This window comes from Vibrio sp. 10N.222.55.A1, assembly GCF_041473835.1.
Lineage (GTDB): Bacteria > Pseudomonadota > Gammaproteobacteria > Enterobacterales > Vibrionaceae > Vibrio > Vibrio crassostreae_C.
Genome location: NZ_JBFRSX010000087.1, coordinates 1 through 51366, shown reverse-complemented (window position 1 = coordinate 51366; position 51366 = coordinate 1). Strand labels below are relative to the sequence as shown.

Here is a 51366-nt window from a genome sequence, read left to right as displayed (position 1 = left end):
TTACTTTAATTGGTATTAGCATAGGGAATTCGGGTATTTAAAATAACTTCCTTTTAAAATGGTCCCGAATGAAACTGAAGTACTGCAGTTTTAGGCTGGTGAAGTACTTTGATACAATGGAATGATTAACTCATTTATGTTGATTGTTTTCGTTGGCAACCGCTGCTTAAGGCGTGCCGCCATACTCGATTGCGTTTGGCAACTGCGTCCTCGGTTTGATGCTCCTAGCTATGCCGGGCGATTAGAAAGCTTTGAATGGTGGCATTGGGATGATGAAACACTAGCAGAAATATTGCCACCATTCCAAAAAGATTGCGGTGAGTTTTTGGCTTACTTTGAGCAAGTCTAACCCCAATATATTTTAAGTCTGAAATTAAAAAAGCAGCCTAAGTGGCTGCTTTTTCGTTTAATAACTTTATAGCGGTTTAGCTGGCAAGCCGTTTAGTTCGCTAACTGATTAATTAGAAAGCTTAGCCTCGACTTGCCCAAGTGCGCGTTGGTACATAAACCAAGCACATGTACCGGCAAGCACATTACCCACCATGGCACCCCAGAACAGGCCTTCAATACCAGCAAGCTGCGAACCAATCCACAAGCAAGGCAAGAAGAAGGCGAACAGGCGCAGTGCTGATATCGTTAAGGCAGTATAAGACTTACCAAGCGCATTCGAGATAGAAACCATCAGCATACAGATACCCAACGGCCCTAAACTGATAGGAACGATAAGTAAGTGGTAGTTCAAAATGGTCGAGACTTCGTCTTCGCTGGTCATGAGATTTGCCAACCCGCCAGAGAACATCCAAGTTACCAGTGCGATCACCAATTGGAATCCTAATACAAACATCACGGCAATCTTCACAAGACTACGTATGTTCCCTAGGTTCTTTTCTCCCAACATTCGGCCAATCATAGGTGGCATCGACATAGTCAGAGCAAGCACTGCAACAATCGAAAAGAACTCAAAACGTGAACCTAGCGCCCAAGCTGCAACGGCTGCTGTGCCGTAGCCTGCAAGCAGTTTGGTGGCGAGCATCGAAGAGACTGGTGGCAGTAGCTGACTGATCATCGCAGGCCCCATGATGTTTCCTATAGAACGAATACTCTTGCCGATATCAAGATCGTGCCAGTCGAATGTCATCCAATGCTTCTTAGTTACCTTAGGAGCAACGATAAAGATACCCGCACCGAACGCCAAGATGGTCGCAATCGCGGCTCCGTTGATGCCCATGTCGAGCGTGAATATGAAAATCGGGTCCAATATCAAGTTGATGATGCTGGTCGCGATCATCATGGAACCGGGCAGCATGGTATTACCATTGGCACGACACACACTGTAGAAAAAGTAGAGCAGTGCGCCTGTCCAAGAGCTTACCAGCCAATAGATCCAGTAATAATCAATGATCGGCAGTACCGTCGGTGGTGCATCGAGGAGTTGTAAAATAGGACCACGCAACAGATAGATGATGACCGAGAACAGCGCGACACTCACACTGCCCATCGCAACGACTAATCCGCCGAGCTGTTTGGCATAGCGTATCTCGTTAGCCCCAATAGCTCTCGCGATCACAGCCGTTGTCGCGATGCCTAGTCCGACTTGAATCCCGATAATGATCATCTGAATTGGTAGCGTGAAGCCTTGAACCGCGAGCGGCAGTACGCCTAACTGGCCAATAAAAGCACTGTCTACAAGTTGGAAGCTCATCAGGGAGAGCACCCCAAACAGCATTGGCCATGTCATTGTATAGAGTTGTCGGCCAAGAGAAGGCGAGGGAGTTGCGGTCGTAGAATTCATAACACTCTTATCAGTCTTGAAGGTAGGTTTGTCGTAGTGACAATCCATTCAATGAAGAATTGCGTAAAGGATAACGTAACGTTAGCTCGATACCAATAAATGTCATTAAATCTATCGATATTACCTTTGCACAGTTTCATCGGTATGTGAGCATTGTGCAATGCAACTTTATGCGTTCGCTTATTGAAATTTAAGGTGTCGTATCTTGTTTCTGAGTTTTATATTAGCGGATTGGGTCTAAAGGTTTTCCATTCGACTATTTCTAATGTTTCGCTTTATCCCGATAACTTGGTGGCGTGACTCCAACCCAACCTTTGAATGCACGATTGAAATTACTCAAGTCGCTGTAACCCACTTGCCAACTGATGTCTTGAACAGAAAGGTTGGTCTCTTCAAGTAGCTGTTTTGCTTTAGCTTCCCGAACTTGTTCTTTGGCTTGTTTAAAGAGAATGTTTTTGCTCTTCAGGTTTCTCTGCAGCGTTCGTTTTGTCATGCCGAGCATGGTCGCAAACCACTCAATATTGAACCAAGGTAGAGTCGCATAGGTGTCTATTAATATCTCGACAGCGTGATGCCAATCTTGGGTACTATTTCGTTCTGAAATGGCACGATAATCATCGGGCAGCGGAATCGAGAACGCACCGTATTGCTCTTCAAACTGAATATCAGAATCAAAGAAATGCTTAGGTAATTTACGTGCGCTGTTGTTCTTAGAGACCAACTTGGCGTGTGATGGTTGCCAGCGACTGTCAATGAACTTACGGCATAGGCTAATCACGGTCAGGGCGCGAAACCATTCTGCTTGTTCAAAACCTGAGGTCGATGGGTGATAGCAACTTCGATGACACAGCCACCACAATCCATCGCTTTTTTCCGTCCATATGGTGACGTGATTACTTAAGGTCGATATTTCAGTAATCAAGCAGCGTACCGCTTGCTCGAGAGAAGTGCATTGTTCAATTTTTCGGTCTAGCTCAGATGACAATTGCTCTAGAGAGGCCTTACGTCCAACCTCAATCCCTATCGAATAGCCAAACTTACGCTCAAGGCCATGAATGAAGCGAATCACGTCTTGTGTAGGAAGCCATTGATTGGATTGTGTCAGTTCAATGGGTAGACCGCACGCAACGGCGACGGTGCGCCAACCCAGTCTATGTTTGTCACAATACTGAATATATGGAGCAATGTTACTGGTCGAAGTGAGCAGTATGCTGGTGGTGTTCGATGATGCTTTCATTGTTTTGTGCCTACCATTAAATGTCATCAAGTGACCTAATTAAGTGTAGCGCATCTCCCTATACTTTTCCTAACCCAAACAGGAGAACAATTATGAAACTTAAACACATTGCCGTTCTAGTATCGTTAGCGACCCCATCATCATTTGCTCTTGCAGCAAACCCAGTTGAAGAAGCTCTGAAAGTTGAAGGTGCTCAAGTTACCTTGACCGTGAAAGAGGCGAGCACAGCATTTACCCCAAGTTTTACTGACTCAGCTCGTGAGTTATTCAATAACTTTCATTGGCAGATGGGCGGCGACCACAGCGTTTACTACAACATGCACATGAGTGAGTTTCTACCAACGGCACTGGCGGCTCCAAACGAAGAGTACAAGCCTTTAGTCAAAAATATCGACCCACGACTCGCTGCACTGAAAGTTGATACTGAAAGCAAAGGTCAGTTGACAATGGATGAGTACTTGGCGGATGAACAGTTCCGTACCCAAGGCTTTATGTTGATTCACAAAGGGGAGATCGTTTACGAAGCTTACCCAGGTATGAAGCCGACAGATACGCACGTTTGGGCATCTACAGCAAAAACGACGGTTGGCACAGTGATCGCAATGTTAGTGGAAGAGGGCAAAGTCGACCCTGAAAAAGAGATCGCTGAGTATGTTTCTGAATTGAAAGGAACGAACTGGGATGGCATCACAGTACACCAAGTTCTGAACATGTCGACCGCTCTAGACAATGAAGAGACATTAGAGTCTATCTTGAACCCAGACTCTGATGTGGTGCGTTTCTTTGCGGCATCGTTTAACTCACCAAGAGCAAAAACGGGTGAGATGGAAACTTGGATGGACGTGGCTAAGGGCGCGCAAAAGCTCGCAGGTGAAAAAGCCGGTGACCACTTCCGTTATGCATCTATCAACACCATGGTGCTGACTAAGTTAGTTGAAAACGTTGAAAACAAAACTTGGACTCAAGTATTCGAAGATCGTGTTTGGTCAAAAGTGCACGCACGTCAACCAATGCAATTCAACTTGACGCCAGATGGCATGGCGATCGCGGTTGGCTTGGTTTCATCAACGGTAGAAGATATGGCTCGCTGGGGAACACTATTTACACCTAGCTGGAAAGCGGTGGCTGATGAGCCAGTGGTGTCACAAGCTGTGATTGATCGTATCCGCAACGGCGGTGATCCAAAAGCATTCGTAGGTACTAGTAAAGAGAGCAGTTCACTGCACGCATACAACGAAAAAGCAGACTACAACGCATACCAGTTTGATTTCATTTTCAACGATGGTGCGATGTCGAAAAGCGGCAACCTAGGCCAATTTATTTACATCGATCCGGCGCGTGACTTTGTGGGTGTGATGTTCTCAACCAACCCATACCACTCAGGTTTTGGTGAGAATAAAGGCCCTGCACTAATGCGTTCGGCAGCAAAACTACTTGCTGACAAGTAATCTATTTATTACCTAACAGGATGTTCCAGGCTTCAAGGAGGAAGCAAACGACTTTCGAGAGATATAATGAAAAAGTTTGCTCTATTAATCCCGTTGAGTTTAGGTCTAGCCCTTCCTGCACATGCCGATTCAGATTCCGAACGTGTTATCGATCCTGCTGATGTCACTAAAGTTTATACTCAAGCTGCATTGATGCTGAATGGTAGTTCAGATATCCAATTTCAAGGGCAAGTTTCTGGCGGTTTAGAAAACGGTCAGCAGTTTGCCCTACTGGCCGAAGGGACGTTTGTCGATGAAAGCAACACAGCACTTCGCGATCCAGACAAATTCGGTACAGAGTACAGCAACTCTAGAATTCAGTACTTCCACGTCTTTGAAACAGGGACGAAAGCTACGCCTAAAGTGGGTCTTTCATTAGATTATATTAATACGCGCAACAGTATTAAAAATGACTTATTGTCGGTTGGCGGTGTTGTTGCGATTAATCCAGCTTATACCGGTGGATTCCTGGTATTTCCAAGAGCAGGACTGATGACTGGTAGTATGGAGATCCCTGGCGTCACTTCATCTAAAGATGATTTAACGGGATACTCGCTTGGTTTGATTACCGCGAAGCATCTCGGTGACTCTGGCGCTTATGTGTCTTTGGTTCCTGAGTGGCAAGATCTTTCTGGTGATGATATCGACATGCAAAACTTCTCATTTAAAACATCGTTAAATGTGCCGATGAACACTGCAAGAACTTGGTGGTTGAATACGCGCTATGACATTACCAAAGCGGATGTTGATGTGAAAGGTGTGCCAATGCCGAATGGTTGGCAAACCGAAGCTTGGGTTGGTGTGAGATACTACTTCTAGCGCTCTAGCCAGCTAATTTGGAAAGAACCTAAAAAAGCCAGTCAACGTGACTGGCTTTTGTCGTTAAGGTACCGCGTGAAGCGTTACTTATTTACTTATTTACTTATTTACTTATTTACTTATTTATTAGCAACGTTACCTAGCTTCAACCACGTATCGATAACCGTATCCGGGTTTAGTGAAACAGAGCTGATGCCTTGCTCCATTAACCACTCTGCTAGGTCGTCATGGTCAGATGGGCCTTGGCCACAAATACCCACGTATTTACCCGCTTTGGTTGCCGCATCGATCGCCATTTTCAGCATTGCTTTCACGGCTGGGTTACGCTCATCGAAGAGGTGTGCCACATCGCCTGAATCTCGGTCGAGGCCAAGTGTCAGTTGCGTCATGTCGTTTGAGCCGATAGAGAAGCCATCGAAGTACTTCAAGAACTCATCAGCCAAGATTGCGTTCGATGGTAGCTCACACATCATGATCACTTTCAGACCTTGGTCGCCACGGCGAAGGTCGAATTTAGCCAGAATGTCGATAACCGATGCCGCTTCGCTTGGAGTACGAACGAATGGGATCATGATTTCAACGTTCTTAAGGCCCATTTCGTTGCGAACGCGTTTGATCGCTTGAGTTTCTAGCTCGAAACAGTCTTCGAATACTGGTGAGATGTAACGAGATGCACCACGGAAGCCCAGCATTGGGTTCTCTTCATGCGGTTCAAACGTTTTACCGCCGACTAGGTTGCTGTACTCGTTCGACTTAAAGTCAGACATACGTACGATCACACGCTTAGGCCAGAATGCAGAAGCGATAGTCGCGATGCCTTCTGTTAATTTGCTTACGTAGAAATCGATAGGATCTTTGTAGCCACGAATACGTTCGTTGATTTCCGCTTTTAGCTCATCCGTTTGTGCATCGAAGTTAAGCAGCGCTTTAGGGTGAATACCGATCATCTTGTTGATGATGAATTCTAGACGAGCAAGGCCAACACCTTCGTTCGGGATTTGTGCAAAGTCGAAGGCACGATCTGGGTTACCCACGTTCATCATTACTTTGGTTGGTAGCATTGGTAGCTCATCAACCTCAGAACGTTTGATTTCAAAATCGAGTTCGCCGTTGTAAACGTAGCCTGTTTCGCCTTCTGAACATGACACTGTCACGGTATCGCCATCGTTTAGGCTGCTTGTTGCTGTACCACAACCAACAATCGCTGGGATACCAAGCTCGCGAGCAATGATCGCAGCGTGACAAGTACGGCCACCACGGTTAGTCACAATCGCAGACGCTTTCTTCATCACAGGTTCCCAGTCTGGGTCTGTCATGTCAGTTACCAGCACGTCGCCTTCTTGAACCAGTGACATTTGGTCTAGAGAATCAACCAAGCGAACAGGGCCAGAGCCGATACGCTGACCGATAGCGCGGCCTTCAACCAAGACATCCGCCTTATTGTTTAGCTCGTAACGCTCGATAACGTTTTGATCGCTTTGAGAACATACGGTTTCTGGGCGAGCCTGAACGATGTAAAGCTTGCCGTCGATGCCATCTTTCGCCCACTCAATGTCCATTGGACGTTGGTAGTGCTTCTCGATGATCATCGCTTGTTTTGCTAGCTCTTTGATCTCTTCATCGTTGAGTGAGAACTCGTTACGCTCTTGAGTGTCGGTGTCGATGATATCGACTTGCTTGCCGATTTCTTGATTGGTCGAGTAGATCATCTTGATCAACTTAGAACCAAACGTCTTTTTAACGATTGGGTAGTGACCCGCTTCTAACATTGGCTTGTGAACGTAGAACTCGTCTGGGTTCACTGCGCCCTGTACAACCATTTCACCCAAGCCCCAAGAAGAGGTGATGAATACCACTTGGTCGAAGCCAGACTCAGTATCAAGCGTGAACATCACACCTGAAGAGGCTTTGTCTGAGCGAACCATGCGCTGGATACCCGCAGACAATGAAATGCCACGGTGGTCAAAGCCTTGGTGTACACGGTAAGAGATAGCGCGGTCGTTAAACAGTGACGCGTAAACGTGCTTGGTTGCTTCGAGTACCGCGTCGATGCCTTTCACGTTAAGGAAGGTTTCTTGCTGGCCTGCGAAAGAAGCATCTGGAAGATCTTCTGCGGTTGCCGATGAACGAACCGCTACAGACAATTCTTCGTTGTCTTCAATTAGCTCACGGTAGTTCTCACGGATGTCTTGCTCTAGTGATTCTGGGAAGGGTGCATCTAGAACCCATTGTCGAATCGTTGCACCTGTCTTACGCAGGGCGTCAACGTCTTCAACATCAAGTTCATCAAGTAGTTGGTGGATGCGCTCATCAAGACCTTTGTAGTCAAGAAAGTCGTTAAACGCATAAGAGGTGGTAGCAAAACCATTAGGTACAGAAACACCAGCATTGGACAGGTTAGAAACCATCTCGCCCAGTGAGGCGTTCTTACCGCCGACTTTGTCGACATCTTCCATGGATAGGCCATTGAACCATAGGGTATTATTTTGCATTTATTTCTCCAGAAACATAGCAAGCATTGTAGGGATTTAAAGGCAAACGATTACGTATCAGTTTAAAAAAATGTAAATTATTTTTTAAAGCTGTGGGGGACGTAATAGTCAGCAGGGTTTCGTTATATATATTATGGTTCCCATCCTACTCAAAATAATTTTAAACATTAAATAAAAAATGCAAATTGATATCCAAAGTCGTGATGTATTCTATGTTTCTGATGGAACGGCCATAACATGTGAGACTTTAGGGCATGTTGTTCTAGGTCAATTCCCTTTCAAAGCCAATGAAAAAACCTTTCCGTTTGTGGAAAGTGAGGACAAACTTTCTGATTTATTAAAAGAGATTGAAATTTCGTATCGTGATACCGGATTAGAACCGCTAGTGTTCTTTTCGATTGTGATACCTGATATCAAAAACAAATTGCTAGAAGCGCCCGCGCACTGTTATGACGTGTTAGAGAGCATCGTGCAGAAAGTACAGGATGACATTCAGATGGCGCCTGTTCCTAAGTTGCAGCGCTCACGCAGTGTAAACAAGGACTCGGTGAAGTATTTCGACCGTATTGCTGCGATTGAGTACACGCTCGCGCATGATGATGGCATCACGCTAAAAGGGCTGGAAGAAGCCGACATCATCTTGTTGGGTGTTTCTCGAAGTGGCAAAACACCAACAAGTTTGTATATGGCGATGCAGTTTGGCTTACGCGTAGCAAACTACCCATTTATCCACGATGACTTGGCACGCTTAAAGCTGTTGCCAGAGTTTGAGATTTACCGACATAAGCTGTTTGGTTTGACCATTGATGCAGAAAGGCTCACTGAAATTCGTGAGAACCGCTTAGCAGGCAGCGAATACGCCAGTGACTCACAATGTTTGTATGAATTGCAAACGGTAGAGGCGATGTTCCGTCGAGAAGCGATACCTTACATCAACACCTCTTCACTATCGGTTGAAGAAATTTCGACACGAATCTTGGAGCGAACAGGTTTGAGAAGGCGTCTGCTGTAAGACAAAGCCTTAGAGAAATAGAATGGCCAGATAAAAGAAAATCGAAGCTCGCAGTTTACACCTGAGAGCTTCGATTTTTTGTTTGTGCTCGTTGTAGTCGCTTGCGAGTCAGAGCTTGTTTTCTTAATCAGAGCTTGCTTTCTTAATCGAGATAGCTTTCTAGCGAAGTAAAGACAGCTTTAGCGTTTCACTTTTCTTTTCTAACCAGCGTTCAAGTGCTGGTGGCCATGTGATGCTTGGTTCTACGCAAAAGCCACGAAGCATCGAGAAATACACCGCTTGATCGACTAGAGGCAGTGATGACTCACCATTCTCTAGATCCAGTAAGAGTTCGGCATCTTTCAGTAATGGGTTAATCAGTTGAACGAACTGAGGCGTCTTTTCTAACAGTTCTTCAAAGTTAAAACCTTCGGTCTCTTTACTGGCACGCCAAGCTTCTTTAGCTCCAGCAGAGCGATATTCAGCCAAGTCGAGGTTCCACCAACGTGGGCGTCCAATCTGTTGAGTAAGAGGGAATGCGCGAGTTTGGAACACAGTCACTTGCTCAGATGGCACACGCTGTTCATCGCTTGATTTCAAGTCCATGAAGTACGCGATGATATCTAGGCTCTCTGCCATGATAGAGCCATCGTCTTTTTGTAAGACGGGTACCATCTTTTTACCGATCAGATCGATAAGGGTTTGGGCATCATCATAATCGACAGAAACAAGCTCAATGTTCAAGCCTAGCGATTGAGCAATGTAGGAGACTCTTGCACAGAAAGGGCAGTGATCGTAAATGTAAAGCTTCATAGCTTCCCTCATTCGGGTCTTTCTTAGTATAAGATGATGCTAATGTACCAGAAACTTTCGCAGACAATAAGCCTTTGTTAACAAGAACTATTCACTGCGATTAAGTGCACGGGAATATCAAGAGAACGATGAGAATAAGCACCTAGTGTAGAAACTCGTTGCCTAATTCTATTGTCAGTTGAGTGCGGTTTTATTGTAACGAGTAAGCTAATGAGAAAGCTGGTGGGTAAATGACGGGCATAAAAAAGGCTCTGGCTGCTTACTCTAATGCAGAAGAGTGAAGTCAGCCAAAGCCTCAATTTTGTTACCTTTAGTAGAGTGACTACTAAAAGGGCAGAGTGGTTAAACTATGCTTTTTTAAGATCTTGCGCTGGGTAAGTAAGCGTCATTGCGCCTTCTACCGTTGTAACGTGAACGTAGCCGCCACCAGCACTTAGGCCAGTTACTACCATTTCACCTAGTTCAACACCTTTTGTTGCTACAACGCGATCATCAACTGAAAACACTTTACACACCTTCAATAAATTAAATAAATACGATAGATATCGAACGCGGATTTAAACAGATGGGACCTCAATCAACTAATCCGGTTATTTGTCGTAAAGATTAAATTCAGTTATGTATAAATAATTATGTATTAAAAATCAGTTTGTTAACTTACGCTGTGACGTTATTTATCCGCTGGATACACTACACCAACTTGTTGGCGCATCTCTGTAATTAACTTCGCAACCGTTAAAGCGCGCAGTTGGGCCTGCGCTTGTGTTGCGTTGTCGCCAGTAATGCAGCTAGCAAAGGCCTGCGCTTCGTAACTCATGGAGTTTTCGCTTTGTGCTTGAGTAAGGTTTTCTACCGTGCCATCGCGGTAGCGGATCTTAACGTCAGTACATTCAGCGATGTGATCGATGATGATCGCCCCTAATTCACCTTGGATCTCGCTTGGCGCATAAGAGTCGCTGACTTTGGAGTGCGCAAGGGTCACATCAAACTCAGGGTATTGGAAGATCGCACAGCCATGAGCATCGACACCTGAATCAAGTAGCTTTGCAGAAGCCTGTGCGTTTTCAGGTTTGCCAAATAGCGCGACTGTCGCGGCAACACAGTAAAAGCCAATATCGACCAATGAGCCGTTAGAAAAAGCTGGGTTGAAGGTATTTGGGTTCTCGCCGTTTAGGTATTTTTGGTAGCGCGATGAATACTGGCAGTAGTTGATGTGTGCTTTATGTACCTTGCCAATCTTTTCTAACCCAAGTTGAACTTGCTTAAAGTTCGGTAGGAATTGAGATTTATACGCCTCAAACAGCACCACACCGTTTTTCTCAGCGACTTCGAACATGCGTGTTGCTTCATCAATATTTGATGCAACCGGCTTTTCACAGATAACATGCTTGCCGTGTTCCATCATGAAGATAGATTGCTCGCAATGCAGTGAGTTAGGGGAAGCGATGTACACGGCTTCTACAGTGTTGTCATTGGCCAATGCGTCGAGTGAGTCATACGTGGTTTCAACGTCAAATTCTTGGGCGAACTGTGCCGCGCTGTCTAGATTTCGAGAGTAAACCGCAGCAAGTTGCATCGATTGAGATTCGTGCGCAGCTTGAACAAACTTTTGTGTAATCCAATTGGTTCCAATTACAGCAAACTTAATCATATAGGTATCCAGTCGTTAGTCGTCGTTAGTATATTGATTCTGCAGAGATAGTAGCACTCAACGGCTGGCAATGTGCCTGAGATTTACGGAACAATTTCCCTAAACATAGTGCCTAATATTAATGTTCAGCCTTCACAGAGCGTCTGAGTTGACCAGTGTAACGGTGCACAACTAAGCCATTTTTGCTAAGGTGTTATTGAATTCAAACAAGGTGATGATATGCAAATCCGGACGGCCAAGGTAACTGATATTAACGCGATCTTAGCGCTCTCTGAGCAGATAAACCGTCAACATCATCTTGGTGCGCCTATGGTATTTGCACCAGCGTCACAAGGCTTGGCCGACAGTGAAGAGTATTGGTTAGGTTTGATGCTTGACCCACTTGGCGCTTTCTTGGTTGCAGTCGATGACAAGCAAGTCGTTGGTTTTTTAGCGGGTAAGGTAACGCAGAACAAAGGGGTCAGTTTTATTCAGCCGCACAAGGTGGCAAGGGTCAATACGATTGTGGTGAACGATCAGGTTCAGAGCCAAGGTGCTGGTCGAGCGTTAATGAAGTCTTTTAATCAATGGGCGCAGGCGAGAGGAGCGATAGAACTTAGGTTGGAGGTAATGGAGTTTAACCAACAAGCTCAGGGTTTCTATGAGTCGTTAGGAATGGAAACTCAGTCACGAACCATGTCCATGCGTTTTGAGGAGATATAAAGGTGCGTCTGTTTCTGCCTTTATCACTGTGTTTACTGTTTGTGGCTTCGAACGCGAATGCTGAGCAAGTCGTGGTCGAGAAAATAGTCTCTGACGCGACCGTTATCGAAACCATCGTATTCGAGTCTGCACTGGCTCATTCTCAACGTGTCTCAACGTCTTCATCTAACTCAACCTCTTCCACGAGCTCAAACTCCGAGCATGTGATTATTGTGGATGATGTTCTTAACAGTAGCCCTGATGAAAAGGTAGCTCAGTTTTCTCAAGGGTCATCGAAACGTCCACCTCAAAGTTCCTCTCGACAGTTTTACAACGTACCGGATAGCGCATCTGAGATAGATTCGCTGTCGCAAGTGGTTACGTTAGTTAAAGTCGATAAATCGAAACGTAGGATGTATCTGCTAAAAGGTGAAGAGGTGATTCAGGAGTTTCGTATTGCGCTAGGCAAACAACCGAAAGGGCATAAACGCTTTGAAGGGGACAACCGAACGCCGGAAGGGGAATACCAGCTCGATTATGTGATGGAAGAGTCGGACTTTTATCGCTCAGTACATATTAACTATCCGCAACCTTCGGATATGCAATGGGCAGAGCAAAATGATGTAGATCCTGGAGGAAACATCAAAATCCATGGCATCAAAAACGGCGAGCGTCGTTCGCCGAGCTTTATTCAAAGTTTTGATTGGACGGATGGCTGTATCGCGTTAACCAATCAAGATATGGATGAGTTTCTCCAACTTGTAAAAATGGGTACCCCTATCCATATCGAATGGTAGTCATTGGTACCCAGTTTTCTTAATCACTTTCCGCAGTCAATTAGCGCAATCAATTCGTAAAAGCAACGTCCAAACTTAACCGCTAAAGCCAGTTACAGTATGACTCGACCTGCACTGAATATTGCAATCACAATCAGCAATGCAATGGTGACTGGCTTAAACTTCGCTCCACCAAATCTTTCGAACAGTTTAGAACCCACATAACCGCCAAACATGCTGCTTGGTAGAAGCGCGAGAGTCAGCCAAACTACATCGCGGTCGACTAACCCAGCGATAGATGCCGAAACAAACGCAGTGGAATCAGCCAATACAAAGAAGGCTATCAGTCCGGCTCTAGCAATGTGCGGAGCGACTGGGCTTGCCAATGCATGAGTGCCAATTGGAGGTCCTGACATCGAAGCCGCGCCGTTCATTACACCTGCAAGGCTGCCTAGAATATAGGGAGCAAATCTAGGTTCGCTTTTGTACTGGAAGCCTTTATAGATCATAAGCGCAGACGCAAAAATGAAGGCACTGATGATCAAGATGATCGTGTCTTGGCTAACGGATTTAAGCAGAAGTAGGCCGACTGGTGTGAAGGCAAAACAAGGGATAAACACCTTTAAAACCCAGCGCCAGTTAACGTGCTTTCGAACTTTAGGCAGTAATTGAACATTGCCTAGGAGATCGATCAACATGAAGACGGGAACCAGTTCGATAACAGGCTCGAATAACGCACTTAATGGCAATGCCACTAAGGTGAAACCGAAACCTGAGAAGCCACGAACAATAGCGGCGAAAATGAAGATTGCACCCAAAATTGGGAAGGTTGGACTAAAAATGAGATCCATAAATTAAGTAACCAATGAAGCTGTCTAAATAGAGCGAGCTAATGAAACCAAGTGAGTAGCGGAATGTACTCCTACTCACTTGTGTTTGCTACCTAATTTTAAGGTTTCCCGAGAGTTAATTTTAAAGTCTCTCGGGGTTGTTTTTGCAGTATTCGCTTGGTCAATTTATAGAGGTAAATTGATTCGGAAGATCAGTGAATACGGCATCTACTTTTGAGATGAATTTGAAGTGAGAGGGATCGTTTACTGTGTAGCACCAAGTTTGAATATTTGCTTCACTGAGTGTATCAAGATCGCTCTGATTCACATGCTCGTAGTTCATGTGACAGCTGAACGCTTTAACCTCGTCAATCAACATCAAGTCGGCTTGAGTCAGCTGCTCTGTGATCACACCTACGCGGTATCTCGGCAGGTGAAGAGCCATTTCAGAAACCACTTGATGGCTGAAACTTGAAAGCAGCACTCTGTCGGTGTCTAGATTTGAACGAATCAACTCGGTATGCAGCAAATCAACGACATGAGGCGCTTGATGTCGACTGTCGACTTTGATCTCTAAGTTCACGCTGAGATCATGCTGCTCAACAAGCGCGAGCAACTCTTCCAACGTCAATATTCTTTCACCAGCGAACTGCTCAGACTTCCAACTGCCAAAATCGAGCTGACGCAGTTCTGCAAGGGTGTGCTCGTCGACACGACCCTTGCCATCACTACAGCGCTCGAGAGTGTGGTCGTGGCAAACGACAAGCTCATCATCCTGAGTTTGCTGAATATCGACTTCAATCCATTTCAAGCCAAGTTTAGCGGCTTGTTCAATACTTGCTTTGGTGTTTTCTGGGTGAGTACCCGCTACACCACGGTGACCTACGATGATAGATGACATAATTAATCCTTCTTGAATGCGCATCGTAAATATTTATTAAATATCAGTTTTCCCGAATACGCCAGAGTAATTGCTGGGCAAGAGTCTCTACACAGGATTCGGCTCATAAAAGTGATATTTTCCTCTTAGTACTTTCCTAGCAGTACTAAGAGGAAAAGCCTCTCGAGTGGAGAGGCTTTGGATGAGATGAGGCTTTGACCCGAACCTCGCTTTAGTGTGCGATATCGAGTTGGTTGTCTTTCACGCCGTTGATACGGAACCAACCTGCGATACTGAATCGTTCTGTGTTGGTTGGCAGAACTTCGTGTGGGAACTGCTCAGATAAGAACACAAACAGACGACCTGATTTTGGCGGAATGGTTGCGATGTGATTGTCTTGTAGGTCGTAAACTACAAGCTCACCTGCGTCTTCTTCTGTCCACTCGTCATTCATGTAGAACACGGTAGTCAGACGGCGGTTCTCATTGCCTTTGAAGCAGTCTAAGTGCTTCTGGTAGAAGTCGCCTTTTTCGTATTTAGCAAAGTGCGCTTCGTACTCGAACAGACCCAAAAAGAACGCTTGGTTTGCCGCTAAACGAATTTGTTCCATTTTGTCTAGGAACAGAGATGCTGGCTGACCCATATCGCGGCGCACCCATTGAATCTTGTCACTACGAATGGTCGACTCTCGCGTTACTTCATCGTTACGGCCAATCCTAGCCTTTTTCCAGTTCTCTGGAATGCAATCCCTCAATGCCACCACTTCTTCTTGAGTTAAGAAGTCATCCCAAACGAAATAACCTTGGGTAGAAAGAGCATCGATTAATTGGTTCATGTATAGCACTCAGACAATAAATTAGAGGCGCATATATAGTCCTAATAACTCAGGCCAACAAATCACATGTTTTGTCGTCACGATAAAACATGTGGAGGCTAGAGTAGCAAGGCCTATAGAGTAAGGTTTACGGCAATGCGGGCATTCGATAATGCTGAAAAATATCGGATGAAATTGATGGCAATCTTTGGAATTTGTTCCTGTGCACTGAGTTGAATTGGAATTGAGTAATTGAGTGAATACCAATAGAAATCTTGATTCGGGTTCTCTATCCGGTTTTAGATTGTTGTCTTTAACAAAATGATCACAATTGAAGTTGAATTTGCTATTGTATAGGTCTGACCAGTTGTTTTATCACAAGGAGCGGTTTTGCAGCTGCATACCATCAAAGGCTATATCCAAGACATGTATCTCGTAGAGTACCCAGATAGGTTGCTGTTACTTGATGGTGCGTGCCGTGCGGATATTCCTCATCTTAGGGCTTTCATTGAAGATGAGCTTGGCCGTGAATTTAGCGACCTACATACTGTGGTTGTTACACACATGCATCCTGACCATGCAGGGGCAGCGCACAAGCTCAGAAAGCTCACGAGCTGTAACTTGGTGGCAGCAAACCGAGACAAAGATTGGTATCACGGCATCGATGGCATTTTGATGCACCTGACCGACTTAGCGCTTGCTAGGTGGATGGCGAACCGCTTAGGCAAGCCTAAAGCAAACCTATGGTATTCAAGAAAGTTAAAGCCGGACTACAAGCTGTCTGATGGGGATAGTATTCCAGGGTTTGATGATTGGTTGGTTCTTGAAACACCGGGCCATACCGACCGTGATCTCTCGGTCTATTGCCCATCACACAGCGTGGCTTATGTGGCCGATTTAATGGTCGAGGTTAAGAAGAAGCTGATTCCGCCGTTTCCTATCTTTCACCCTAATAAGTATCGAGCGTCTGTATCGCGCATTTATGACATGCAGCTCGATACCTTGCTGGTGGCGCATGGTGGGCAAGTCGATTTCAGTCAGAAGGCTTTTGAACACCTGTTGATGAGTGCCCCAAGAAGGCCTGTTACACATTGGCGAGTGACGAAAATCAAAACCAAGAAATTACTTTTATCGATTGGGCGATTTGGTTTTCAATCTCATGGTAAATCGAAGAAATAGATCAGAAGCTTGAATGCAAAGTCGTGTATTCAGAGCTGAAAGTAGAAATAGAAAAATAGATAGCAATAAGGCCAGTCATGAGACTGGCCTTATATCGTTGTGAGTAGCTTTAGTTATAACCTGTGGAGCGGCTACGATGACTCGGATTAGTGAGTCAGCAGGAATTCACCCGCAGGGTCAACAATCACTTTGTCACTCATGCCTTGACGTCCAAGCAACATCATGTAAGTCATGTCTTGACGGTTGCTTAGCGTGATATCGATCGGCCATTGTTGGCCACCGATTCTTAGCATGGTTTCAATCACGCAACGGTGTTCAACTTCGCCGTTAGATGATTTAATTTTCTTACTTGTTTTCAGTTTCGCCTTGCAGCGCACCGTCTCTTCTAGGTGATAAACGTCTGGGTGAAGGTCGAACTCTACGAATTTCTCACCATTTGATTTAACACATAGTAGATTGTCTACGTGTAGAGAAGAGGTTTTAGCCCCTGTATCAACACGTGTATGTAGTCCAGTTATCCCTAACTCTGGTAAGCAAAGTGCTTCGGTATTCCCTATGATCATTTTATTGTTCATTTTCTTTCCAATCATGAGTTATCGGTATTCAATCAGCCCTTGCCACGAGTACGGTTAGCGTTTGGTTTTGCATTCTTCTCGATGAACTCGAAAATCATGTCTGCTACATCTTTACCCGTTGCTTTCTCGATGCCTTCTAGGCCTGGAGAAGAGTTTACTTCCATTACCACTGGGCCGTTCTTAGATTGTAGAATATCTACACCACATAGGTTTAGTCCCATGATTTTCGCTGCATTGATTGCTGTTGCGCGCTCTTCTTTGGTTAGTTTAACCAGTTGAGCAGTACCACCACGGTGCAGGTTAGAGCGGAATTCACCCTCACCAGCTTGACGCTTCATTGCAGCAATTACTTTGTTGCCAACAACAAAACAACGGATGTCTGCGCCATTTGCTTCTTCAATGAACTCTTGAACCAAGATGTTCGCTTTTAGACCCATGAACGCTTCGATAACGCTTTCTGCTGCTTTGTTTGTTTCAGCTAGAACTACACCGATACCTTGAGTACCTTCAAGTAGCTTGATCACAAGTGGTGCGCCACCTACGTTTTTGATCAGGTCTTGAATTTTGTCTGGGCGGCTAGCGAAACCTGTTTTTGGTAAGCCAATACCTTTGCGAGACAACAGTTGTAGTGAGCGCAGTTTGTCGCGAGAACGACTGATTGCTACTGACTCATTGATACAAAAAGTGCCCATCATTTCGAATTGGCGAACAACCGCAGTTCCGTAAAAGGTAATGGAAGCGCCAATACGTGGAATAACAGCATCGTATTGAGGTAGCTCTTCACCCATGTAGCGAATCTTCGGATTGTTACTCGCGATATCTATATCACAGTGCAACGTGTCGATAACATCGACCTGATGACCACGTGCTTCTCCAGCCTGCTTTAGACGAGCGGTAGAGTATAGATTTTCGTTGCGAGAAAGAATTGCGATACGCATGGCGTTTCCTTAGTTAATACCTGATTGGTAACTGCAAATAAATGAGTTGTTAGCTGAGCTTTCAGTTTTTTCTGAGGCTCCTTGCTTGCTTCGGGGCGAACCTTAAGGCTTTTCGTTCAACTAAGAAAACGAATTAAATTTGTCGAGTCGACAACGGAAATTTATCGATTGTGTGAGTTATTGGTACAGCAGGCTTGAGAGGGGAATTGGAATGGAAAAGCGAGTTGAGACCTAACTCATATTGGGGGTAGGAGCATATTAGGTTGTACCCAACTCGCGTTTACTCGGTGCTAAAAAGTGTACTAATAACGCCAGTTACATAGATCTAAAAGTGTTCGTAGTGCTTCTCTTTCGAGCTTACTGCAGGTGCTTTTTAGCTTGTTAAGATAGTATTTTCTCATGGTCATTACTCTCTCTGGTTAGGCTTTATTTACAACCTATGGTTTGTTGCTGACCCGTTCATTATGGATAATTAAGAGGAACTAAAAAACAGATGGTATTTTTATTGGTTGTTCCTGTTTTGGTCGCATTACACTACTTTTTGATGAATGTGTTTTATAATGAGCTTAATTAGGAAGAGCTATCTTTAAAAGGTTCACTATTTGTCTGATCTAAACATGATGCGTTACTACACGCGGCTAGAATCGTTCGAGCCAAACATTTCTCATTCAGTCACCCTAGCCGAAGTAGCGGATATGCTGTTTACAAGCTTGCGTCACGCTCGAACTTTACTTGGTAAGATGCATCAAGCTGAATGGGTGGTGTGGGAGCCAAAAGTTGGCAGGAATCAACGCTCTAACTTAACACTGCGTTTTAGCAATTCAGAGTTGGCGCAGCATGTTGCAATTAAACTGATAGAGCAGGGCAAGTACGAAAAAGCACTTTCCATATTGGATAATGACCGCGCTGTGTTTGGTTCTTTACTGCAAGAAACTTCCGGCGCGACCATGCGTGAAGGGCTGCTGCACGTTCAATTAACCTATAAGCGTAAGTTTGAGGATTTGTTTCCGCACCATATACACCGCAGTAGCGAACGATTTTTGATCAGACAGGTGTTTAGCTGCCTAGTGACGTGTAATGGTAAAGGTGAGTTAAAGCCTGAACTAGCTCACCATTGGGAATATGACACTGAGCAACTGGTTTGGACTTTCTATCTGCGCCCCGGTCTGACATTTCATGATGGTCAGCCAGTTGATGCCAAGCAGCTGGTTGCTTTGTTTACTGCTTTACAAGCTCTGCCTTTCTATCAAGCTGAGTTAGATCATGTTTCTTCCATCTACAGTGAACAGCCATTGAGGATCAGCTTTCAACTCACCAAAGCAGACACCGGGTTCGCGGGCTTATTGGCTGGCGTTAAGTATTCGATTCAACCTGCTGCGCAAGTCACACGAGAGCCATCGCCATTAAATTCGGTCTCTCATGCTGTGATTGGAACCGGCCCCTTCAAAGTGGTTGAGACCAATAATGAACGAATCAAGCTTGCCGCATTTGAACACTATTATGGTTGCCGCTCGTTAACCGATGAGGTGACTATCTGGCAGTTTGAGGAATCAATGACGGGCACTGCTCGTTTCGATGACAGCCAAATGCACGTATCGCCTTATGGAAATTCTTCTTGTTTCCATCAATTAGGGAAAAGCGATGCGGAACTTGTTTCAGCAGACACAGACGGCCTTCGTAGCCGAGTCGAGGATGGATGCTTGTTTATCCTGTTCAATCAGAACTCAGCGGCTAACCCACTAAATAATGAGCAGCGCAAATACCTTTCACAACTGACCAACCCACAAGCGATTTTGTCACAGTTGGAACATAACAAGGGTCTGTTTAGTGTCTCTTTAGCTCAAAATATACTGCCAAGTTGGCAGAAATTGTATCGAACGCCTTCGAAAGAGACACAACTGCCGAAAAAGATGAGTATAGCGGTTTACGATTATTATGCGTTGTATCGATGTGCGATTTGCGTATCTGACATACTCAAACGATATGGTGTGGAAGTTGAGGTGAACACCTACAGTTTTCGAGAATTGGCTCAGTTATCTCAGAGTGGCGAGTTAAAGGAGGACTTGGTGCTGTGTAACTTGAACCTCGATGACAATGCTCCGTCTTCGCTGTTCTCGTGGATGATGAACGATCCTGTTTTGCACTCTGCTTTAGGAGAGATGAACAGCGATTGGCTCAAGCAGCGCTTGGATAGTCATAAAGCATCCGTGGAACTGCCTAATTACTTGGCAGAGCTAGAACCTATCGCGTCTACTCTGATCTCAGATTATTGGTTAGTGCCTATGTTCCATCACTTACAGACCGTTCGTTTCCAAGGGATTCTTAAAAACGTAGCCATCACCAACTGGGGATGGCCAGATTTCAAGAATGTATGGTCTGCTGATTAACCTTTCTGACTAGCTAAATAACTAAGTTAACTCGTTGCCAAAGTTGGTTTTTCCAAAATCGACTTTGACACGCTTACGTCTAGATAAATTAAAAATTACACTCGGTGGTTTACTTTTTGGTTTTGGCATATAAACTAGTCGGTGTAGTTTATGTGTTGGGTCTATCCCAACGGTTAAAGAGATACCAATGAAAAAATATCTATTACCGATTTTAGGAGTACTTGCCGTGGTCGCTATCGTAAGCACAGGTTCACAATCAAACGACAATCTAGATAAGCTTCCAAAGAAGTTTGCTAACAGTGAGTTGGAATACAAATCGGGTATGTCTGATATTTTTTCAATCTTGAAAGCATACGTGACTGTGGAAAGAAACGAGCCAGTGCCGCGCGCTGCATTGCCTTTGATTCCAATGACAGCTGAGCAATTGATCGAAGAACAAGACGACGTTGCTTACCGCTTAGGTCACTCAAGCGTGATGATGAAGCTGGATGGCAAGTTAGTGATGACTGACCCTGTGTTCAGTGATCGTGCATCACCGGTGCAATGGATGGGACCAAAGCGTTTTCATCCGACACCAATCACACTGCAAGACCTACCCGATATTGATGTGGTGGTGATCAGCCACGATCACTACGACCATTTAGACAAAGGTGCCGTGAAGGTATTAGCCGACAAAGTAGGGACGTTCTTAGTGCCATTAAGAGTGGGCGCACTGTTGGAAAAGTGGGGCGTGGATAAAGAGAAGATCATCGAATTGAACTGGTGGGAATCGGCAACGGCCTCAGACATTGAGTTCACGTTGACACCGACACAGCATTTCTCTGGTCGTGGCTTGCTTGATCGTGACCAAACACTGTGGGGCAGTTGGGTTATTAACGCTTCAGACAAGAAAGTCTTCTTTAGCGGTGATTCTGGTTACTTCAATGGCTTTAAAGAGATTGGCGACCGTTTTGGGCCGTTTGATTTAACCATGGTTGAAACGGGTGCGTATAACTCACTTTGGGCGGATATTCATATGTTCCCAGAACAGAGTGTTCAGGCACACATTGATCTGCAAGGTAAGGTGATGATGCCAATCCACAACAGTACCTTCGACCTTTCTATGCATGATTGGCAAGACCCAATGGAACAAGCACTGGCGATAAGCAAAGAGCGAGATGTACAAATGGTAAGCCCGGTGATGGGTGAACGTTTGGTGATCTCAGAGCCTGTACCTGTTCAGGCATGGTGGAAACTAGCATCGAATTAGAGCTGTCATCCAAATAGACATAGCTAAACCACTAAGCTGTACAACCCAACTTATACACGAAACGCCACCGATCTTACGATTCGGTGGCGTTTTTTCGTTTTATTTTTAAGATCAGCTTTCTAAGTTCTGCGCCATTTTCTTCGCAATTTTTCTGAATTGTTCTAACTCGTCTTCGGCCATGCCTTTGGTCATTCTCTTCAGCATGTCTCGATCGATATCCGAGACCTTACTCATGATCTCTTGACCCTTATCAGTCAGAACCAATAACTGGCTGCGCTTGTCTTCCGGGTTCGGAGACTTCTTCACAAGTTCCTGATTGATCAAGGCATTAATGAGCCGAGTGACCTGTGCTTTATCACGATCTAGGAAGTGTGCGATATCGATAGCGGTACATGGAGACTTCTTAGTAATGATCTTCATGACACGAATGTTCATAGGTGCGATCTCTGAGTCTAAGCTCTCAATCTGTTCGCTCATTTGACGTTTCAAAGAGTGCACTAGACGAAAGATTGATTCTAGCGATGTGTTATCAGACATAAACTATCCTTAGAAATATAGTTGACATTATCAACTACTGTATTTATAGTTGACATTATCAACTTAATTGTTCGTAAATTCAAGACAGGAAATAGATATGACGATTCAAGCAACTCTAACGCCAACTCTTCCTGAGCAAAAAGGCACACCGGTTTTATACAAAGTTTTGGTCATGATGAGCTTAATGCTGACGATTGGCGGCAGTTTAACGGCTGTGATGACTTACATGAATGTCGGATTCGGCGAGGAATTTATTGGCAACTGGCTTTCTTCGTTAGCCCTTGTTGTCGTGATCATGATGCCAATGGGCACGGTGATGATGGCTTTAGTCACCAAAGCCGTTGCTAGAGTGTTCACAACTTATAGCGAGAAAGTTCGCAACCTGATCGTAGGACTGATCATGGCATTCATAATGGAGTCCATGATGGCATTTGTAACAGCGGCAAATAACATTGGATTTTCGGATACATCGGCGTTTACCAGTGGATGGTTTAATGGATTTATTGCCGCACTTCCCATTGGCCTTGCGATCATGGTCGTGATGTCGATGACGGTTAAACCTAAGCTCGAACGATTCATGAAGAGCTAACCAAAACACTTTTTAAGCATTTTAGGAGGTCCAAATGAAAGCATTCACAGGCAAACACAATAACTACCGTATCACTATCGAAGAAGTGAACATCAAAGAAGATCGTGAACTTCAAACCATGCAGTTTGAAATTGAAGACAGAGAAGATATGTTCGCGATTGTTGAGAAGATCAAACATGACAGCGGCTTAGATGAGCAATCAGCAGCGCGACTAGGAGTGAGCATTCGCTTGTTAGGCCCATTGATGATGCAAGATAGAAAACACCCTCTGTTTGTTGATTTTATGCCTCACTTCAGAAACTTCATGCAGAATTTGAAGAAGACGTTGAAAGGGCAGTAAAGCCTAACCATCAGCAACACATCGAAAAGCCAGTAACGAACTTACTGGCTTTTTTACATTTAAATCAAAATAGTTTCAGTTGTTTGCGTCTAGAATATGCGAAAATTGATGGCTGAATTTTCGGTGTAGCACCGTTGTTGAATTGTCTATTCAAGCTTTAAGAAATCCGATATTATACTGGTCATAAAACTAAAGGTGGTATTATATGACAAATGTATTTAAACAAGCAGCTGAAGAACTGTTGAGTCGTCGTGTTGCTGGCACCAAAGCACCAAGATTGGACGAACAGTACCGTCCGAATAACTTGGAAGATGCGCTAAAGATCCAATCTTCAATGATCGATTTGAAAAGCGATAAAGTCGGCGGTTGGAAGTGCTTACTTCCTCTGGCTGAAGACAAGTTTGTTGTTGCGCCAATCTTCTCGGGCAGCGTTCAACAAGGCGAAGTTTGTGAACTGTTTGCTGACAACGGCGTAGTACGCGTTGAGCCTGAAATCGCATTTACGCTTGCTAAGAGCCTGCCTGCAAGCCAAGAAGGCTACAGCGAAGAGCAAATCAACGAAGCGATTGGTTCTTGCCACATGGCACTTGAGTTAATGCAGTCTCGTTTTGCGGATGACAGCGGCGCTGAGTTCTATGAAAAGCTGGCCGATGGCCTAGTAAACCAAGGTCTATTTATTGGCTCTGAGATTGATCGCGAAAAAGCGTTCACTTCTGCAGAGATCAGTATTGAAGTGACTCAAGGCGAGCAAGTTCAAGCATTCGACGGTAAGCACCCGAATACACTGCCACCAAGCCCAATTTACTGGCTGATTAACTACATGACACGTCGTGGTGTTGATTTCCAAGCGGGTGAAGCCATTATCACGGGCTCTTACTGCGGTATCGTGGAAATGGAATTCGATAAACCAACGACCTTCCACTACGAAGGCATTGGCGAATACCAAGTGACGTTCAAGCAGAAACGCTAACTTCTAGCGGCGCACTATCTGTTATCGAAAGGCTGTTTACTGATGAGTAAATAGCCTTTTTTATTACGTGATGCTCAATAGGGTTCTTATTACTTTGCATTAAATTAGGCGTTTAGACGTCTAGACGTTGACAAGTTCTAAGTGTGACATTAGTCTGCTCACCTTCCTGTTCTATTGTGTTGTCGTTCCATGTCCAATTCAAAAAATTCTAACGCGGTAATTGCCCCTTCTGCAGTGGCGCTTATCCCTCTGATTGTCTTTCTTGCGCTGTTTATTGGCGTGGGTACGTATCTGTCGCTACAAGGCGTCGATTTTGCTTTCTATCAGCTTCCAGCTCCGATTGCGGCTCTGCCTGCCGTGATGTTGGCGTTGCTATTGAGCAAAGATAAATTGAACCGTGCGATCGAGCAGTTCTTAGGTGGTGTGGGTCACAAAGACATTATTGCAATGTGTATGATCTACCTATTGGCGGGTGCTTTTGCTGCTGTGGCTAAAGCTTCTGGTGGTGTGGACGCGACGGTAAACCTTGGTCTATCTGCTATCCCAACGAGCATGATCCTACCGGGCATCTTCCTTATTTCGGCGTTCATTGCGACGGCAATGGGTACTTCTATGGGTACTATCGCTGCGGTTGCTCCTGTTGCACTAGGCATTGCTGACTCAGCTGGCATGAGTATTCCTCTAACCGCTGGCGTAGTGCTAAGTGGCGCTATGTTTGGTGATAACCTTTCTATCATCTCTGATACCACGATTGCCGCGACACGCTCGCAAGGCTGTGAGATGAGAGATAAGTTTAAAGAGAACATCCGCATTGCACTTCCTGCTGCACTTATCGCGATTGTTATCTTTGCTTTCAACAGCACGGCAACTCAGGTACCTGAAACAGGCCCAATTGAATGGCTGAAAGTCCTTCCGTACATCACTATCCTAATCCTTGCGGTATCGGGCATGAATGTGTTCGTTGTGTTGACGATTGGTATCTTGCTAGCGGGTGGAGTGAGCCTAGGTTCTATTGAGAACTACGGTATGACGGATTACGCTCAAGACATCTACGCAGGCTTTGGTAACATGCAAGAGATCTTCTTACTGTCGATGCTGATTGGTGGTTTGAGTGAGTTGATGCGTCGCCAAGGTGGATTAGCGTTTCTGACTAACTTAGTGAGCGGTTTGATTCGTGCGTTTGGTTCTTCACACTCTAAGCAAGCAAATGGCCGCGCAAGTGAGCTAGGTATTGCTGGCTTGGTATCAATGGTGAACCTATGTACGGCAAACAACACCGTAGCAATCATTGTTTCTGGTAGTGTTGCTCGTCAATTAGCTGAAGAGAACGATGTATCTCCACGTCGCTCTGCAAGCTTGTTGGATATCTTCTCGTGTGTGATTCAAGGCGTATTGCCTTACGGTGCTCAGGTGTTGCTATTGGGCTCTGTGTTTAACCTATCGCCGCTAGAGATCGTGTCTAACTCTTACTACTGTTTCGCGCTTGCAATCGTGGCTGTAGTCGCTGTGTTTATTAAACACCCAGCGCGTAAAGTGGCTAACGCTTAGTAGTAATTGACCAAACTGAGTGATCACTGATTTTGATAAGAAGGCTCCGACAGGGGCCTTTTTTGCGCCTGAACGAATTGTTTGGAAGCTAATTCTGATTTGAATATAGACAAAACCGCCATTGTGGACGGTTTTGAGCTTTATTAAAGTTGGCTTTCAAGCTCGCTAGCGGTCGCGACATTGCCGTAACCAAAGCTCAGTGCGGCCATAAATGCCGCATGGACATGCGCAGCGGGAACCTTAACACCGTTGAATTCCATGTCTAAGGTTGTGCAAGCATCATGCGCTACGTGGCATTCGTAGCCTAAATCGGTAGCTGCACGAGTCACAGCATCAATACACATGTGGCTCATTGCGCCAACGATGATCAGTTTCTCAATGCCTTGATCTTTTAGCACCTTGTTCAGTTCAGTATCTCTAAAGCTATTGATTTGATGCTTTACGATAACAGGTTCACCCTCTAGCGGAGTCACGCTGTTGTGGATTTGAGCACCGTCTGAATCTGGCAAGAAGAAGGGTGCTTCGTTGGTTGAAAATTCATGGCGCACATGAACGATTGGTAGTTGCTTGTCTCTGAAAGCCTGTAATAACTGAGCACCTTTTTCGGCTGCCTTTTCTGTTTCAGACAGTGTCCACTTTGCATCCTCGTATGAAGGGAAATAGTCATTTTGAAAGTCGATAAGTAGTAATGCAGTGTTCTTCATAGTCTATACCTTTGTATTTGGTGTGTTGCGGTGTAGGGATATTATGAATACTCTGTAGTTTTTATCGCACGTCAAAAATGACGGACTCTATGGCAATAGTGACAAAATCAATTATGGTCGAAATCATCGACTACCCAGGCTCTTTGCAAAGTGCCGTGTTTGGAGTGAAAGAGTTTCTTCAGTTGGCTAATGGCATTGAGTCTTCCAATGAGCAGGTTCAGTTTCATGTTGAAATTAAGCCTCATGACGACTTGTCTAAGTCGACCAACGAATCACTTGAGAACTCAAAGACCGACATTATTCTAGTGCCGCCAAACTTAGATGGCAGATACTACCTAGAGCCAGATGAAGGGCTGTTGGACTACCTTGTGCAGTCTCATCAACGTGGGGCGATCCTGTGTTCTGCTTGCGCGGGCGTGTTTATTTTGGCGGGAACGGGTTTGTTGCAAGGACGAACCGTGACAACGCATTGGAAAGCGCAGCAACAGTTTTCGGAGCAGTATGCTGAGGTCGATGTTGATGTCGACAAAATCTTGATCGATGATGCTGACATTATCACCGCAGGTGGTTTGATGTCGTGGATGGATCTGGCTCTGTTTATCCTGACTAAATATACGACGCCGACCAATACTCGTAATCTCGGTAAATACCTAGTGCTTGATACGGGTTTGAGAGAGCAGCGCTACTATCAGAGTTTTGTGCCGAATTATGCTCACGGCAATGACAAGATTGTGTCGGTGCAGCGTTTTATTCAGAAGCATCATCATCTCCCTTTGTCGCTCGATCAATTGGCGGAAGAAGCCTTCATGACACGAAGAACCTTTATCCGACAATTTACCAAAGCGACCAGTTTTACGCCTATCAATTATATCCAACACGTGCGTATTCAAAGTGCATGCGAGTTATTAGAAAGCTCGCACAAACCAGTTGAGCAGATTAGCTACCTAGTTGGCTATGAGGACGTAAATAGCTTTCGAAAAGTCTTTATGAAAATCATCGGCTTAACACCATCAAGGTTTCGCTCTAGATTTCTATCAGAGGAATGATTTTAATTAGTCACCATTCCTCAGGTTTATCGAATCATACTGTCAGTGATTATCTTGGAAGGGCTTAATTCAGCTTATGAGTCACGAACTCTTTGTTTCTGACCATTAGCCACATCAGGCCGCCTAGCGTACCGATGGATAATTGAATAAAGCCTAGGTTTTCAATCAGTGACTCTGGGCGTATTGAAACTAATATCATACCAAGCGAACCACAAATCATGCTGAAGAACTGTATCAGTGCGACGGCAGAGCCTGTGTCATGATCTTGTTGGTTCAACATCAAGTTGGTACCCGGTACTCGCATGATGATCGCCATCAGTGTCGCTGGTGCAGCGATGAACATAAAGAACCAAGGGGACAGGTCACCAATGGTTAGGGTGAAGATGCCCGCAAGCGCTAATAAAGCAAAGCACCCTGAGATGACCTTTTGAACCGGCATTCGGTAGGACAACTTCATGTAAATTGTTGGACCAAATGAGGCGCACAATGCATTGAATGCGAATGCGTAGCTAAACTGTTGTTCGGTCAATCCAAAGCGATCGATGTAGATATAAGAACCCGCCGCAAGAAAGCCCATCAATGCCATCGGTATGATAGAGAAAATGACCAGCAGCTTGAGGAACGAGCGGTTTTTCATGACCACGCCCATTCTTCCCCATGAGCGGAACATAGAACCTTGGTATTTGGTTTCGAGTGTTTCTCGATAGCAGCAAGCTAAAACTGACGCAAATGCACCAAAAATGGCGAGGGTGACGAACATCATTCGCCAAGACGCAATTTTCAGTAGAAAGGCACCAAGTACAGGCGCAACCATTGGCGCGATGATCACCAGTGACATGATAGTCGCCATGATCTTTTCACGTTCTCGCCCATCATAAAGATCTTTTACGATGGCAGTAGCGATAACGGTGATAGCACTACCAGCAAAGGCTTGGAATACACGAGCGCCAATTAGCTGTTCGATGCTATTGGTCATCGCGCACAATATGCTCGCGACCATATAACCCGCTAATCCAATTAATAGGATCGGCTTACGACCAAATTTTTCGCTGAGCGGCCCCCAGAACAAAAGACCTATAGCGTAAGTAACGAAGTAGCTGCTCAGGGTTAGGTTGACCATTGAGCGGTCAGTATTAAACACCTCGACCATCTGCGGAAGCGCAGGTAGGTAAAGGTCGATGGTCAATGGAGGGAAAGCACTTATTATGACGAGAAAAAATAGCATACCGGTCTTTCCCAGTACTGGTTGTGGTCTCTTCAAGGTGGCTCTCCGTTGTCCAAAATAGGTTTTTAATTGGTGTGATAGTATCTTTAGGTTTTGTATGATTAGTTATCTCAAAGCTCTAAAATCAGCAAGGATTTGTGACCTCTAAATGTTTAACATCGAGTTGAAAGGTTCAAGCCAGCAAGTACCTATGCTGGCTTGAGGGTATACTTAGAACTTAAATTTAGCAATCTGAGTGGAGAGGACAGTAGTTTGCGTCAAGATATCATTGGATACGTTTGCCAAATCGTCATTCACGTTAACTAGTTCTTTTGCACTACTATCAAGAGACTGCATGTCATTTGCGACTTTTGAACTAACGTTTGACTGCTCTTCGCAGGCGGATGCAACAGAATCTACCATGCCATTGATGGACGTTACGGAAGAGATAATGCTCGATAGTGCTTGCTGTATTTCATCTGCGCTGGTTTTTGTTTGCTCCACTAAAGCTTTCGAGCTCTGTGTTGCAACAAATGACTCGTTTGCTTCTTTTTGTAGGCGTTCAATAATAGATTCAATTTCATTGGTTGAATCATGGGTTTTAGACGCTAATGAGCGCACTTCATCCGCAACAACCGCAAAACCACGGCCAGACTCACCGGCCCGTGCCGCTTCAATAGCTGCATTCAATGCCAATAAATTAGTTTGTTCCGCAATCGCTTTGATGACTACAATCACTCGACCTATATCATCACTGCTTACTTTTAGTGAATTCGCACATTCCGCTGCACTTTCCAGACTTACGACCAAGTCATCAATATTACGTTCATTGATATCGATTGTGTGACCACTTTGCTGACAAAGCTCGAGTGCATCATTTGATTGATACAGCGTATTTTCCGTATGAACAGCAATTTCTTTGGTTGCTAAATCAAATTGCTCAATGCTGTGCAAACTTTCTTGAGTTAACAAAGATTGTCGTTGGCTTTGTTGGTTCATTTCATCACGTAGTTGCGATATACCGTGGCCACTCTTATCCAACAGTTTGGTCGTGTTCGATGTTTCGAGAATGATAGATTGAATAGTAGCAACGAATTGGTTGAATGCTTTCGCAAGTGATGTGACTTCATCATTGCCTACTTCCGCAACACGTGAAGTGAGGTCTCCTCCACCAGAAGCAATTTCATTCATTGAATCAGCCATGTTTTTGATGGGCCTGACGACTTTTCTATCGAGGACTATGGAAATCAGAATCAGGCTAGCAATAAATATGCAAAGCAAAATACTAATCGCAAGTTGCATAGAGTTCATTAAATTAGCATTCGTCACATCATGGTTAAAACCAACATTAACTTTACCGATAGGCAATGAATCCCATGAAATAGCCATCGATGAGGATTCATCAATGTCACGTGGATTAACACTACCTAATATGTTGTTATTTTGATCGAGCACTTGAATGTTTGCGATTACGTCATTATTTGAATACGCTTCAATGATATTAAGTATCAGTGTCTTATCGTATGCATAAACAGGTTCTTGCAATATCACACTTAATTCAGAGGTTATACGCTGGATTTCTTGTGAAGATTTATCAGTAACGTTTGATTGGTTAATCATAAATTGGATTGGCAAAGCGATAGCAGCAACAATAAGCATCACTGCAGCGATCAGTAAAACCATTTTTTTTGTTATTTGGTTCATAAAAATGTACTCAGTTGGCAAGCGGATCAAAGAAATATTTTTCTGGGATAGAGCGGGTGTCTTCGGTCAGATATGGATTTTCAAGATCGATAATAGTTCGCTCTGAAAGGTTGGCCCGTGAGAGCGCCATTCTTACTTCGGAGTCTTCGAAAAAGAGTTTCTCATAGGTGCCATCAGCGAAAATTTCTTCAACCACTTCTGTGATGTGTTGCTGAAGTTTTGTGTTTTCTTTTTGGACAAAGAGCATATATGGCATGCGATAGCGGAGCATGACATGACTATCAACAGCTAAAGGTAGTTCTGGGTATGATTGCATTTCTGCAAATGGTTCCATGACACCACGAGCAAACAAGTGGCACCGATTACCAGCAAGCATCATCTCAAAAATATTTGGATATTTAAGCGATTTAGCGGTTTTTATACCATTGGCATCAAGAATGAATGTGTCTGGCCATGTTTTCCCTGAACAAACTTTAAAGCGCGTGAAATCCGCTTTAGATCTTACGTTTGCGAGTAATTGTTTATCTTTTTCATGAATTAATCCGATTCGCATACCAAGCATTCCTCGATATATAGGGAACAATATTGGAGCAAAGCGTTTTTCCATGTCGAGACTGGTCGCTGACCAATAAAGGTCAATCTCTCCCGACTCTAAATCCGCCATAACTCTTGATTGAGCAGGTTCCCCTGTTGCTTGATAGACAAACTCGATTTCATCGAATCGGCTCGAGCGATTAACAATTTCTTGAACCAAAGTAAGGTGCAGTTTTTTGTCATTCGGTTTACCTGGCAATCTTAAAGGTTCAGCGTAAGTTATTTGGCAAGTACTAAAAATAAGTATCAAAAAAGTAAAAATGGAGCGAAACATTCTTGGTTCTATAGGCGTGTGATTAAGTGGCGGTAATATCGGTTACCATGTGCTATTTTGATACGAAATTAACGCCACATTGTGACTTTTCTCTCGTTTTGTATGGGTAATTTAATGCAAGGTCGGATCTGAAATATAAGCATGTAAATATAGGTTTCCAGCCCAATCAGGGTAGCTTGTAATCGCCAGCGACACATTGTAATGATTATCGAGTTGGCTTGTTATCTTTTCTTTGGGCGCTTTTCGACTAAACCGTTACGCTCTAAACCGCGTCGAACGCTGCTGCATAGTTTACCAAAGCGGCGCAGTTCTTCGAAGTTAGGGCCTTGGCCAATGGAAATACTGTGCTCCCAATACATTAACTCGCTGTCGACCATCTCAAGTAGTTTCTTAGAGCAACCCGAGCAATTTCCTTTTGGACCACAGATAAACGTCTCTGACTCGTAAAGTGGGAGTTCGTTTTTAACTTCTTCAATTAAGTTAAGCATTGCCGAGTTTAAGTCTGGCTTTTTGGGTGTAAGTGGCTTCAAGCTTGGTGCTTGAGTCGCAATTAATGGGGAAGTCAGTTTGTTAGGTTGTAAGTTCAAAGCAGCTGATGACATATCAAAGGCCTCAAGGAGAGAAGAAGGTGGGCATGCTACTCTTCACAACAAAGTGAATCTTGATGTAGTGCAATAAGCGCGGATATATACCCAAAAGAGGTAGGAGCCACAAGCGTTGTGGCTCCTTTCATTAAGACTCGTTATTAATGAGATATTTTAGAATTCGGCGTCGAACTGAAACTCCATCCACTCTTTGGTCACCGGGTGGTGCAGCGCAAGTCTTTCCGCGTGTAAGTGCAATCGGTCGGCTTTATTGCCATATAGGCCATCACCGACGATAGGCATGTTAAGGCCTTCTTCATGTGAACAGTGAACACGCAACTGATGTGTACGCCCTGTTCTAGGGTGCAGGTAGACCTTAGTGGTTTGCTCGTTTCGCTCAATCACTTCCCATTTGGTTTCTGCAGGCTTGCCGTGTTCGAAGCAGACAATCTGACGAGGGCGGTCATACAAATCACCACGCAATGGCAGTCGAACATAGCCTTCATCTTCTGCTAGAACGCCTTCAATCATTGCCACGTATCGCTTTTCGACTTCACGAGTAATGAACTGCTTCTGCAAGCTCTTGTTCGCACGTCGTGTGAGAGCGAAAATTAGAATACCCGAGGTTGCCATGTCTAAGCGGTGAATAACAAATGGTCCTTCAACGTCGGGATGCATTTCTTGAACACGTGTGTAGGCGGAATCTTTGATGGTTTTACCCGGCACGGATAGAAAACCTGCCGGCTTGTGTATTACAACGATGTGCTCATCTTGGAACAGAATATCCAGCTCTTTGCCTTCAGCAGGGTTCTCTAGCAATGGGTTTGGATCGACTTCTAGACCTTTCATCATATGGCCTAAAATCGGTACACACTTACTTTGGCAAGAGGCGTAGTATTTCTTGTGCTTTCGGATTTCAGATTTCGGTGAACGACCCCACCAAAATTCAGCCAATGCCAATGGTGTGTAACCATTTAAGTACGCGTATTGCAGCAATTTAGGCGCAGCGCATTCGCCAGAGCCTGCTGGTGGTATCTTGTTTGGCGTGTTTTCAAAGATCTGGTTAAGGTCTTCAACGTTTCCTTCCGCATTTTGGAAAGCGTATTGTGAAAACAGCTTGTGTTGAAGCTGATGAGAAATGTGTGCTCTTTGCTCTTTTAGCTCAGCCAGTTGAGTTGTGAAAACATCAACTTTAGCCTGCAATACTTGCAGGGTCTGTTCCCAGTTGAGTTTTAGGTACTTCTGCTGGTTCTTGTCGGCAACACTGGCCTTGTTTAACTCATTGTTCAATTGCTCGAAGGCTTGCTCATCAAGGTTTTCTTTACCTTGTTCACGTTGTTCTTTACGCGTTTTTCGGCCTTCAATAATCAATAGACGTTGAGCTTCAATTTCTTGCTCAGCTTGCGTTTTTTGCTGCGCCAGTTGCTCGCACAACTCAAGGTATTCTGCGTTAGCTTGTAGTGCTTTGAATTTTGCATTCACAGCCATCATGTCGGCAGTATCTTGATGGAAAAAACTGTCGCTGCTGAGCATGTCAAATACTGGTGGCACAAAGTGGGGCAATAGGTTCTGGTCGGCGATTTTCCCTGAAAAAGCAGAGAAGTACCCCAATTCACCTTCAGGGCTTTTCACCAATAACACACCAAACATTTTGCCGCGACCAGCGTCAGTATCAAGTCCGAAGTCATGCTGCCAGTCGGTTTGAGTTTCTAGATATTGTTGAAGCTGATGAGAAGCGATTTCACACAATGGGTGCGGTTCGTAGTAGAACGGGAATGTGAAACGCTCAGGCAACGAATATGACTCGATCGGCTGTTGAAAACGAGTGAAGCAATGCTCAGGTGTGTGGCTGTTTTCTGAGTCGTGCGTTGGTTTTGATGAGTGCATAGTCGTATTAATACTTATATCGTGGTGATAAATGGTTGTGAGTCTACTGTGTATGTTTAAAGGCTTTAAACACAGTACAAGGCGGCGATTCTACTCTTTATCGAAATACGCCTCAAATAAGAAATGGTTCTATTACAGGATAGCTAAGCTAGATGGTTAACACTGAACCCATGAGTTATGGCTTGAACGCCATTAATTGATGAGTAACTTCTCGTTTTTAATCATAGAAGACAATCTAACAAACCAAGGGTGGTAGCCTTGCCGCCCTCTTATTAAAACTAAGGTAACGTTATGATTCCACTCAATACTTCGATTGTTTCCGGTGTCGCTATTTCAGAGAGCGACGGACAAATGAAAATGCTATTAATGAAGCGTGTTAAAGGTGAGTTTTGGTGTCACGTCGCAGGCTCGATTGAAGCGGGTGAAACAGGCTGGCAGGCTATCGTGCGCGAGTTTGAAGAAGAGACCCAAATTAAAGTGGAAGCTTTGTATAACGCGCAGTTTCTGGAGCAGTTTTATGAGGCGCACGTGAATGTGATTCAGCTAATCCCTGTGTTTGCGGTGCTATGCCCACCCAACCAAGCGATTGAACTGAATGACGAACACACCGAGTACCGCTGGTGTAATTTAGAAGAAGCAAAAGCGTTAGCGCCGTTCCCCAACCAACATGCCGTCTACGATCATATTTGGTCGTATTTTGTCGATAAGCCAGTCAATCCGCTTTATCGAGTGAAATTGAACTAATACTGGCTGTTTAAGATCTAGGACTTACCAAGGTAAGGGGTTAAAAAGGCGCTCACTTGCGCTTGGCATAACCCCACATCCACCTTCACGCCGTGCGATTCAAGGATGGCAACTCCACGACCATTATTACGAGGGTCTGGGTCTAGCATCGCCACGACTACGTGTTTTACACCTGCTTTAACCAATGTATTGGCGCAAGCGGGTGTTCTGCCGACAAACGAACATGGCTCTAAAGTTACGTAAGCGGTAACCCCTTCCATTGTTCCGTCCGTTTTGTCGTTATAGTTATTGAGTGCTTCAACCTCGGCGTGGTTTCCGCCGACTTTTTGCGTGTATCCAACAGACACCACCTTATCGTCTTTCACCAAAACACACCCTACTGGCGGGTTTGGTTGGCAATCGGGTAGGGCTTGGCGCGAAGCTTCAAGAGCTTGCTGCATGTATTGTTGGTTCATGGTCGTTACTCAGTATGACGAGAGAGCGCAGCAGTTAGTGGTCGCGTGCGGTTGATGAGTTGATTAGTTACTAAGCTAATAAATTAATAAGCTAACAAGTGGGGGCATGTTCGATCTGATTGGGCTTTTAGTCAATGGTTTTAGCTTTGAATTCGAAAGCTAGTTAACTGTGACTAATCGTTAACTTGGACCACTGGGTCAGCCAGTTCTTGGATTGTACTCTTTGATCAAAGATATCTCGGTTACGCTTTGGGTTGGGTGTGATTTGCAAATCAAACAAACTCTCTAAACCAAAAGACGAAATACATTCGATGTCTCCATTGAGGCTTTGCTTTACGGCCACTGCGGTCTCTTTCTCTGGCCAGTAACTCATCGCATCCAATGAGCTTTGGTAAGACTCATCCCCATTTCTGGTGTGCATGTTGGCTTGATTGCGAACTTGCCAATTCAATTCAGGTAACCGTTGTTTAAGCTGAGCCTCGTATCGAAGATCCGATTCGTAAGAGGTATCAATGGGATCAAAGTAGATCACATCAATATCATTGAGTGGAGTCGGGGAGGCATAACCATGTAGGTGATCCCAAACGAGGTTTCTCACAAAGCCCGCAGCAACATAGCACTGCGGCAAATCCAGGTGAGCGACACAGTCTAAAACCTGCATTCGTAAGGGATCTTGTTTGATCAACGTGACGATGTGGTTGGCTAGCGGATGTATCATTATGATGTCGGAACGTCGGTGACTTGGTAGTGACGTGTCACGTTCTGGGAGATTTCACCCCATTCAGAGGCTTTGACTCGCTGTTGGTGCGCTTCGAATGCTTCTCGGCTAGTGAATTCTTCATACACTTCAAAGCGATTAGGTTGAAGCGTGCTTTGACTGACTCGAAACACGATACAACCAGGTTCTTCCAGTGTCAGTTCTTTGTGTACAATCAAGGCTTGTGTGACGGCTTTTAGGTCGTTGTCTGGCACTAGAATATGCCCTTGCAGAATTACTTTACTCATAATTACGTCCATTTAATTACGTCTATTTAATTTTGTCCACTACGGCTTTTTTCTATAAAAAGCTTTACCCGTTACAAACATAATCCCATTTTGATGTTGTGACGTATAGGCTAATGTGGCGATTAATTGTTCACATTGAATACATCGTTGGTTACAGCGTAACTTTAGGGGCGATGTGAGCAATAAAAAATAAGACGTTGGAACTAAATCCGCGTTGGTCCGGTCTATTAAATTAGTATCATTGAACTGTATTGATACTGAAATGAATTTGTCATCTGAGAGAACTAACCTTAATTTTGAAGAGCGGCTCATAGGATTGAATTGAGCCATAGTTGATATCTAGGTCATACTTTGATGTAAATGGTACTCAAAACTCTATAAATTTTGTGATTTGTATCATTGATCTGGACATCAAACACCGTTAGATTCGAATGGTTGGCAATAAAAATAGCTCATGAAGAGCAGTTAAAGAAAAGGAAATATCCCTTATGAAAAAAATGAGAAGAGCACAGCTTCATCGCGTTCGCATCCAATACTGGAAAGACACAGCGAAAGAAGCTTCAAAGAAATAAGCTTTAAATCGTAAAGCTTTAAGATAAAAAAAAGCTGAAAAGCTTAATCAAATGTAAAACGCAACAAATCGATTTCATTAGCACTCTCAAGGACCTTCATCTGGTCGGCGACTAAAGAAATCATCCCCAAAGAGCTGGCAGGCATTAACAACAATGCAATTCAATGTCAGCTCATTAATACCTCCTCTAAGTTTATCTTCGTTTGTTAAACCTGTTACCCCAAACTAAAGCTTGTTCCTTGTTCCTTGTTCCTTGTTCCTTGTTCCTTGTTATCGCATCCCTGTACTCGTTAACGTCTTGATAATAAAAAAGCTCCCGATTTCTCAGAAGCTTTGATTTAGATTTTGATATCTGATGTGACTGCCCGATAAAGGCTCGTGCTTAGGATAGACTCTAACGTTGGAACAGCGTCTTTAAGCTCACATCGTCCGTTCTATTTAGCTTTAGGCTCAGTAGATAGCCACCAACACCGATCAGTGCGTAAATACCTAAAGATAAAATCGGCGCTTCTGCAATCGCACTTAATGGGTTGCTTGCTATGAGTACATTCATTGGTAATGACGCGATGAGAGTTAGGAAGTCATTGATGCCATAGAACCCAAACACTGCGACAGAGAGGAACTTAATCGCATAGCTTGAGATGAAAATGACAAGCAATGGAGAGTTTACCAGCTGCGAAATCGCTAGAGTGACGGTTGCCAGTGGCAATAAAACCAGTGCAACTAACATCATTCGTCCAAAAAACACGACCCAGTTGCTCAGCACATAAAACAGAGATTGTTGTTCAACCAATAGCGCCAGTTGTTGTTCACTTGAGACGTTCAATATCCAGAATAGAAAATCTGCGAACAGTACTAACAATGCACAGATAGCCGGAATCACCACTAAACCGAAGCCGAGTTTCACACCGTGAGTCATTGCGTTAGATACCGGCATACTTCTCCAAAACATCGAACTGCCTTCTTGGCGCTCTTTACGCAGCGTTTTAGGGATGTAAAGCGTTGATAGGATCAGTGAAATAAGGCCCGCGCCAAAGTAGATCACTGAGTTGAGGTCTTGTGCGAACTCTCTGTGGATGTCGCTCACGTCACCGTTCACTTGCATTTCGAAGAAAAACTCATGCTGCGCTGCGCCATTGAAGAACAGACTAACGAACAGTAAGAAACCACATAACGCGACAAACAGAGGCAATCGAGTGTTAATTTTGTGCTCGATGAGTTCTTTTTCTAGCATGTAAAAACTTGGATGCATTATGCCTTCTCCGTCTGTGTTGCAAGGAATAGATCTGCGAGACCAACGTTATAGATGTTACCCAGTGATTCAACTTGCGCTTTGTATTGACCTTCCAATAACCACTTAGTAGTGCCTAGCCCTGATTGTGAGGTCAGTGGGTTGAGTTTCTGAATCTCGCTTGAATGGTTGTTTGCGACTTCAATAATGAAATAGTCGCTTTCGATGTCTTCCATGCTTTTTTGCAGTACACAATGACCTTGCTTCAAAATCAGTACATCCGTTAATAGGTGTTCAATTTCTGAAACCTCATGGCTTGCAATGATCATGGCGCGTTCACCGTCGTGAAACCATTCTAGTAGGTGGCGATAAAAAGTATCGCGGTACAGCAAATCTAAGCCCAGTGTAGGCTCATCTAAGATCAACACTTGAGTGTCAGTCGCGATGATGATCGCAAGGTGAAGTTGTACTTTCATCCCTTTAGAAAGCTGCTTGATAGTAGAAGACAACTTAATGTTGGTGCTGCTTAATGTCTGTTCTGCTTTTTGCTTGTTGAAGCTAGGGTGCACACCTTGTGTGTATCGAAGTAGTTGTTTAACCGTCATCCACTCTGGTAACACGTTAACATCTGAGATGTACGACAAGTGCTGCATGAGCTCTGCGTGCTGGTGGATAGGGTGGTAGCCGTTTACTTCAATCTCACCTTGATAGTTGTGTCCACCAAGCAGTGATTTGATCAGAGTCGATTTACCTGCGCCATTGTGGCCCAGCAGTCCAAGCACTTGCCCCGGTTTTAACTCAAAGCTGATGTTCTCGACACCCACTTGATTTGAATAGGTTTTGGTTACGTTTTTCACGGAAAGTAAAGTACTCATGACTTGTCCTTTATATGTTGTGCTAGTTGTTTCACGAGTTCTTCGACACTCATATCAATGATGCTTAGCGTCTCAGCGATGGCTGGGATCTGTGTGTTGATGAATGATTGGTGTGCGGACTCTTTCAATTTTTGAAGTGCCCCTTCGGCCACATACATGCCTTGGCCGCGTTTTTTCTCTACCAAGCCTTCATCCACCAGTAACTGGTAGCTTTTCATGACAGTAAGGTGGTTGATCTTGAGATCGGCGGCAACCGCACGCACAGAGGGCAATGCTTGTAGCTCTAGCCAAACACCCTGAAGAATTTGGTCACTGATCTTGGCGGCAAGCTGCCTAAAGATCGGCTGGTCGTCTTTCCATTCGGTCATAATTAAAACTGCATGGTGATATACATGTGTATAACACTAACCTATTTATTCGAGTTGGCAAGGATTTTATGAAAGTGCATCGGGTATTTTTATGTTTAGATAAAGCACGTTTGGTGGGGAGGGCACTTGAAGCCTACATCCTTGTGGGCTCTCAAGCAGCTGTATAAGCGATGATTATTTGAATAGGGAATGGTTGCTGATCAAGATTTCTATTAGGCTGGGCCTATTGCTCCTTTGAGTCATTAGGCCGGCTATACAGGTAACCTTGATGTAAGTTGTAGCCTAACTGACACAAGATATATTGCTGCCTACGCGTCTCGACACCTTCATAAATCATTGTGATATTTGATAGGCGTCCAATCTCCGAGATATTGAGCAATACACCCTGATGATGCTCTCCTGACTCGATATCCTTAACAAAGCAACGATCCAGTTTTAGATAGGCCGGAGAGATAACATTGATGATTTCGATGTTGTTATTGCCCGTACCAAAGTCATCCAGAGCGATAGTGATACCAAGCTTTTTGATATCCTTAATGTTATCGATAACCTCACACCCATAGCCAATGTTCGAATATTCAGTAATCTCTACGACAAACTCATTCGCTTCCATCGCGGCTAAATGCTCTCTGAGCCTTGCGAAGTTCGACCCTACCAAAGCACTCGGACACACGTTGACACCATAGATCTCATGGCTGTTGTTTAACTTCGCTTTTCTGACTGTCTCGATGAGTAAAATAGTATGAAAGGTGAGTAAATTGGTGCGTCTCATGGTGTTGATGAAGCTTAAAACGCCAACGTTACGCACACGAGATAACAACTCGTAGTAGAGAACGCAGTTGTCTTCGGTGTTGATGATCGGCTCTTCTTCAAAGGAGATGTGTTTCCAACGAAACAGGTAGATCATAAAGCCCAGAATATAGGAGCGATAAAGCAGTGTGGCGAGAATCAGAGAAAGCGCAGTCCACAGTACGACAATATCGTCACTGTAAAAGGCAATGGTTGCAACGGTTGGCAGTGGTGTTTGATAGATAGCTTTACTTTCTTCACCTAGGTTCAGAATGTAATAACCATTCTTCTGGATCGAGAGCGAGTCGACTAACAGCGGCAATAGTGAGTTCTTGTATCGAGCTTCAATAGAGCGTGTAGAAATACGCACCGTAAGGTCAATGTCACGCTTGGTATCTACGAAGCGTGAATAAGCGAAATCGGTACTATCGTAAAAGTCATCAACTTGATCAAGGTCTACCATTTTCGAGCGTGTTTTGGAGATATAACATGAACCATAAGACGTAGTCATGATGACAGAATCTAAGTTGAGTGAATGCCTTAATGAGTGCACAGCCCCTTGGTTATCGCAACCATAGAGCATGATTTCTTCAGCAATATGTTTGGTGTTTTCGCTGTATTCATCTGCAATCTTCGTCGTATAAAGGATTTGGAAAAAGTAGACTACGAAGAGGAAAAATGAAGAGACGGTGAACACGGTTATCAGAGCCTTAATCAGCTCTCGATGATAGGTGTTGAACATCAGTTTCAACATCTCGAACTGGCTGGGCTTGAACTGGTTGATGTCGTACTTAGGTGCGATACGGTTGGTTGAGCTTTTATCGAGATCGATAAAGTAACCTACCTTATAAAGGTTAGAGATAAGTTCGCTATTATTATCTACCTTCGCTTTCTTACATAAGCTTCGATATTTCTTTCTTATAGAAGCAATAATATTTTTTAACGCGTATAAGCTAAACTCTTCGTCAAAGTGTAATTTAAAAGATTCTTCAACATCTCGTGCAGATTGAGGGTTTGATATTGACGAGTGTTCAATAAGGTATTTGAAAACAAAACTCTCTTTACTATTAAGAGTTTCCTCTGATATCTTATTACTGTCTCTTTTTATGTATATTTTTTCTTCATTGTAGATTAGTTGCAAGCTCTCATTATTGTTATTTATATTGAAAGAACAGTGCATAGCTTAACTCCTAAGCGATAGTTATTATATTTGTGTGATGGATATGTGATGGCTGGGATTTTCATTCAACACAAGAGTTCGATCTAAATAATATAACCAAAATGTCACCATTTTATCTCAAGATGTTGATACTAATCGCAGAATTTGGGCTTTAATGAAAGGTTATGGAGATGTTCACCCAAAAGTTGAATTTATAAATGAAAGCCAATGATTTACAAGGGGTAAGGGGGATTTATCCATTTGTTTTGGTATTTATCCATTTCACAGCTTCTACGCGGTAGGTTTAGCGACTGGATTTAGAGGTTTCTAATGTAGCTTCTGATGGTATTCATTCGGTTTATCGATATGTGAGATTTATCAGAATTTTTCATGATAAAATTAAATTATGTCATTTTATGTGATATTAATATAATTTATGTGGCGTATTGTTTTGGTGATTTAATTAAAGTAATCAATGATAGAATTAATTATATTTGTTGAATGATTGACTTTAATTTATTCTGTTACGAAATTTAAATAATTAAACTTTAAGGTGGGATATTTAAAATAGGGAAAGGATGATTTTTATCATGATGTGTTGATTAAAGAATTTTAATGGTATTATTATTGACATATGTATCAAATATGTGTCTATGTAAATATTAATCGGCTAGTGATGAAAATAAGATATGAATGAGGTTGGTGTTATACCATGAGCACTGCCTAAAAGTATAAGCAGCAACAAGTTAGATCAATTAGTGTTATTTTTGAGCAAATGTTAGCGTAACCACATGATATTCAAAGATCTGTTGCGGTGGCTTTGTGTTAACTATGGAAGCGTGCAATCGTTGAGTATTTAACATGCACCATCAAGCACCACGATCTGTGGTTCTTTTTCTGGCTGATAAAGCACTTGACAAAAGTCTCCTTCTGGCGAATAGGTGTAGTTTTCGGTGTCGAAAGAGATGGCGGCTACTCTTTCTGCATTGCTGTCAGAGTCTACTTCTTTGTTGATGACATGAAGCTCTGTTGCGTCGATATTGAGCAGTCTTCTTAGTGAGTCAACATAGGCGATTGGGTAACCATGACAAACGTAGTAGGTCTCAATCTCCGTCTTTTCAACATAGTTGCACTCATCCTCAACGCCAGCAATCGCTGACTTCGCGTAGATCATATCGATACCCGTGCGAAGGTTACCAGCCACATCATGTATTTTACTCGCCCGAGCACTTCCTTGAACGTCTAAGAACTTGACCATAGCTGTCGCCGAAACGATCGCTAAAATTAATACAGAGATGATGAGTTCTAAAAGAGTGAAGCCGTTTTGTCTGTTCATGGTTACCGATTATTTGCTCTGCTAAAGGGACGGAATGAGGGTAATCTAAATACCAAAGTCATTACAGTTAGTGGGTATAATGGTTTGGTGTTTTATTGTGTGAATTTCTAAGTAATCTTCTTTATAAACAATAGCTTAATTATTTCCTCTTACTGTTAAACGCTATGTAAGCATACGTAAGCGTACACACCCACAGCAGCCGATTGTTTAGGAAGCATTCAAACGACTTAATTTATTGATAAATAAGTCTTTAATTGTAGGATTGTCGACCATTCAAAAACTGACTTTCGACTTCATTTGAGGGAATTGGTTTACTAAATAAAAATCCCTGAAGATACTGGTATCCACAATCGATTAAGAACGCTTTTTGCGTTTCGGTTTCGACACCTTCAGCAACCACTTTTAGCCCCAATTTTTCACAGATAGCATGGGTGGCTTGGACAATCGCTTTGCTCCCTTTGTGTGAACCGTGGACGAAGCTTTTATCGAGTTTCACGGTGCTAATCGGTAAGTCATGCAACATCGACAGTGACGAGTAGCCTGTGCCAAAGTCATCAAGGTGAAGCTCTACGCCCAATTTAGAAATATCGCTTAACGCTTGCCTGACTTCACCATGCTTGAAGATCATGGAAGATTCGGTGATCTCAAGGGCGATGCTTTGAGGTTGGATATTGTAGAAGTTCAACATTGCTAATAGCTGCTCGGCAAAGGTCGCGTGCATCTGAATACTCGAAATATTGATACTCATCATCAGCTCACTATCAAACTCACGTTGCCATATCGATAGCTGTTTGAGTGCAGAGTTCAGAACCCATTTCCCGAGCGGTACAATCTGCCCCGTCTCCTCCGCTAAGCTAATAAACTCATCAGGGCCTATGTTACCTAGCTCTTTGTCTGACCATCGAAGCAAGGCTTCAAACCCTTTCACCTTGTCGCTGTTGGTGTTCATGATCGGTTGATAGTGAAGGTTGAGATCGTCGTTTTCTATGGCGCGTGCCAGTCGATGGCGGATCTCTACTTTGCGATGCAGGGTTTGTGCTAAGTCTGGGGTAAACGTTTGGAAGCGGTTTCGACCATTCGCTTTTGCAAGATGCATCGCCATACCCGCTTGCTTTAGCAATGTTTCTTGGTCAACCGCGTTATCAGGGAAATGCGCGGTACCTATGCTGCAACCGACAGATAAACTGCCGATGCCTCTGATATGGAAACTTCGGTTTAAGGCATCAATGATGCGAGAGCAAAGTAGTGGGATATTTTGATTTCGGCAGGTGTGGGCAATCACAATGAATTCGTCGCCACCAAATCGCCCTATCATGCATTTCTCATCAACCAACTGTTTAAGGCGTTCACCAACCTGTTTGAGTCGTTGGTCTCCGACAGTGTGCCCATAAGTGTCATTAACTAATTTGAAGCCATCAAGGTCGACAAACATCAATTCAAACGGTGAGCGATAGGCAATGCTGGTTTCTAGAAGGTTGCTGATCCCACGGCGATTATAAAGCTCCGTTAAACAGTCGTGTTCTGCGTTGTATCTGGCTTTTATCAGCTTCTCTTTTTGCTTTGTTGTACAGGTTAGGTTTAGCAGCAGTTCGCTTTTATCAAAGAGCCACTTTCCTTGCACATCAAAATGGTGTGCTCTGAAGGAGGAAACCTTGATAAACCAAGGCGCACCGGTTGTTGGTTCTCTATTCTGTAAACGTGTATGTACAAAAGTGATTACTATGTTTTGCGTACGGTAAATGTAGGGCTCTGATTCCAATATTGATGATCTATGATCAGTATATATACTGCCTTCGCTTTTAATAAATACTGGTGATAGGAATGTCGAAAACCAAAGTGCTCATTGTTGAAGATGACCAAGAGATAGCTCGTCTAACGACGCTTTACCTCGAAGCTGAAGGTTACAATGTTAGCGTTGTTCATGAAGGGAACTTGGCACTTGAAGCGATCCGTAGTATTGAACCTGATTTAGTGCTGTTGGACTTGATGCTTCCAGGGATGAGCGGCGCGCAAATTTGCCGTCAAGCCCGTGAGTTTTACAATGGAATGATTTTAGTGCTAACGGCTTCCGCCGATGAAATGAGCGAGGTCAGCTTGTTTAAATTTGGTGCGGACGATTACGTTGCCAAACCGATTCGTGGCCATGCCTTGTTAGCGCGAATTGAAGCGTTATTGCGTCGAGCGACTCCCGTAAAAACTGCGCAAGAAACTACGGCTGAAAAACAGTGCGATATTGTAATCAACAGCTCTGCTCAAAGTGCCACGCTCTACGGCCAAAACCTCAAGCTTACTTCTGCTGAATTTGAAATCTTAAACCTTCTCGTTAATAACATCTGTCAGGTCGTGACTCGAGACCAGTGCTGTCAGTTATTTAGAGGGATAGATTACGCGTTCAACGACCGCTCGATTGATATGCGCGTGTCTGGGTTACGCCGAAAGCTGCGCATTCACGCAAAAGACAAACAGTTGATTCGTACGGTTCGCAACAAGGGGTACATGCTGGTTGCGTAAGTTCATTGCTACGAAGCTTCGCTCGGTTTCGATGTTTGCTCGCTTATACCTTGGGATTGTGACTGGGATGTCGGCAACGATATTTTTGTTCTTGAACCTTGGTGAGGGGTACATGCGACGCACCGAGATCGAAACCTTCCTCAATGATGGCATCTACTTTGCGGAGCAGTATGTTCGTCAACACAATCAAGAAAACTCACTCTATAAAGAGCTCGATAGAACAGGCTACCAACAATTTTATATCTTCAATTTACGCCTGTTGGAGAATTGGTCGGGCGAGGCGCCTTGCCAACAATGTGAGTTATACACAACCTTAAACGGTGTGCCGATATATCTAAGTGATGACAACCTCTATTCGACCGTGTTTCAGCTACCAAACTCTAAATTCAGTTTTGGGTTCAGTGAGGTAGGGGACTTTTTCTCTCCTGACATTGAATGGTACGAAGACTCAGAACGACACTTTTTGTTAGGGCTGTTGTTGGCTGTGATTGTGGCGATTGGAGCAAGTGTTTACTTACCTGTGAGGCGTTTTCAAGAAAGAATAGAGTTGCTCGTCGAGAAGCAGAAACAGTTTGGTAAGGGCAAGCTTAGTACTCGATCTGACATGGACGACATCCATCCTGTTTCTGATTTGGCCAGCAGTTTTAACTTCATGGCTGAAGAGATCGAAAGCAAAGTAAAACAAAGTCATATTTTCGCTCAAGCTATCCCACACGAAGTACGAACTCCGCTAAGTCGTATTCAACTGGCGACCGATATCCTAAGAAGGGGAGCCCCCGATAATCATCAGGTTCTTTTCGATGACATTGATACCTACATTGAGGATATCAACGAGCTCACGTCAGAAATCATCATGCTGTCGAAGTTGAATGTCATGGATAACTCTTTCTTTGAGCTCGTTAAAGTGACCTCCGATCTTCGTGAGTATTGCCTAGACCGAATTCGTTACTCGAAACTAGACAATGCCACCTTTGAATCTAAGGTACAGCTAGAGTGCAAGATTAAGTGTGATTGCTCAATGGCACGCTTGGTGTTCGATAACGTTCTCAAGAATGCGGGTAATTACACACAAGACAAAGTGTGGATGACGCTGGATGAGAACTCAGAAAACTGGCTGGTGGTGATTGAAGACAATGGTTCTGGAATACCAGAGAATAGGCGTGATGAGGTATTCCTTCCGTTCTCTCGACTAGACTCAAGCAGAACGTCGACCAACGGTGGATTGGGGGTGGGCCTCGCGATTGCTCTATCGGCGGCTAAAAAACTTTCTTGGGATATCAAAATCGACGACAGCAACCATGGTGGTGCCAAGTTCAGTATCGTGATTCCTAGGATCGCATAAACTGTAGCTTTAAGAACTCTTCAGGCTCGTCAAATAACAAAGCCACGGACTAATACCGTGGCTTTTTCATATTCCGATTTACAAGCTAGTGACTTCTTAGTACTACTGCTTAGAGCTTAGAGCTTAGAGCTTAGAGCTTAGAGCGATGAAGGCCATAAATAGCGTGGTCAATGATGCGACCATTCAAGTTTTCGTTACGCGTGATGATACCTTCTAACGTGAAATGTAAGCGCTCACAAACCTTACGGCTGCTTTGGTTACCGGTTGCGGCTGATATCTCTACCTTTTCCATATCTAACTCATTGAAAGCAATATCAATCAGCTTCTGGACAACGCGCGTCACAATCCCCTTTCCTTGGTATGTCTCAGATAACCAATAACCTATCGTCACCTTTTGCTTATCATGATCAATAGTATTGAAACTGCAGTTACCGACGACCTTGTCTTGATACACGATCGCACAGGTCATGCTTTTCCCTTCCGCATAATCGTGTAGCGAGCGTTGGATGAAGATCCTAAAGTCTTGCTCGGTTTTACAATGTGGCGGCCACACGAGCCATTGACTTAGGTACTCATTCTGGCTTTGTGAGATTTCCGCGTAGTGAGAAGCGAAGCTCTCTTCAACCAATGCGATGGAGAGTTCGTTGTCGATAACCGTTTTAAACATGTCTTTCCTTTTCTTATGGCTGCTTATTTAAGCGAATCTTAGTCGGCAGGCTATAATGTCGCATGATTTTTAATATGCAACTATTTGTAGCACGGATTTTTCGTGATACGTTGGTTCTATCACGAAACTCATTAAACCTTACAATAGTTGTGTATATAATCATTAGCTATGTATTAGTATTAGCGGCCTAAATATATAAAAAATATAAAAATGCTAGGCTTAAATAATGAATCAACATTGCCAGGACGTGACCGTGGACTTAAGGAAGGCTCTATTCGGTATTGCTAAGGCGCTTGATAACGTCGGTTTCGAAAGTAAAAATCATGGACAGAGAGTGGGCTATATCGCGTATCGATGTGCTCTGAGTGTGGGGTGGGAAGAAGAGCAAGCGCAGCTCGCGTTTTCGTTAGGCTTGATTCACGACTGTGGTGTCTCGCAAATTGATGAACAGCTCAGTTTAACGTCTGGGTTTGTACCTGACTCAAGCTATCACCATTGTCAAAAGGGCTACCAAATCTTAAAAGAGTGCCCAGTTCTTTCTATATTTGCTAAGCCGGTTCTTTATCACCATACTCCGTGGTCTGAGCTAAGGGCTATTCATATCAGCGAGTTAGAAAGAGAACTAGCTGCCATCGTGATGCTTGCCGATAGAGTCGATTATCTATACGGCATAACCTCTTCTGATCGTTATGGAAACCTAACACCAGATGGCAAAGCGAGCATCATTGAACGTTTGACTGAACAAGCGGATGAGATGTTCGAAACCAACCTTGTGCAACACATGTGCGAGTTGGTTGATTTGGATGACTTCTGGTTTTCTATGGAGATTCCATACATCGAGAACATGAGGGATAACTTTGAACCTGTGCCATTTTTCTCCCAGCAAATGTCGCTGGATGAGACGGTGGCCTTTGCCGAGTTTATCGCCAATGTTGTTGATACCAAAAGTTCGTTTACCTTTAAGCACTCTTTAAAGGTTGGGCAGCTTTCAGAATACCTCGCCAAACAGCTGGGTTATTCCTACACCACTCAGCGCAAACTCTATCTGGCTGGGTTAGTCCATGATATCGGTAAACTGCAAACCCCTAATGACATTCTGCATAAGCCGGATTTACTCACTGAAGAAGAGTATTGCTGTATTAAACGCCATGCAACGGACACTCGATTCGCATTGCAGGAGTTGTTCAGTTCACCTCAGGTTTGTCAGTGGGCATCTAATCACCATGAAAGGTTAGATGGTTCGGGTTACCCAATGGGAAAAACGGCGGAAGAGTTGGATCAACCCAGTCGAATTGTTGCTGTGGTGGATGTGTTTCAAGCGCTAACTCAGTCTCGACCTTATCGTGGAGGCATGACGTTAGAAGAGACTCTCGCTATTTTGAGGGACCACGTTGATAACTTTAAGTTGGATCGAGAAGTGTTTGAGTGCCTTAATAAACACGCGCAATATTGCTTTGAATTATCGACAGACAAACGAATGTACGCGTTTTAACGCCACTGAATGCTTTCGAGGTGTGACGCCTAAACTCATACTCGGTCGAAATGACTAAACACCAGAAACAGAAAAGCGATAGCCGAGGCTATCGCTTTTTTTAATGGGGGCTTATCAGGATTTTTAGATCGAGATTAGTATCGCTTTAAGATCTCGATGATCGCTTGCTCAGTTTCCGCTGCGATGATGGCATCAATGTCATTATCATTTTGGAACAACTCTGATAGCGCCATAATCGTATGGATGTGGCTATCTGAGTCCATCGCCGCCAGAGTAATCGAAAGGTAAACGTCACCGTTGTCTTCTGACTCTAAATCAACACCCTTTTTGAATACCGTTACTTGCAGTGATGCTTCGTTCACACCATCTTCAGGGCGAGCATGAGGCATCGCAATTTTTGGTGCCAGAACATAGTACGCGCCGATGTCCTTGTGCTTTTGCTTGATAGCTTCAACATAGCTTGCTTCGATTTTGTTGCTTGCTAGCAGTGTTGAACAGGTCACATCAATCGCTGCATCAACCGTTAGGTTTTCTTCAGAGTTGATGATAACGCCTTGGTTACCAATTAAATCGAATAAGCTCATGAAACAATCCACCCTAGGATAAGACCAACAACACCGAAGTCGAAGTCAGCAAACGTTGTCGCTTCAAGACCAAGGCCACCCAGTACTGGAAGCAGTAGCATTGGTAGGAAAGAGATACACAGACCTTGCGAGAACGAACCTAGAATTGCACCGCGTAGACCGCCTGTCGCATTACCGTAAACGCCTGCTGCACCACCTACGAAGAAGTGTGGAACGACGCCAGCTACAATGATTGTCCAGCCAAGCGCACCTTGAACTGCCATTGCTAGTAGGCCAGCAGCGAAAGAACAAAGGAAACCGATAAGTACCGCGTTTGGTGCTACAGGGAATACCATAGGGCAGTCTAGAGCAGGTTTTGCGCCCGGTACTAGCTTGTCAGAGATCCCTTTGAATGCAGGAACAATTTCAGCAATCAGCATCTTCACACCTTGCAGTACGATGTAAACACCACCGGCAAACACAAGAGATTGCATGAAGGTGAATACTACCCAGTTTTGACCGCCTGATACTGTTTCAACAAAGTCACCGCCAGCAACAATTGAGGCAAACATAAAGAAGATAGCCATTGTTGTTGCTACAGCAACTGGCGTATCACGCAGGAACATTAGGCTCTTAGGTACGTTGATGTCTTCTGTTGATTTTGAAGTGTCACCAAACTTGCTACCAATGTAACCCGATACTAAGTATGAGAACGTTGAGAAGTGACCCATCGCCAACTGATCAGTACCCATCACTTTCTCTGTGTATTTTTGAGCAAGTGCAGGCATGATAACCATCAGTGAACCCACAATGATCGAGCCGATTGCAACGAGAGCAGTGCCTTCGATGTTAGCTGTAGACAGGATTACCGCTACCAGCATAGACATGAACATTGTGTGGTGACCCGTTAAGAAAATATATTTTAAAGGTGTTAAACGAGCCAATAAAATATTCACAACGAATGCGAAGAACATAATTAGAGCCATTTCATAACCGAATGCTTCTTGCGCTAATGCAACAATTGCTTCGTTATTTGGAATAACACCACTTACGCCGAATGCTTCAGTAAATACAACTGAGAAGTTATTTAGTGCGCCAACAAGAGCGCCAGCACCAAAACCTAAAATTAGGAAACCCATTACGGTTTTAATTGTGCCTTTTAGAATGGTAGAAACATCTGCTTTTTGTGCAACCAGGCCAATAAAAGCAATTAAACCTACCATGATCGCCGGCTCTTTTAATAAGCCGAGCATGAACTCGAAAAAGTTTTGCATAATTTTGACCTTACATGAAAGTTTTTAGTTGTTCTTCAATAGATGCTTTGTCAAAAATATTTTTAAGGCTGATGATATTCTCTTTACCAGCGTCTTTTAGTTGGTTTGCAACGTCTGTTGCTGCAACCCAAATATCCGCATTGCTTGATGCTGCAGATGATAGATCTTCGTGATCAACTTCTGCTTCGAAACCGATTTTTTTAGCGACTTCTTTTACTGCCATTTCCATCATTAGAGAAGTACCAAGGCCGTTACCGCAAACTACAAGAATCTTTTTCATAATATTTGTCTCAATTGGATTTTAGGGGTTGAGAAACTTCGTTCTCTTATTGTGTGAGAGCATAGTAATGGAAGTATTCAGATTTCAATAAGATCCCCATCACAAAACTAAAATGAGATTATGATGGAGATCTCGTTAATTTGTAGTAAAGATCCAGAGTGAGACTTTGATCAAATTTAACTTTTCACTCGAATATGCAACGTATTTTATTGAGAAAGGCAGGCTTAACTAGTTTTTATATTAGAATATAAATCTATAGAGGCTTTATTGTTGAAAACAGAGAGTTAATCGTATCGACCGTAGTCAGTAAGCATTTTCTTAAGCATGCTATTAACGTCTTTGGTCTTTTTATTTCTTTTAGTCAGTTCGCTAAGAGAGGTTGGTTTTGGGGAGGCAATATTTTCACTGTCGACTTCTTCTGTTTTATCTTTCATTTTCTGTACGGCAGGTAATAACATTCTAATTTCTTCGTTATTGGCATTGGTCAGTACCACAATATTTTCAGATTCAACTTGAGTAATGGTTAGTATCCCGTGTTTAACCGATTCAACCTTTTCACCAATCATAATTGATTCAGGCGCGACAGAACGATCGGTGAGTTGACCTGTACGTAATTTCGCCGCACTGATAGCGCGGATATTTCCAGTATTTTCAAACGCGACAATAACAGTATAGGTATTATAATATTCAACTACTGTCACATAGCCGTGTCTATTTGTTTTGAATCTAGCTCCATTGTTCATGTCGTGCGGAGCTTCCATTTTCTTCACGTGTTTCCTCTCTTAGTCTCGATGGCTGTTATATCTAATCAGCTCTATTGGTATTTTATAGATAATTATTTGGTGAGGTCATACAAAGTATATACGCATCTAAACTTAAGATGAATCTTGAAGTCTCGGGAAATGAGGCAGAGCACAGAAAAGTGGCTTTGTTTCCTAAATCAGGGAACTAATGCTTAAAGCTACGATCAGATCATCTAAGTTCACTCACATACTTAGAGCAATGCCAAAGCCTCGCTACAGAACAACTAACTGGAAACAATATAACCAAGCCCTAATCAATCGTGGCTCACTGACATTCTGGATTGATGAGGAAACGATTCAACAGTGGAATCAACTCAAGCAAGGTAAAC

Annotated in this window: 49 protein-coding genes and 2 pseudogenes; 19 read left to right on the top strand and 32 right to left on the bottom strand. The window is 43.8% G+C overall.

Features of this window, described 5'->3' with window-relative positions; all coding sequences use genetic code 11:
• Positions 1-121: 121 nt before the first annotated feature.
• On the top strand, positions 122-349 hold the full coding sequence (locus AB4493_RS20955; protein ID WP_029236461.1) for a hypothetical protein: 228 nt from the start codon (positions 122-124) through the stop codon (positions 347-349).
• 108 nt (positions 350-457) lie between these two features.
• On the opposite strand, the gene AB4493_RS20950 is transcribed toward AB4493_RS20955, so the two are convergent.
• On the bottom strand, positions 458-1792 hold the full coding sequence (locus AB4493_RS20950; protein WP_017069196.1) for an MATE family efflux transporter: 1335 nt from the start codon (positions 1790-1792) through the stop codon (positions 458-460).
• 262 nt (positions 1793-2054) lie between these two features.
• Positions 2055-3029, bottom strand: coding sequence for a helix-turn-helix domain-containing protein (locus tag AB4493_RS20945; RefSeq protein ID WP_372155759.1), 975 nt, complete (start codon positions 3027-3029; stop codon positions 2055-2057).
• A 92-nt stretch (positions 3030-3121) separates the two neighbouring features.
• Between AB4493_RS20945 and AB4493_RS20940 the strand changes: the two genes are divergently transcribed.
• Complete coding sequence (locus AB4493_RS20940) at positions 3122-4477, top strand: serine hydrolase (protein ID WP_102394183.1); 1356 nt, start codon at positions 3122-3124, stop codon at positions 4475-4477.
• A 66-nt stretch (positions 4478-4543) separates the two neighbouring features.
• A complete protein-coding gene (locus AB4493_RS20935) occupies positions 4544-5335 on the top strand; it encodes a hypothetical protein (RefSeq protein ID WP_017060557.1) in 792 nt (263 codons plus the stop codon).
• Between the two features lie 119 nt (positions 5336-5454).
• Here the strand turns inward: AB4493_RS20935 and ppsA are convergent, their stop codons facing one another.
• Positions 5455-7827: a phosphoenolpyruvate synthase gene (gene ppsA, locus AB4493_RS20930; RefSeq protein ID WP_048609039.1), complete on the bottom strand. Its 2373-nt coding sequence runs from the start codon at positions 7825-7827 to the stop codon at positions 5455-5457.
• A 178-nt stretch (positions 7828-8005) separates the two neighbouring features.
• Here ppsA and AB4493_RS20925 point away from each other — a divergent pair, with 178 nt between their 5' ends.
• Positions 8006-8839: a pyruvate, water dikinase regulatory protein gene (locus AB4493_RS20925; RefSeq protein WP_372155758.1), complete on the top strand. Its 834-nt coding sequence runs from the start codon at positions 8006-8008 to the stop codon at positions 8837-8839.
• Between the two features lie 159 nt (positions 8840-8998).
• Here the strand turns inward: AB4493_RS20925 and grxB are convergent, their stop codons facing one another.
• The 3 genes from grxB to AB4493_RS20910 form a co-directional block, all read right to left on the bottom strand.
• The gene (gene grxB / locus AB4493_RS20920; protein ID WP_102394180.1) at positions 8999-9631 is read right to left on the bottom strand and encodes a glutaredoxin 2; all 633 of its coding nucleotides are present in this window, start codon (positions 9629-9631) and stop codon (positions 8999-9001) included.
• Between the two features lie 347 nt (positions 9632-9978).
• Positions 9979-10137 carry a hypothetical protein gene (locus AB4493_RS20915; RefSeq protein ID WP_004733064.1) on the bottom strand — a complete coding sequence of 53 codons (159 nt, stop codon included), beginning with the start codon at positions 10135-10137 and terminating at the stop codon, positions 9979-9981.
• A 164-nt stretch (positions 10138-10301) separates the two neighbouring features.
• Entirely contained in the window at positions 10302-11282 is a 981-nt protein-coding gene (locus tag AB4493_RS20910; RefSeq protein ID WP_372155757.1) for a Gfo/Idh/MocA family protein, read from the bottom strand.
• Positions 11283-11501: 219 nt separating this feature from the next.
• On the opposite strand from AB4493_RS20910, the gene AB4493_RS20905 reads away from it, so the two are divergent.
• Both AB4493_RS20905 and AB4493_RS20900 read left to right on the top strand, forming a co-directional pair.
• Positions 11502-11984: a GNAT family N-acetyltransferase gene (locus AB4493_RS20905; protein WP_065584882.1), complete on the top strand. Its 483-nt coding sequence runs from the start codon at positions 11502-11504 to the stop codon at positions 11982-11984.
• Positions 11985-11986: 2 nt separating this feature from the next.
• A complete protein-coding gene (locus tag AB4493_RS20900; RefSeq protein WP_372155756.1) occupies positions 11987-12760 on the top strand; it encodes a murein L,D-transpeptidase family protein in 774 nt (257 codons plus the stop codon).
• A 92-nt stretch (positions 12761-12852) separates the two neighbouring features.
• Here the strand turns inward: AB4493_RS20900 and AB4493_RS20895 are convergent, their stop codons facing one another.
• The 3 genes from AB4493_RS20895 to AB4493_RS20885 all read right to left on the bottom strand — a co-directional run bounded on the left by AB4493_RS20895 (position 12853) and on the right by AB4493_RS20885 (position 15284).
• Positions 12853-13590 (bottom strand): sulfite exporter TauE/SafE family protein, encoded by a 738-nt coding sequence (locus AB4493_RS20895; RefSeq protein ID WP_372155755.1) that lies wholly within the window; start codon positions 13588-13590, stop codon positions 12853-12855.
• A gap of 160 nt (positions 13591-13750) precedes the next feature.
• Positions 13751-14470 (bottom strand): glycerophosphodiester phosphodiesterase family protein, encoded by a 720-nt coding sequence (locus AB4493_RS20890; RefSeq protein WP_136973833.1) that lies wholly within the window; start codon positions 14468-14470, stop codon positions 13751-13753.
• Between the two features lie 211 nt (positions 14471-14681).
• A complete protein-coding gene (locus tag AB4493_RS20885; RefSeq protein WP_019824666.1) occupies positions 14682-15284 on the bottom strand; it encodes a 2OG-Fe(II) oxygenase in 603 nt (200 codons plus the stop codon).
• A gap of 369 nt (positions 15285-15653) precedes the next feature.
• Between AB4493_RS20885 and AB4493_RS20880 the strand changes: the two genes are divergently transcribed.
• Complete coding sequence (locus AB4493_RS20880) at positions 15654-16442, top strand: MBL fold metallo-hydrolase (protein ID WP_017060570.1); 789 nt, start codon at positions 15654-15656, stop codon at positions 16440-16442.
• Positions 16443-16588: 146 nt separating this feature from the next.
• Here AB4493_RS20880 and AB4493_RS20875 read toward each other — a convergent pair whose 3' ends face one another.
• Together AB4493_RS20875 and rimK are read right to left on the bottom strand one after the other, a co-directional pair.
• Entirely contained in the window at positions 16589-17017 is a 429-nt protein-coding gene (locus AB4493_RS20875) for a RimK/LysX family protein (RefSeq protein ID WP_004740039.1), read from the bottom strand.
• Between the two features lie 32 nt (positions 17018-17049).
• On the bottom strand, positions 17050-17955 hold the full coding sequence (rimK, locus tag AB4493_RS20870) for a 30S ribosomal protein S6--L-glutamate ligase (RefSeq protein ID WP_004740040.1): 906 nt from the start codon (positions 17953-17955) through the stop codon (positions 17050-17052).
• A gap of 602 nt (positions 17956-18557) precedes the next feature.
• Here rimK and AB4493_RS20865 point away from each other — a divergent pair.
• Both AB4493_RS20865 and AB4493_RS20860 read left to right on the top strand, forming a co-directional pair.
• The gene (locus AB4493_RS20865; protein WP_136979405.1) at positions 18558-20342 is read left to right on the top strand and encodes an SgrR family transcriptional regulator; all 1785 of its coding nucleotides are present in this window, start codon (positions 18558-18560) and stop codon (positions 20340-20342) included.
• A 187-nt stretch (positions 20343-20529) separates the two neighbouring features.
• Positions 20530-21591 (top strand): MBL fold metallo-hydrolase, encoded by a 1062-nt coding sequence (locus tag AB4493_RS20860; protein ID WP_371725547.1) that lies wholly within the window; start codon positions 20530-20532, stop codon positions 21589-21591.
• Positions 21592-21702: 111 nt separating this feature from the next.
• On the opposite strand, the gene AB4493_RS20855 is transcribed toward AB4493_RS20860, so the two are convergent.
• Positions 21703-22128: a MarR family winged helix-turn-helix transcriptional regulator gene (locus tag AB4493_RS20855; RefSeq protein WP_017060573.1), complete on the bottom strand. Its 426-nt coding sequence runs from the start codon at positions 22126-22128 to the stop codon at positions 21703-21705.
• 97 nt (positions 22129-22225) lie between these two features.
• Here AB4493_RS20855 and AB4493_RS20850 point away from each other — a divergent pair, with 97 nt between their 5' ends.
• The 4 genes from AB4493_RS20850 (at position 22226) to AB4493_RS20835 (ending at position 25575) form a co-directional block, all read left to right on the top strand.
• On the top strand, positions 22226-22717 hold the full coding sequence (locus tag AB4493_RS20850; protein WP_017081271.1) for a DUF2798 domain-containing protein: 492 nt from the start codon (positions 22226-22228) through the stop codon (positions 22715-22717).
• Positions 22718-22751: 34 nt separating this feature from the next.
• On the top strand, positions 22752-23057 hold the full coding sequence (locus tag AB4493_RS20845) for a DUF3861 domain-containing protein (protein WP_017060575.1): 306 nt from the start codon (positions 22752-22754) through the stop codon (positions 23055-23057).
• A gap of 205 nt (positions 23058-23262) precedes the next feature.
• Positions 23263-24027 (top strand): hydratase, encoded by a 765-nt coding sequence (locus AB4493_RS20840; protein ID WP_017060576.1) that lies wholly within the window; start codon positions 23263-23265, stop codon positions 24025-24027.
• Between the two features lie 189 nt (positions 24028-24216).
• On the top strand, positions 24217-25575 hold the full coding sequence (locus AB4493_RS20835; RefSeq protein ID WP_136973830.1) for a Na+/H+ antiporter NhaC family protein: 1359 nt from the start codon (positions 24217-24219) through the stop codon (positions 25573-25575).
• Between the two features lie 143 nt (positions 25576-25718).
• Here AB4493_RS20835 and AB4493_RS20830 read toward each other — a convergent pair whose 3' ends face one another.
• Positions 25719-26279 (bottom strand): cysteine hydrolase family protein, encoded by a 561-nt coding sequence (locus AB4493_RS20830; protein ID WP_372155754.1) that lies wholly within the window; start codon positions 26277-26279, stop codon positions 25719-25721.
• Positions 26280-26368: 89 nt separating this feature from the next.
• Between AB4493_RS20830 and AB4493_RS20825 the strand changes: the two genes are divergently transcribed.
• Entirely contained in the window at positions 26369-27325 is a 957-nt protein-coding gene (locus tag AB4493_RS20825; protein WP_372155752.1) for a GlxA family transcriptional regulator, read from the top strand.
• A gap of 64 nt (positions 27326-27389) precedes the next feature.
• On the opposite strand, the gene AB4493_RS20820 is transcribed toward AB4493_RS20825, so the two are convergent.
• From AB4493_RS20820 to AB4493_RS20800, 5 genes are all read right to left on the bottom strand, one after another.
• Complete coding sequence (locus AB4493_RS20820; protein ID WP_372155760.1) at positions 27390-28550, bottom strand: multidrug effflux MFS transporter; 1161 nt, start codon at positions 28548-28550, stop codon at positions 27390-27392.
• 210 nt (positions 28551-28760) lie between these two features.
• Positions 28761-30254 (bottom strand): methyl-accepting chemotaxis protein, encoded by a 1494-nt coding sequence (locus AB4493_RS20815; protein ID WP_240698176.1) that lies wholly within the window; start codon positions 30252-30254, stop codon positions 28761-28763.
• On the bottom strand, positions 30244-31101 hold the full coding sequence (locus AB4493_RS20810) for an ABC transporter substrate-binding protein (protein WP_102394170.1): 858 nt from the start codon (positions 31099-31101) through the stop codon (positions 30244-30246). Before AB4493_RS20810 ends, AB4493_RS20815 begins: the two co-directional genes overlap by 11 nt.
• Before the next feature lie 221 nt (positions 31102-31322).
• Positions 31323-31703 carry a hypothetical protein gene (locus AB4493_RS20805; protein WP_372138114.1) on the bottom strand — a complete coding sequence of 127 codons (381 nt, stop codon included), beginning with the start codon at positions 31701-31703 and terminating at the stop codon, positions 31323-31325.
• Positions 31704-31859: 156 nt separating this feature from the next.
• Positions 31860-33572 (bottom strand): pseudouridine synthase, encoded by a 1713-nt coding sequence (locus AB4493_RS20800; protein WP_372155750.1) that lies wholly within the window; start codon positions 33570-33572, stop codon positions 31860-31862.
• A gap of 291 nt (positions 33573-33863) precedes the next feature.
• Between AB4493_RS20800 and AB4493_RS20795 the strand changes: the two genes are divergently transcribed.
• Complete coding sequence (locus AB4493_RS20795; RefSeq protein ID WP_017060581.1) at positions 33864-34316, top strand: NUDIX pyrophosphatase; 453 nt, start codon at positions 33864-33866, stop codon at positions 34314-34316.
• Between the two features lie 17 nt (positions 34317-34333).
• Here AB4493_RS20795 and AB4493_RS20790 read toward each other — a convergent pair whose 3' ends face one another.
• The 9 genes and pseudogenes from AB4493_RS20790 to AB4493_RS20750 all read right to left on the bottom strand — a co-directional run.
• A complete protein-coding gene (locus AB4493_RS20790; RefSeq protein WP_371725209.1) occupies positions 34334-34771 on the bottom strand; it encodes a bifunctional diaminohydroxyphosphoribosylaminopyrimidine deaminase/5-amino-6-(5-phosphoribosylamino)uracil reductase RibD in 438 nt (145 codons plus the stop codon).
• A gap of 163 nt (positions 34772-34934) precedes the next feature.
• Positions 34935-35489: a nucleotidyltransferase family protein gene (locus AB4493_RS20785; protein ID WP_229648242.1), complete on the bottom strand. Its 555-nt coding sequence runs from the start codon at positions 35487-35489 to the stop codon at positions 34935-34937.
• Entirely contained in the window at positions 35489-35776 is a 288-nt protein-coding gene (locus tag AB4493_RS20780) for a putative quinol monooxygenase (RefSeq protein WP_102555884.1), read from the bottom strand. Before AB4493_RS20780 ends, AB4493_RS20785 begins: the two co-directional genes overlap by 1 nt.
• Positions 35777-36741: 965 nt before the next feature.
• Positions 36742-37599: a hypothetical protein gene (locus AB4493_RS20775; RefSeq protein WP_372123580.1), complete on the bottom strand. Its 858-nt coding sequence runs from the start codon at positions 37597-37599 to the stop codon at positions 36742-36744.
• Positions 37599-38453, bottom strand: a complete 855-nt coding sequence (locus tag AB4493_RS20770) for an ABC transporter ATP-binding protein (protein ID WP_017072200.1) — start codon at positions 38451-38453, stop codon at positions 37599-37601. The genes AB4493_RS20775 and AB4493_RS20770 overlap by 1 nt, the downstream gene beginning before the upstream one ends.
• Positions 38450-38821, bottom strand: a complete 372-nt coding sequence (locus AB4493_RS20765; protein ID WP_017060587.1) for a GntR family transcriptional regulator — start codon at positions 38819-38821, stop codon at positions 38450-38452. Before AB4493_RS20765 ends, AB4493_RS20770 begins: the two co-directional genes overlap by 4 nt.
• A gap of 223 nt (positions 38822-39044) precedes the next feature.
• Positions 39045-40790 (bottom strand): EAL domain-containing protein, encoded by a 1746-nt coding sequence (locus tag AB4493_RS20760; RefSeq protein WP_372155748.1) that lies wholly within the window; start codon positions 40788-40790, stop codon positions 39045-39047.
• An 835-nt stretch (positions 40791-41625) separates the two neighbouring features.
• A complete protein-coding gene (locus AB4493_RS20755; protein WP_372155746.1) occupies positions 41626-42105 on the bottom strand; it encodes a type II secretion system protein in 480 nt (159 codons plus the stop codon).
• Between the two features lie 250 nt (positions 42106-42355).
• Positions 42356-43744, bottom strand: a pseudogene (locus tag AB4493_RS20750) (putative bifunctional diguanylate cyclase/phosphodiesterase); the annotation flags it as partial.
• A gap of 182 nt (positions 43745-43926) precedes the next feature.
• On the opposite strand from AB4493_RS20750, the gene AB4493_RS20745 reads away from it, so the two are divergent.
• Together AB4493_RS20745 and AB4493_RS20740 are read left to right on the top strand one after the other, a co-directional pair.
• Complete coding sequence (locus AB4493_RS20745) at positions 43927-44616, top strand: response regulator transcription factor (RefSeq protein WP_017060591.1); 690 nt, start codon at positions 43927-43929, stop codon at positions 44614-44616.
• On the top strand, positions 44609-45958 hold the full coding sequence (locus AB4493_RS20740; protein ID WP_372155744.1) for a sensor histidine kinase: 1350 nt from the start codon (positions 44609-44611) through the stop codon (positions 45956-45958). The genes AB4493_RS20745 and AB4493_RS20740 overlap by 8 nt, the downstream gene beginning before the upstream one ends.
• Before the next feature lie 130 nt (positions 45959-46088).
• Here AB4493_RS20740 and AB4493_RS20735 read toward each other — a convergent pair whose 3' ends face one another.
• On the bottom strand, positions 46089-46625 hold the full coding sequence (locus AB4493_RS20735) for a GNAT family N-acetyltransferase (protein WP_017064876.1): 537 nt from the start codon (positions 46623-46625) through the stop codon (positions 46089-46091).
• Positions 46626-46851: 226 nt separating this feature from the next.
• Between AB4493_RS20735 and AB4493_RS20730 the strand changes: the two genes are divergently transcribed.
• A complete protein-coding gene (locus tag AB4493_RS20730; protein WP_029235617.1) occupies positions 46852-48117 on the top strand; it encodes an HD-GYP domain-containing protein in 1266 nt (421 codons plus the stop codon).
• 134 nt (positions 48118-48251) lie between these two features.
• Here AB4493_RS20730 and AB4493_RS20725 read toward each other — a convergent pair whose 3' ends face one another.
• The 4 genes from AB4493_RS20725 to AB4493_RS20710 all read right to left on the bottom strand — a co-directional run bounded on the left by AB4493_RS20725 (position 48252) and on the right by AB4493_RS20710 (position 50995).
• Positions 48252-48701: a PTS sugar transporter subunit IIA gene (locus tag AB4493_RS20725; protein WP_017069228.1), complete on the bottom strand. Its 450-nt coding sequence runs from the start codon at positions 48699-48701 to the stop codon at positions 48252-48254.
• Complete coding sequence (locus AB4493_RS20720; RefSeq protein ID WP_017069229.1) at positions 48698-49954, bottom strand: PTS ascorbate transporter subunit IIC; 1257 nt, start codon at positions 49952-49954, stop codon at positions 48698-48700. The genes AB4493_RS20725 and AB4493_RS20720 overlap by 4 nt, the downstream gene beginning before the upstream one ends.
• 10 nt (positions 49955-49964) lie before the next feature.
• A complete protein-coding gene (locus AB4493_RS20715; protein WP_017064872.1) occupies positions 49965-50234 on the bottom strand; it encodes a PTS sugar transporter subunit IIB in 270 nt (89 codons plus the stop codon).
• 284 nt (positions 50235-50518) lie between these two features.
• Entirely contained in the window at positions 50519-50995 is a 477-nt protein-coding gene (locus AB4493_RS20710) for a hypothetical protein (protein ID WP_029235263.1), read from the bottom strand.
• Positions 50996-51236: 241 nt separating this feature from the next.
• On the opposite strand from AB4493_RS20710, the pseudogene AB4493_RS20705 reads away from it, so the two are divergent.
• Positions 51237-51366: pseudogene (locus AB4493_RS20705) on the top strand (IS5/IS1182 family transposase); the annotation flags it as partial.

Excerpts from the sequence above, each read along its gene's own strand:
- AB4493_RS20955 (WP_029236461.1), top strand. The coding sequence starts at position 122 with ATGATTAACTCATTTATGTTGATTGTTTTCGTTGGCAACCGCTGCTTA.
- AB4493_RS20950 (WP_017069196.1), bottom strand. The coding sequence starts at position 1,792 with ATGAATTCTACGACCGCAACTCCCTCGCCTTCTCTTGGCCGACAACTC.
- AB4493_RS20945 (WP_372155759.1), bottom strand. The coding sequence starts at position 3,029 with ATGAAAGCATCATCGAACACCACCAGCATACTGCTCACTTCGACCAGT.
- AB4493_RS20940 (WP_102394183.1), top strand. The coding sequence starts at position 3,122 with ATGAAACTTAAACACATTGCCGTTCTAGTATCGTTAGCGACCCCATCA.
- AB4493_RS20935 (WP_017060557.1), top strand. The coding sequence starts at position 4,544 with ATGAAAAAGTTTGCTCTATTAATCCCGTTGAGTTTAGGTCTAGCCCTT.
- ppsA (WP_048609039.1), bottom strand. The coding sequence starts at position 7,827 with ATGCAAAATAATACCCTATGGTTCAATGGCCTATCCATGGAAGATGTC.
- AB4493_RS20925 (WP_372155758.1), top strand. The coding sequence starts at position 8,006 with ATGCAAATTGATATCCAAAGTCGTGATGTATTCTATGTTTCTGATGGA.
- grxB (WP_102394180.1), bottom strand. The coding sequence starts at position 9,631 with ATGAAGCTTTACATTTACGATCACTGCCCTTTCTGTGCAAGAGTCTCC.
- AB4493_RS20910 (WP_372155757.1), bottom strand. The coding sequence starts at position 11,282 with ATGATTAAGTTTGCTGTAATTGGAACCAATTGGATTACACAAAAGTTT.
- AB4493_RS20905 (WP_065584882.1), top strand. The coding sequence starts at position 11,502 with ATGCAAATCCGGACGGCCAAGGTAACTGATATTAACGCGATCTTAGCG.
- AB4493_RS20895 (WP_372155755.1), bottom strand. The coding sequence starts at position 13,590 with ATGGATCTCATTTTTAGTCCAACCTTCCCAATTTTGGGTGCAATCTTC.
- AB4493_RS20890 (WP_136973833.1), bottom strand. The coding sequence starts at position 14,470 with ATGTCATCTATCATCGTAGGTCACCGTGGTGTAGCGGGTACTCACCCA.
- AB4493_RS20885 (WP_019824666.1), bottom strand. The coding sequence starts at position 15,284 with ATGAACCAATTAATCGATGCTCTTTCTACCCAAGGTTATTTCGTTTGG.
- AB4493_RS20875 (WP_004740039.1), bottom strand. The coding sequence starts at position 17,017 with ATGAACAATAAAATGATCATAGGGAATACCGAAGCACTTTGCTTACCA.
- rimK (WP_004740040.1), bottom strand. The coding sequence starts at position 17,955 with ATGCGTATCGCAATTCTTTCTCGCAACGAAAATCTATACTCTACCGCT.
- AB4493_RS20860 (WP_371725547.1), top strand. The coding sequence starts at position 20,530 with ATGAAAAAATATCTATTACCGATTTTAGGAGTACTTGCCGTGGTCGCT.
- AB4493_RS20855 (WP_017060573.1), bottom strand. The coding sequence starts at position 22,128 with ATGTCTGATAACACATCGCTAGAATCAATCTTTCGTCTAGTGCACTCT.
- AB4493_RS20850 (WP_017081271.1), top strand. The coding sequence starts at position 22,226 with ATGACGATTCAAGCAACTCTAACGCCAACTCTTCCTGAGCAAAAAGGC.
- AB4493_RS20845 (WP_017060575.1), top strand. The coding sequence starts at position 22,752 with ATGAAAGCATTCACAGGCAAACACAATAACTACCGTATCACTATCGAA.
- AB4493_RS20840 (WP_017060576.1), top strand. The coding sequence starts at position 23,263 with ATGACAAATGTATTTAAACAAGCAGCTGAAGAACTGTTGAGTCGTCGT.
- AB4493_RS20835 (WP_136973830.1), top strand. The coding sequence starts at position 24,217 with ATGTCCAATTCAAAAAATTCTAACGCGGTAATTGCCCCTTCTGCAGTG.
- AB4493_RS20830 (WP_372155754.1), bottom strand. The coding sequence starts at position 26,279 with ATGAAGAACACTGCATTACTACTTATCGACTTTCAAAATGACTATTTC.
- AB4493_RS20825 (WP_372155752.1), top strand. The coding sequence starts at position 26,369 with ATGGCAATAGTGACAAAATCAATTATGGTCGAAATCATCGACTACCCA.
- AB4493_RS20820 (WP_372155760.1), bottom strand. The coding sequence starts at position 28,550 with ATGCTATTTTTTCTCGTCATAATAAGTGCTTTCCCTCCATTGACCATC.
- AB4493_RS20810 (WP_102394170.1), bottom strand. The coding sequence starts at position 31,101 with ATGTTTCGCTCCATTTTTACTTTTTTGATACTTATTTTTAGTACTTGC.
- AB4493_RS20805 (WP_372138114.1), bottom strand. The coding sequence starts at position 31,703 with ATGTCATCAGCTGCTTTGAACTTACAACCTAACAAACTGACTTCCCCA.
- AB4493_RS20800 (WP_372155750.1), bottom strand. The coding sequence starts at position 33,572 with ATGCACTCATCAAAACCAACGCACGACTCAGAAAACAGCCACACACCT.
- AB4493_RS20795 (WP_017060581.1), top strand. The coding sequence starts at position 33,864 with ATGATTCCACTCAATACTTCGATTGTTTCCGGTGTCGCTATTTCAGAG.
- AB4493_RS20790 (WP_371725209.1), bottom strand. The coding sequence starts at position 34,771 with ATGAACCAACAATACATGCAGCAAGCTCTTGAAGCTTCGCGCCAAGCC.
- AB4493_RS20785 (WP_229648242.1), bottom strand. The coding sequence starts at position 35,489 with ATGATACATCCGCTAGCCAACCACATCGTCACGTTGATCAAACAAGAT.
- AB4493_RS20780 (WP_102555884.1), bottom strand. The coding sequence starts at position 35,776 with ATGAGTAAAGTAATTCTGCAAGGGCATATTCTAGTGCCAGACAACGAC.
- AB4493_RS20775 (WP_372123580.1), bottom strand. The coding sequence starts at position 37,599 with ATGCATCCAAGTTTTTACATGCTAGAAAAAGAACTCATCGAGCACAAA.
- AB4493_RS20770 (WP_017072200.1), bottom strand. The coding sequence starts at position 38,453 with ATGAGTACTTTACTTTCCGTGAAAAACGTAACCAAAACCTATTCAAAT.
- AB4493_RS20765 (WP_017060587.1), bottom strand. The coding sequence starts at position 38,821 with ATGACCGAATGGAAAGACGACCAGCCGATCTTTAGGCAGCTTGCCGCC.
- AB4493_RS20760 (WP_372155748.1), bottom strand. The coding sequence starts at position 40,790 with ATGCACTGTTCTTTCAATATAAATAACAATAATGAGAGCTTGCAACTA.
- AB4493_RS20755 (WP_372155746.1), bottom strand. The coding sequence starts at position 42,105 with ATGAACAGACAAAACGGCTTCACTCTTTTAGAACTCATCATCTCTGTA.
- AB4493_RS20745 (WP_017060591.1), top strand. The coding sequence starts at position 43,927 with ATGTCGAAAACCAAAGTGCTCATTGTTGAAGATGACCAAGAGATAGCT.
- AB4493_RS20735 (WP_017064876.1), bottom strand. The coding sequence starts at position 46,625 with ATGTTTAAAACGGTTATCGACAACGAACTCTCCATCGCATTGGTTGAA.
- AB4493_RS20730 (WP_029235617.1), top strand. The coding sequence starts at position 46,852 with ATGAATCAACATTGCCAGGACGTGACCGTGGACTTAAGGAAGGCTCTA.
- AB4493_RS20725 (WP_017069228.1), bottom strand. The coding sequence starts at position 48,701 with ATGAGCTTATTCGATTTAATTGGTAACCAAGGCGTTATCATCAACTCT.
- AB4493_RS20720 (WP_017069229.1), bottom strand. The coding sequence starts at position 49,954 with ATGCAAAACTTTTTCGAGTTCATGCTCGGCTTATTAAAAGAGCCGGCG.
- AB4493_RS20715 (WP_017064872.1), bottom strand. The coding sequence starts at position 50,234 with ATGAAAAAGATTCTTGTAGTTTGCGGTAACGGCCTTGGTACTTCTCTA.
- AB4493_RS20710 (WP_029235263.1), bottom strand. The coding sequence starts at position 50,995 with ATGGAAGCTCCGCACGACATGAACAATGGAGCTAGATTCAAAACAAAT.